Raw genomic sequence first — 57671 nt, forward strand, 5'->3', positions numbered from 1 at the left:
CCAAGCAGAGAGAGCCATCACTTCATTGAGATCTACATCTGGATGGTAGCGAATACCGCCCTTACCAGGACCACGGGATAAGTTATGTTGAACACGATAGCCTTCAAAATGACGGATCGTACCATCATCCATAACAATCGGTACATCGACAATCAAAGCACGTTTTGGTCGCTTTAAGGTGTCGATATAATCTTTGAGATGTTCTAAATGCGGTGTAACACGCTCGATTTGTTCAAGGTAGGTAGACCATGGACCGTTATTTTGAGAGATATAAGATAAATTAGACATACTTTGCTTATCCTTTTGATGAAGTCACTTGAATCATCAATCAAATATGTAGTTAAAAATGATATAAGCGGCTAATTTGGCAGTTCTGTTGTCCAAATCAAACCGTGGATTACATTCAGCCACATCAAAAACTTTGATCTTGCCAGTTTTTTTAATGGCTTCTAATAATGGGTCAAAAGTAGATAAATCGATTCCTTTCACCGCAGGTGCGCTGACACCCGGCGCAATGCTAGCGTTAAATACATCAAGGTCAACCGTAATATACAAATAGTCTACTTTTTTAATAAAATTATTTATTCTTAAGATTAAATTTTCAACATTTTGCAGTTTTAATTCATAATCGTAAATATAATTACAGTTTAAACGTGCTGCTGTGTCAAACAAAATTTTAGTATTTGAATGCTTAGCAACACCAATACACATGTAATTAAATTCTTGATCAAACTGCTCTAATAGTTTAGCAGCATTTAAAAAAGGTGTGCCTGAAGTGACATATTCAGCTTCGCGCAAATCAAAATGTGCATCGAAGTTAATAATCCCTATTTTCTTATTTAGATGATTATTTTGAATGTATTGAAATAAGCCTGAAAAACTCCCAAAGGCAACTTCATGTCCACCACCTAACACAATGGGCTTCATGTTGGAATTTAAACTACGTTCAACTTGATGCGCTAATTCCGTCTGCGCTATTTCAAGTTCAGCATGATCACAAATCACCGTACCTAAATCGATAATAGTCACAGGTTGATGCACTGGTAAATTTGCCAATTGAGCACGAATCATATCTGGTGCATCTGCTGCACCTAAGCGTCCATGATTGCGTTTAACTCCTTCATCTGAACTAAAGCCAATGAAAGCAAAAGATGCCTGAGGACTGGTATTGATCACTTGATGGAGTCGAAGATATGCATCACCCTCCCCATCTTGTCGTCCTTGCCACATAAATGAATGATTCATTATTAATATCACTCTATCAAAATTAATCTCATGCTGAGATCAAGATTTCATTTCCATGTTGGATGATTCGTTTTGACAAATCACCGCCAAGCCAATACACAATTTCAGAAGGATGTTCTATATCCCAAGCAATAAAGTCCGCCACTTTACCTTGTTCTAATGTGCCATGAGTGTCTTGTAAACCCAGTGCATAAGCAGCATGCGTTGTGACACCTGCGAGTGCTTGCTCTGGTGTTAAACGAAATAATGTACTGCCCATATTCAGCATTAAACGTAATGATAAAGTTGGCGATGTTCCTGGATTTAAATCACTGGATAATGCAATACGGACACCATGTTGATGCAAACTATCTAAAGGTGGATATTTGGTTTCTCTTAAAAAATAGAATGCTCCTGGCAATAACACAGCAACTGTGCCTGAAGTTGCCATGGCTTTGGCATCAGCTTCGGTCATGTATTCCAAATGATCTGCGGACAATGCATGGTAACGCGCAGCAAGCGTTGAACCACCAAGAGATGAGAGTTGTTCTGCATGTAGTTTAACGGGTAAGTTTAATGCTTGAGCTGCTTTAAAAACACGCTCAACTTGCGCAGGAGAAAATGCCAAATGCTCACAGAAAGCATCGACAGCATCGACTAAACCTTCTTGATGAAGTTTGGGTAACATCTCTGCACAGATATGTTCAATATAAGCATCACTTTGATCTTGATACTCTGGTGGCAAAGCATGTGCAGCCAAACACGTACTTTTTACGGTCATCGGTAAAGTGTGAGCGATTTTACGAATCACACGAAGCATTTTGCGTTCATTGCTATAGTCCAGACCATAGCCTGACTTAATTTCAATGGTGGTTACTCCATCTTTAAGCATACAACGAATACGTTTCAGTGCTGAAGCAAGGAGTTGTTCTTCACTTGCTTCTCGGGTTGCCAGTACAGTGCTTGCAATACCACCACCACTCGCTGCAATTTCTGCATAGCTGGCACCTTGTAAGCGTTTTTCAAACTCAACACTGCGATTTCCGCCAAATACACTATGCGTATGACAATCAATTAAACCGGGAGTCACCCATGCGCCATTGAGGTCAATGGTTTCAGCATAGTCATCTACAGGAACATCTTTTTCTGCGCCAATCCAGTGGATATGTTGCGCTAAAGTAACGATTGCAGCATATTCAACACTGGAGTATCGCCCATCTTGCATAGTTGCAATATGACAGTTTGTCCAAAGTTTTTTCATTGACATTTCCTCTTACTGCCCATGCTTTAATCATGCTTGGGCAGCTTCAGTATCAGCTTTCCATTTCGATGTTTTGTTGGAGATCTTGTTTTTCTTTTACTGAGTTTTGCTTGGGCTTTACCCAAATCGTATAGGCAATCCAGAGTAAAACTAACCAGGTTATACCAACATAAAGCGCAGGTCGTGAGTCTGGAAAATATCCCATCATGGCTAAAATAAACAGCATAAATACAATGGCAAATGCAGGCGCATAAGGCCAACCTATTACAGGGAAATCTAATGCTTTAATTTCTAACTTAGATAGTTTACGACGCATGCCCACTTGAGAAAGTAAAATCATCAACCACACCCAAACTGTTGCAAATGTTGCAATTGATGCGATGATAATAAATACATTTTCAGGAATCAGATAGTTAAGCACTACCCCAATAAGTAACACCCCCGCCATCACCACTACAGTCATCCATGGAACACCATTACGTGAGAGTTTCTGGAACACTTGAGGTGCTTGTTTATGCTTAGACATACCATAGAGCATACGCCCTGCACCAAATACATCACTATTGATCGCGGAAATTGCAGCTGTAATGACCACAATATTTAAAACAGTTGCTGCAGATTTGATGCCTAAATTTTCAAAAATTTGTACAAATGGACTGCCTTGGCTACCAATTTGATTCCATGGGAAAATCGACATCAATACAAAAATCGTCAGAATATAAAAAAGTAAGATACGCACAGGAACCGCATTAATCGCACGAGGAATCGACGTTTTCGGATCTTGTGACTCACCCGCTGTAATCCCAATGATTTCGATGCCACCGAATGCAAATACCACAACAGATAAACAGGCAACTAAACCCATAATCCCATTTGGCATAAAACCTTCATGAATCCATAGGTTTTGAATACCTGGTACAAAACCAGTGTGATCGGCATTGAAGCCATAGAACATCAGACCAAAACCACCCAAAATCATGGCAACAATAGCACTGACCTTGACGATGGATAACCAGAACTCCACCTCACCAAAGACTTTAACGTGGATCAGGTTAATTGCCCCTAAGAACATAATCAGCGATAAAATCCAGATCCATCGTGGCACATCGGGGTACCAAAACCCCATATAGATACCGAAAGCAGTCACGTCAGCCAAGGCGACAATGATCATTTCAAAAACGTAGGTCCAACCTGTGGTAAAACCAGCTAAAGGACCAATATAATTTGAGGCATATTCACTAAAAGAACCTGATACAGGGTTATGAACAGCCATTTCCCCTAATGCTCGCATCACAATATAAATTGCAATCCCTGCAACCATATAAGCAATTAAAACAGACGGACCAGCCATTTTAATTGCCGTTGCTGATCCATAGAAAAGCCCCGTGCCAATCGCTGAACCCAATGCCAAAAAGCGGATATGACGGGTGTTTAACCCCCGCTGTAATGTGGAGTGTTGTGACATTATAATCTCCAATCCTTGAGGAAATTTAGTTAGATTCGGTCACTCCATGTGACCGTTTTATTGATCACACTTCGGACAAGCTCGGTAGTAGCTTTGCAATGAGCAATTCGTTCAGACAACCACTTGCGAGCAATTCACTTGCTTGTTCGATATCTGGCGCGAAGAAACGATCTTCACTGTAATACGCCACTTGATCACGCAGAATTTTTCGGGCACGCTCAAGTTTAGGAGAGCTTTTCAATCCTTCACGGAAATCAAGTCCTTGACATGCACCTAACCACTCAACTGCAAGAATGCCGCGAACGTTATCAGCCATATACCACAAGCGTTTTCCTGCATTAGGCGCCATGGAAACATGGTCTTCCTGATTTGCAGAGGTCGGTAAACTATCAACACTGGCAGGATGTGCAAGTGCTTTATTGTCACTCGCTAACGCAGCGGCTGTTACTTGAGCAATCATAAAGCCCGAATTCACCCCACCATTGGCAACCAAAAATGGAGGAAGCTGTGACATATGGCGATCCATCATCATCGAAACACGACGTTCAGACAGTGAACCAATCTCTGCAATCGCTAAGGCTAAATTATCAGCAGCCATTGCCACAGGTTCAGCATGGAAGTTACCCGCTGAGATTACGTCACCTTCTGCCGCAAACACCAATGGGTTATCTGAAACTGCATTCGACTCAATCGCTAATACTTCTGCTGCTTGGCGAATTTGCGTTAAACAAGCCCCCATCACTTGAGGTTGACAACGCAGTGAATACGGGTCTTGAACCTTGCTACAATCTTCATGTGAATGTGCAATTTCACTTGATTCAGTCAATAAGTCACGATATGCAGCGGCAACATCAATTTGACCACGCTGACCACGAACTTCATGGACACGTGCATCAAACGGCGCACGTGAACCGAGCATAGCTTCAACGCTTAACCCACCACAAACGGTCGCAGCAGCAAATAAATCTTCAGCTTCAAATAGACCACGTAATGCGTATGCTGTTGAAACCTGTGTACCATTTAAAAGTGCCAAACCTTCTTTGGCTGCTAAAGTAATGGGTTCTAAACCTGCGATTTTAAGTGCTTCAACTGCTGGGAACCATTCCCCTTTATAGCGTGCTTTACTTTCACCGAGTAAAACCAGAGACATATGTGCAAGGGGTGCCAAGTCACCTGAAGCGCCGACTGAACCTTTTAATGGAATATGTGGATAAACTTCTGCATTGATCAAGGCAAGGATTGCATCAATCACTTTAGGACGGATACCAGAAAAACCACGTGCCAAACTATTGGCCTTTAACAACATAATTAAGCGAACCATCGCATCATCTAAAGGGACTCCCACACCAGCAGCATGAGAAAGTACCAATGAACGTTGTAACTGTTCTAAGTCTTCAGGAGCAATTTTACTTGAAGCGAGTAAGCCAAAACCAGTATTGATACCGTAAGCTGTGCGTCCTTCATTCACAATCTTTTCGACACATGCAACACTGGCATTGATGCCAGCATAAGCACTGTCATCCAGTTTAACTTTGATTGGATTTAAATACGCTTGGCGAAGATCTGCGAGAGTGAGCTTGCCTGGTTGAATTAAGAGTTCCATTTTGACGTCCTGTTTTACGCTATATTGTTCTCTTACGATGCTACTTACACAATTGCAAAAAGCATCGTAATGTCCATGTCTTTTATTTGGTGATCATCGGCAAGTTCAAACCTTGCGCTTTGGCACATTCGACGGCAATATCATAACCAGCATCTGCATGACGCATCACGCCTGTTGCTGGGTCATTGGTCAATACCCGAGCAATACGTGCTGCTGCTTCATCGGTACCATCACAAACAATCACGACACCTGAGTGTTGAGAGAAGCCCATCCCGACACCACCGCCGTGATGTAATGAAACCCAAGTCGCGCCACCTGCTGTATTAAGTAAAGCATTCAATAATGGCCAATCAGATACAGCATCGGAACCATCTTGCATTGCTTCAGTTTCACGATTTGGACTGGAAACCGAACCTGAGTCTAAATGATCGCGACCTATGACGATTGGTGCTGAAAGCTCACCACTACGTACCATTTCATTAAATGCCAGACCTAATTTTGCACGCAAGCCTAAACCAACCCAGCAAATACGTGCTGGTAAGCCTTGGAAGCTAATCCGTTCTCTTGCCATGTCTAACCAACGATGTAAATGTTCATCATCTGGAATCAATTCTTTAACTTTTGCATCTGTTTTATAGATATCTTCAGGGTCACCTGAAAGTGCAACCCAACGGAATGGTCCAATACCACGACAGAATAATGGACGGATATAAGCAGGTACAAAACCAGGGAAATCAAATGCGTTTTCTACGCCTTCTTCCTGCGCCATTTGACGGATATTATTGCCATAGTCAAAGGTTGGAACACCCATTTTTTGGAAATCCAACATCGCTTGTACATGCTTTGCCATAGATTGTTTTGCAGCTTTTACCACTGCTTCTGGCTCAGTTTTGGCACGTTGACGATATTCTTCCCATGTCCAACCAATGGGTAAATAGCCATTGAGTGGATCATGTGCACTGGTTTGATCCGTCACCATGTCCGGATGAACGCCACGGCGAACTAATTCAGGTAAAATTTCAGCTGCATTGCCATGTAGCGCAATCGAAATCACCTTGCCTTCTTTGGTATAACGGTCGATACGCGCCAAAGCATCATCTAAATCTGTTGCTTGTTCATCGACATAACGTGTACGTAAACGGAAATCAATACTGGCTTGCTGGCATTCGATATTAAGCGAGCATGCGCCTGCCAATGTCGCAGCTAAAGGCTGAGCCCCTCCCATTCCACCTAAACCAGCAGTCAACACCCAACGACCTTTTAAGTCCCCGTTGTAGTGCTGGCGACCAGCTTCAACAAAAGTTTCATAGGTGCCTTGTACAATGCCTTGGCTGCCGATATAGATCCAAGAACCTGCGGTCATTTGACCATACATTGCCAAGCCTTTGGCATCTAGCTCGTTGAAATGTTGCCAATTTGCCCAATGTGGAACTAAGTTTGAATTGGCAATAAGAACACGTGGTGCATCTTTATGTGTTTTGAATACGCCGACGGGTTTACCTGATTGAACCAATAAAGTTTCGTCATTTTCTAAAGTTTTAAGTGTTTCAACAATCTTGTCATAACATTCCCAATTACGTGCAGCACGACCAATACCACCGTAAACAACAAGCTCTTTTGGATTCTCTGCGACATCAGGATCAAGATTATTCATCAACATACGCAGTGGAGCTTCAGTCAACCAACTTTTTGCATTGAGCTTAGTACCACGAGGTGCGCGAATTTCTACATCACGAAATTTTGTTGTCGTTGTTGTCACAATAGGACTCCTTCCTTTGAGTTTAAACCAGCAAATTAAACTGCATTCACTGTATAGCAATGTACTAACTTGTATATACATCTATATACTACACAAATCTTTAATATTGAAAAGATGCTTTTTAAATTATTTTTAAAAAAATTTATAAACATATAAAATAAATAGATTTATTTTTCATAAAAACAAAAAACGCAGACAACTTAAGGTTGTATGCGTTTAAGTAGAATCAATGAAATTTAGATTTTTGTGAGTTGTATTAGACAAGTTTGCTTTAAAAATTGCTGATTTAAAATGATTGTCTTTAATGATTTTTCATCTTCGAGTTTAAGACTGTCCTGATGTTCCAGATGAAAAATCTGTTGACCAATTTCGATAACTAACACCTCAACACTCTGATTAAAAACAAACATCACGTCAGATAATATGGGTATTTCTAAGGCTTCTGGAGAGAAAATCCACTGATACTGTGCATCAAACTTTTTTGGATTAAAAATCAAATTAAAATCGCGAATGTACCCTGCCAGCAATTCACAACTGACCACGCTGTCTCCACGAAACTCGACGGACTGCAATGTTTTTAAATACTTAAAATCATCATCTATACGCAGTGAAAGACCTTGACCTTCCAATACCGTCAAAAAGCGATTCATCCCATTAAACTTGGAAAAATCACTCGATGTTTTCACATCGGCCATCGAAATCCGCCAATCAAACTCAACTAAGCTTTCACCGACACTACGGGCGATTTCAAGCGTATAGCCTTTCCCATTTTTCCATCGCATTTTTTTGTAATGGCTGGCTTTTAAAAGCTCAATCATTGGATAAATTTACCTTCCAAATAATAGCGACTGCCAGGATAAATCAGTCTTGCACTGGAGATCAGTTGTTTATTGGACCATGTTCTACGGCGGATCAATAAACAAGGCTCTGTTTTATTGATTTTTAGCCATTTACATTCTTGTGCTGAAGCAAGAATCGCAGTAACCACATGCTCACCTTCAGTAACAGGTGCTTTTGACATTAAATAGGCATTAGGCGTGATAGTTTTAAAATCTTGTGCCAAATAATCTGGAATCAGTACGGGATCAACTAAACGATCTTCGATCTGCACAGGCACATCATTTTCATAATGCACAATGATCGAGTGAAATAGTCGTTGTCCTTCTCGAATTTGCATTAATCGACTTTGTTCTTCATTGGCTTGAATTTGTTCAAGTACCAATACTTCAGCATGATGTTTATGATTTCTCGCAATAATTTCTTCTGCAATATTATTCACATGAAATAATGCTGTACGACCTTGCCCTTCAGCGACAAAAGAGCCAACACCTTGTATACGCACCAATAAACCTTCACTGGTCAGTTCGCGCAATGCCCGATTGACCGTCATACGACTACAACCCAGTAAATTCACCAACTCACTTTCTGAAGGAATTTTTTTATTTACAGTCCATGTTCCTTCATAAATTTTTTGTGAAATCATTTGCTTCACGCGCAAATACAAAGGAACAGGACTATCTTCTTCTAGAGATAAGTCTAGATCATTGTGCTTTGACGCTCTTGACATTGGCTAAAACTCATACAAAATATTCTAACTCATTGTATCTTGAGTCGATGTTATTTGTATATACAAGCCTATACAAATAATCATGATAAAAATATCCATTACTCATCAATGGCATTCCAACTTATATCCATTTAATCATTTTGCTTTTACATCATTTAATCATAGATGGTGTAGCGGTCACCCAACGAATATTAATCGGCTTTGTTTGCAGCGCAAGGTTTGACTTCGTCTACGCAAAAGAATTTAAACTTTAAATGTAAAGTGTGGCTGTGTAAGTTTTATTCTCATCAGCTAGATTTTTAAATCCCTTTTGCTAAGTTTTTACTCAGATTGTTTGAATCCTCCCCCTTGCGAAGTGAATACTTCTCACCTTTTTTGAAGGAGGGAGTTTTTCGTTACTCAAATAAATTGAGTTTAACCATACAGCGTGTTGCTATCGCGTGGCGACATAAATAAGAAGACAAAAGCCTCCTTATTTATTCAATCAAATTAGAAAGTCTTTCTTAAACTCAACCAGTACTGGTGATTATCACGGTCTTGCAACTGCTCTGGCGTATTTCCAATTGGAAAGGCAACTTCTGCATTGGCTTGAATATTCCACGCACTCGTCCAGTTCAAACCTAAACCTGCACTACTGATTTGAACTTGATTATCGCCTGTCACACCTGCCCAACGCTTAGCATTTAACGTGACTTCTGCTGTATCGATAAATACTTTCCCTGTTAGCTGATGCTTTGCATCGGCAAATAAACTTTGTCTCAGTTCTGCCGTGGCCAAATAACCTGTAGAGCCTGCAAATTGACTCGATTCATAACCACGAACATTAAATGGACCACCACCTAGATATTGCTCTGCACTGTCTAGATTATAAGGACTGTATTGTCCATAAACTCCCAAATAGCCTTGCGTGCCCTTATTGCTTAGGTTTTGTAAGCGTGACAGATTCAATGTAGCTGTATAGTAGTCTCCAGCTGTCTTCGCTGTTTGCGCATCTAAAGCAGCGGCATCATCGTTTTTAAATTTCACACGACCATAACTGGTTGAGGCACCATATTGGGTTAAGCCTCCACCCAAGAATTGATCGAACTGCGAGCCATCCAGTCGGGCAGTCACCACGTCAATATTTCGATGTTTGTAATATTGATTGAGCTGAATATCATCTTTCAGTTGTTTATGATCATATTGTAAGCTGAGAAGGACTTCTGCATTATTGGTCAGTAAGGCAGGTTGGCTAATGAATACGCTACTTTGTGCAGCACTCCCTTCTGCGCCAATGTTTTTTAGCTCTTTTCCAAGTTCATAATCTAGATAAGAATAACTTGCGCCTGCCCGAGTACCCATTCCTGTAAAGGTAAATGCATAACCCACGCGCCCGTAGTTCATGCGTTTGCCTGCAGTCATTACATCTAAACTCAGTTCATCGCCTAAGCCTGCAAGGTTGTTGGCAGAAATTCCAGCGGTTCCACGCACTTGACTGGTATAACGATTACCAAAGTTATCTGCGCCAATATAACCATTCAACATGCCTGCATTTTGTACTTCAACATTGAGTTGGCTACTTCCGACTGTTGCACCAGGGGTCAAAACATTTCGGGTATTGACCCCATTTAAACGATTGAGCAGTTTGAGTTGTTGTTGCATCTGGTCACTGTTGATCCGCTCACCTTGTTTAAGTGGTGCAACGGTTTGTTCAATTAGCCAGTTTTGCGTTCGACTTTGATTATCAATCTGGGTTTGATCATAATACGCTTCGAGTACATTGATACGTACTACACCCTGACTTAGATTCTGCTGAGGCAGATAAGCCCGACTATAGGCATAGCCCTGTTGCTGGTAGTAAGTGGTAATCTTTTGGGCTACTTGCCAAAGTTGCTGAAGACTCAATTGTTTACCTTCGGCATCCGCCACTAAGTGATGCAATTGCGCTGTGCTAAAACGACTATTTCCAGTGATTTCAATTTTGCGTACAGGAATTTGGATATCAGGTGAGTTAGGTACGTTATTGCTTGCTGAACTTTCTATCTGAACAGCAGCCTGTGGTTCAAGGCTTTGTCCTTGTTGCTGTTGTTGTAGCAGTTGACCCGCATTAGGTGCTGGCGCTGCATGGTTACTGCTGGTCAAAAGCATCAGACAAGCAGCCACAGATGTTGCCAAAATATTGTGTTGTTGTTTCATCAATTAGTGCTCCCCTGCCAAAATTTGAATACCTGCAGTGTTAACTCCACCTTGGCGTACATCTAAATCAACTGTATTTAAGACGTTATTGGTTTCAGGCAAATAACGCGGTCGTTTGAATTGTATGGCTTGTAAATACGCTGCAGGGGTTAACAGATAAATATCAGCTGTGGTCACAGCGGTGGTATCCACAAGTTTGTAGTTTTGAGCATCTAAGCCACCTAGACTTAAAGCTGTAATCGATACATTTTTTGCTTGCCCTGTGGTTGCACTGTCAAATTGTCCTATTGCTGTTGCAACGTTTAAATTATCCCCAGCGTAGATCCCGTTGAATTGTGCGTTGCTGAGATTAAGTTCAGCGGCAGTTAATCCATTATAAGTACGATTGTTGGCCGTAATTCCAGCAATGTTTTGAATATTGGCTTGGCGAATATCTGCCGTAGTTTGTGCAGTGTTATTCACCAACTCGTAGTTGTGTGCATCTGCACCACTTAAACTGACACCCTGAATCGAGACTTGTTTTGCTATACCCACATTTTTATCACCGAATTGTCCAGTTGCTGTTGCAACTTTCAATTCATCGCCTGCAACCATACCAGTGAATTGTGCTGATCCAGTATTTAATGTTGCGTTGGTGGTTGCATCATAAATACGATTATTGGCGCTAATGTCTGTCACTTGGTTAATTTTAGCTTTCGCAATATCCAATGCACCATTAACAAAAGTTAGCTCATAGTTTTTGTCTGCACCCGTTGCAGTATTGGCGTATTTGCCAGCATCTTTGCCGGTAACCGTTGCGCTTACACCAGATAATACAGATTCTGTCTCTCCATTGACTAAACCAGAAGCACTAAAACCAGCAGCAGTTTGATCTTTACCGTTATAGGTGGTTGATACACTATTGGCGGTCACAGTGGCTTTAGCTTTAGCAATATCTAATGAGCCATCAATAAAACTAAGATCATAGTTCTTGTCGAGACCTGTTGCAGTATTGGTGTATTTGCCAGCATCTTTAGCAGTCACCGTTGCTGAAACACCTGATAAGACCGATTCAGTTTCACCATTGACCAAACCTGTTGCACTAAAACCAATAGCCGTTTGGTCTTTACCGTTATAGACTGTATTTAAGCTATTGGCGGTCACAGTAGCTTTGGCTTTGGCGATATCTAATGAACCATCAACAAAACTTAACTCGTAGTTCTTGTCTAGACCCGTTGCACTATTGGTGTATTGGCCAGCATCTTTGCCGGTAACCGTTGCAGTTACACCTGACAATACCGATTCTGTTTCACCATTGACCAAACCTGTTGCAGTAAAGCCAGTAGCTGTTTGATCTTTACCATTATAAGTAGTTGATACACTATTGGCGGTCACAGTGGCTTTAGCTTTGGTGATATCCAAAGAGCCATCAACAAAGCTTAGTTCATAGTTTTTGTCTAGACCCGTTGCACTATTGGTATATTGACCTGCATCTTTAGCAGTCACAGTAGCTGAAACACCTGAGAGTACTGATTCAGTTTCACCATTGACCAAGCCTGTTGCAGTAAAGCCAGTAGCTGTTTGATCTTTACCATTATAAGTAGTTGATACACTATTGGCGGTCACAGTGGCTTTAGCCTTAGCAATATCTAATGAGCCATCAATAAAACTAAGATCATAGTTCTTATCTAGACCTGTGGCTGTATTGGCATAACTACCTGCATCTTTACCTGTGACAGTTGCTGAAACACCTGATAATACCGATTCAGTTTCACCGTTGACCAAACCTGTTGCAGTAAAGCCAGCAGCTGTTTGATCTTTGCCGTTATAAACCGTATTTAAACTATTGGCGGTGACAGTAGCTTTGGCTTTGGTGATATCCAATGAACCATCAACAAAACTTAACTCGTAGTTCTTGTCTAGACCCGTTGCGCTATTGGTGTATTGACCTGCATCTTTAGCAGTCACCGTTGCTGAAACACCTGAGAGTACCGATGTATCTTCCCCATTGACCAAGCCTGTTGCAGTAAAGCCAACAGCTGTTTGATCTTTACCGTTATAAACCGTATTTAAACTATTGGCGGTGACAGTGGCTTTAGCTTTGGCAATGTCTAATGAGCCATCAACAAAACTTAACTCGTAGTTTTTATCTAGACCCGTTGCGCTATTGGTGTATTGACCTGCATCTTTGGCAGTCACTGTTGCTGAAACACCTGATAAGACTGATTCAGTTTCACCATTGACCAAACCTGTCGCACTAAAGCCAACAGCTGTTTGATCTTTACCATTATAGGTAGTCGATACGCTATTGGCAGTTACTGTAGCTTTCGCTTTGGCAATATCTAATGAGCCATCAACAAAGCTTAGCTCGTAGTTCTTGTCTAGACCTGTTGCGCTATTAGTGTATTTGCCAGCATCTTTAGCAGTCACCGTGGCTGAAACACCTGATAAAATTGATTCAGTTTCACCATTCACTAAACCAGTAGCAGTAAAGCCAGCAGCTGTTTGATCTTTACCGTTATAAACCGTATTTAAACTATTGGCGGTTACCGTTGCTTTAGCTTTGGCGATATCTAATGAGCCATCAACAAAGCTAAGCTCGTAGTTCTTATCGAGACCCGTTGCAGTATTGGTGTATTTGCCAGCATCTTTAGCCGTCACCGTTGCTGAAACGCCTGACAATACCGATTCTGTTTCACCATTAACCAAACCTGTTGCACTAAAACCCGCAGCCGTTTGCTCTTTACCGTTATAGACCGTATTTAAACTATTGGCGGTTACAGTAGCTTTAGCTTTAGCAATATCTAATGAGCCATCAATAAGCGTCAGATCATAGTTCTTGTCTACACCTGTGGCTGTATTGGTGTATTGGCCTGCATCTTTAGCTGTCACCGTTGCTGAAACGCCTGAGAGTACTGATTCTGTTTCATCATTGACCAAACCTGTCGCAGTAAAGCCAGCAGCTGTTTGATCTTTACCATTATAGGTGGTTGTTACACTATTGGCGGTTACGGTGGCTTTAGCCTTGGCAATATCCAATGAGCCATCAACAAAGCTTAACTCGTAGTTTTTATCTATACCCGTTGCGGTATTGATGTATTGGCCTGCATCTTTGCCTGTGATAGTTGCATTTACACCTGAGAGTACTGATTCAATTTCACCATTGACCAAACCTGTTGCACTAAAACCAGTAGCAGTTTGATCTTTACCATTATAGGTAGTCGATACGCTATTGGCAGTTACTGTAGCTTTAGCTTTGGCAATATCCAAAGAGCCATCAATAAGCGTCAGATCATAGTTCTTGTCTACACCTGTTACTGTGTTGTTGTATTTGCCTGCATCTTTAGCAGTCACCGTTGCATTTACACCTGAGAGTACGGATTCAGTTTCACCATTGACTAAACCTGTCGCAGTAAAGCCAGCAGCTGTTTGATCTTTACCGTTATAAACCGTATTTAAACTATTGGCGGTGACAGTGGCTTTGGCTTTGGCAATATCTAATGAGCCATCAACAAAGCTTAGCTCGTAGTTCTTGTCTAGACCTGTTGCGGTATTGGTGTATTGGCCTGCATCTTTGCCTGTGACAGTTGCATTTACACCTGAGAGTACTGATTCTGTTTCACCATTGACTAAGCCTGTCGCACTAAAACCAACAGCTGTTTGCTCTTTACCGTTATAAACCGTATTTAAACTATTGGCGGTGACAGTGGCTTTAGCTTTGGCGATATCCAAAGAACCATCAATAAAACTTAACTCATAGTTCTTGTCTAGACCTGTTGCGCTATTAGTGTATTTGCCAGCATCTTTAGCAGTCACCGTGGCTGAAACACCTGATAAAATTGATTCAGTTTCACCATTGACTAAACCAGAAGCGCTAAAGCCAGCAGCCGTTTGATCTTTACCGTTATAGGTAGTCGATACACTATTAGCAGTTACGGTGGCTTTGGCTTTCGCAATATCTAATGAGCCATCAACAAAGCTTAGCTCATAGTTCTTATCTAGACCTGTTGCAGTATTGGTATATTGACCTGCATCTTTAGCAGTCACCGTTGCTGAAACACCTGACAATACCGATTCAGTTTCACCATTGACTAAGCCTGTCGCACTAAAACCAACAGCTGTTTGCTCTTTACCGTTATAAACCGTATTTAAACTATTGGCAGTAACAGTGGCTTTAGCTTTAGCAATATCTAATGAGCCATCAATAAGCGTCAGATCATAGTTCTTATCTACACCTGTTACTGTGTTGGTGTATTTGCCTACATCTTTGCCTGTGACAGTTGCCGAAACACTTGACAATACACTTGTAGTTTCACCATTGACCAAGCCTGTTGCACTAAAGCCAGCAGCTGTTTGATCTTTACCGTTATAAACCGTATTTAAACTATTGGCGGTTACGGTGGCTTTGGCCTTAGCAATATCCAAAGAGCCATCAATAAGCGTCAGATCATAGTTCTTGTCTACACCTGTTACTGTGTTGTTGTATTTGCCTGCATCTTTAGCATTCACCGTTGCGTTTACGCCTGATAATACTGATTCTGTTTCACCATTGACTAAGCCTTTCGCACTAAAGCCAGTAGCCGTTTGGTCTTTACCGTTATAAATGGTTGATACGCTATTGGCGGTGACAGTAGCTTTAGCTTTAGCAATATCTAATGAGCCATTAACAAAACTGAGCTCATAGTTTTTATCTATACCTGTTGCGGTATTGGTATATTGACCTGCATCTTTAGCAGTCACCGTGGCTGAAACACCTGACAATACCGATTCAGTTTCACCATTGACTAAGCCTGTCGCACTAAAACCAGCAGCCGTTTGATCTTTACCGTTATAGGTCGTTGTTACACTATTGGCTGTTACTGTCGCCTTAGCTTTGGCGATATCCAAAGAGCCATTAACAAAACTTAGCTCATAGTTCTTATCTGTACCTGTGGCTGTATTGGCATAACTACCGGCATCTTTACCTGTGACAGTTGCCGAAACACCTGACAATACAGTTGTAGTTTCGCCATTGACCAAGCCTGTTGCACTAAAGCCAACAGCCGTTTGATCTTTACCGTTATAGGTGGTTGATACGCTATTGGCGGTTACGGTGGCTTTCGCCTTAGCAATATCTAATGAGCCATCAATAAGTGTCAGATCATAGTTCTTGTCTGCACCTGTTACTGTGTTGGTGTATTTGCCTGCATCTTTAGCAGTCACTGTTGCAGTCACGCCTGACAATACAGTTGTAGTTTCGCCATTGACCAAGCCTGTTGCACTAAAGCCAGCAGCCGTTTGATCTTTACCGTTATAAACCGTATTTAAACTATTGGCCTTTACAATGGCTTGTGCTTTGTGAATTGTGGCACTTAAACCTATAGGCTGACTAAAAGTATAATTTCCTGCATCCGCACCTGTTAAGTTATAGCCTGTTACGATCACAGACCGGATTCCTGCATTCTTATCTGTAAATGTACCTATACCACTACCAGTCAATCCAACAAAATCTCCAGCAAATGGATTGATTGAAGCAGTACCATTTAAGGTCGCATAGAACAAGCCATCATACGTTTTATCTGCAACACTTATTCCATTAATGGTTAAAACTGCAGGCGTTATACTGGCTTTAAGATTTGTCGGCTGTAGCAAGTTGTAATTTAAAGCATCTGTTCCAGTCAGCGTATAACCCGACACAATCACATTTTTATTATTGCCCACATTTTTATCAGTAAATGATCCAAATCCAATACCCGAAAGTGTCACTGAATCACCTGACAGCACTGTCACTCCAGCAGTACCCGATAATGTTGCTACTTTTGATGTATCATAGACTTTGTCAGCAACGCTCAAGCCATTAATATTTAAATCTCTTTTCGCGATTGTTAATGAACCTGATCCACCATTTTCTTTATAAATTACATCATCGCCAAACTGTGTTGTATTTGCCGCGATTGGAACACCACTAATCAGGATTGAGCCATCATTTAAACTATAAATCCCTGCATTTTTACTGGTTGTTTTATAATTCAGTCCTGAAGCCAGAGTTCCAGAAGCTATTGATCCATCATAAATTTTGTCAGAAAAATTAGCGACAATTTCTGTAACCAAGGGTTTAAGGAAATGACGTAGTAACGGCGCAGATCTTCCTTCATAAATACGCCAGACTTTTCCTGTACCACCTGCATCATCAATATCCCAACCTGCAAAAGTAGAAATTTGCTGAAGTTCTGTTGTGGTTTTTCCTATACCACCCGCACTGCTTGTTCTTCCAGAAGTACTGGTGTTCCAGAAACTATTTGTGGTTGTACCATTACCACCACCAACGAGACCACCAACAAAAGTATTCCCAGTTACACTTCCAGAAGAATAATTTTTGTCAACACTTCCGCCATTGAAACCCACCAGTCCTCCAACATATTGATTTCCGATGACAGTACCTGTTGCATAAGAGTTATTGATTTGCCCTGATATTCCACCAACTAAACCACCAATATAATTATTTCCTGTCACTGCACCTGTTGCAAAAGAAGAACTTACAACTCCGTCACTATAACCAACCAAACCACCAATATAATTATTATTAGAATATTTTCCTTTTACAGTCACATTGGCATAAGAATTTAAGATATTTCCTGAATTATAGTTCCAACCCACCAATCCGCCATACTGCTCGGTATTACCTGTGACTAAGCCAGCATTGACATAAACATTATTAATCGTGCCAAGATTAAGCCCCACGATCCCACCTGTTTTTCCATAACCTGAATAACTTATATTATTCAGTCCAAGATTTTGTATAAGTGCATTCTGATGCGTAATCGCAAACAGTCCAATGCCCTGATACATAGAGTCAATACTTAATCCACTAATCGCATGACCTAATCCATCAAACCGTCCACGAAAAGCTTGTTGTGATAGATCCATTGGACTTAAAGTTGCATTATAAAAGCCAATTGGGTCGAATCCGGTATAGCCATTCCACTGCCATGTACTACTGGCATCTATGTCTGCACCCAACACATAATTACCACTCAGGTTACCGTTGATCCCTTGTAAATCTTGACTTGTAGTCGAACCCTGTGCGCCCAAAGCCGTAATGACTTGATAGTTAATGGTAGCAGCCGTTCCTTTTTGGGTACTAAAATTCTGCCCAGCCTTTAAGTTTATTTTTGCGCCAGTGTTAATATAGTAATTAGCATTGGTATTGGCTGTATTTTGTCCATATATCAAATTAAGTTTGCCACTGTTATTGGTCGCTGTGATGTTGGCATTAATGTTGATGTCATTTTGTGCATTTAAAGTCAGGCTGGTCGCACTCCCCCAAGTCACATCAGCATTCACATTGATATCACCCTTTTGGTTACCCGTAGAGCTAGTTAGCAATATGACATTACTGGTTGCAAGACTGCTTGCTAAAGTGGTTGCGCCTATGCCGCTACTACTTGCCGATGCATTACCTGAATTAATACTGAAATCGGTAGGGTCGATCAACCAGTTTCCGATTTTCCCGCCCTCAGAATGAGAGGACACTATCGTATTATTATTAATCTTTACTTTGGCTGCTGAAGTTTCAATAAACCCACCATCTTGACCATTTTTCCCTTCAGCTTTAAGCAGGCCACTGACATTTGTTTCACCATTTTGCATATCACCTAACAAAATGATTTCACCTTTGGCATTTTGGCTTAAGCGATTCGCTTCAATAATCCCACTATGATTGACCACGGCTTTACTTAAACTGTCTTTGGCTTTTGCAGTTAAATATACAGCGCCATTGTCGGCAAGAATTGCACCACCATTGTCCACCAAGCCTTTTAATACCCCTTGATCAACTTGGTACTGGGTCAGTGAACCATCCTGTAAAGCAAGAGTGACTTGACTGGCAGCAGTGAGATGAGTAACGCCATTCGGTGTCACAATAGAGCCGGTATTTTTAACATTGGGCGCAATCAGCGCAACAGTTCCACCTGATAAAGTTTGAATACTACCGTTATTTTCTATCGTTGCTGTGCTATTGGCATTGGCTTTTAAAGTATATTTTCCATTTTGAATATCCGCATCGTTCAAACTTAAAGTTGAAGCAACCAAACCACCAACATTCACTTGAGCTGTCTTAGAAAAAACCACACCATTTGGATTGAGTAAAAACACCTGCCCATTGGCATTTAAACGCCCCATAATCTGCGATGCATTGCTATCCAAAACCCGATTAATGGCTATAGATGACTGGTTTTGTTGATTAAAATTAACCGTTGCATCTTTACCAATATTAAAAGTATTCCAGTTGGTCGAAAGGTTTTGACTATTTTGATGAATATTTAAAACGTTGCCATTTTGGGAAATGTTGGCTGAACCTTGAGTGATATTGGCGCCTGTAGGCAGTTCAGTATTAGAAATTGCGGCATAAATCGATAACGGCAATAAAGCCAGCCCCAAAAAAGCCAATCGGATTAAATTTATCCCTGATGCTTTATGAACACCGCCCTTCAGTGCGTTTTTATGGTCTACAGTACTTTGTGAAGTATTATGATTTTTTGCCAATTCTGAAACTGCTTGCCAGCACCTAAGTTGTGAATTCCAAATAACTTTATAAATTTTGTTCATGATAATCCCCAAATCTACATTTTGATCAAATATCAATCATTAGATCAAATGGGGGAATATAGAGATATACCTGAAATTGGGTATTTTATATGTATAAGTTCACGTTTTAGATAAAAATAAAAACGCTGAATGAAATTATTCAGCGTTTATTGGAAAGAAAGCCCTATGCATCAGTTTTAAGCTAAACAAGCAATATAAAACCATGTTGCAATAAAAAAGCACCCGTAGGTGCTGATCTGCTTATTTTCAATCAAAAGGTTAGTAATTGTGGGTCAAACAAGTCTTTGATCATATCAGATTGCATTACCGCTATATCTTGCGCTGATAGATTTTCGACTTTATTGAAAGCAACCAATGCAGTACTTTTAGCATCATCGACAATGGCTGTAGTGCTTTGATCAATTGTTCGAGCAAGCACGTCATCAATTTGATTTGTAGTTAAATCATTGACAGAAGTATTTACCAACAATTCATCGACTGACATGGCCGTGCTGTCATGAGAATTAGTATTGTTGTCTGTCTTGATATTTTCAAGCACATCTTGCAGTACAGTGTTTATACTTGTACTGAGGGTAGTTGAACTGCCAGCAATAGGCTTATGATCTAAATCTGAAACATTTGAATGGAGCAACGAGAATTGATTTTCTATGGGTGATGATTGATCGAGTACTTGAGCCCTACTTTCTGATTCAGAATTTAAAATACCTAATCCAATAGCATCAGTACTTTTAGCTGAATCAATATTCGAATCAGCTAAATCAGCATGAAAAGCTGACGTTTCATCAAAAACTGCCATTTTTGTGGCGATTTCTATTACAGTAAATGTTCGTGCATCACTTACTAAACTGGTATTCCCTGCTTTATCCGTTTGTACAGTGGTAATACTGTGACTTCCCAGAGTTAAATCATAAGCAAAACTAAATGACCATTTACTATCTGCACCAACTGTGACCTTTCCTACCGCCTGATTATTGTCATAAATAATTAAAGTTGCTCCAACTTCTCCTGTTCCTGAAATCACAGGCCGCTTGTCATCTGTAGTCCCATTTGCTGCAACAGAACCTACAGTTGTCCCAACATCATCAACCACATCTGTGATTTTTGGACTTGCAGGCGCAGTTACATCTTTGGTTCCTGTTACAGATGTAAGCGCTGACTGATTTCCAGCTGCATCTGTTGCATATACACTACCGACTTTTGCTTCAGTCAATGCTGTCGAAAGCGTAACAGAATAATTTCCGTTTGCATCTGTTGTTGCTGTGCCTAATAATTTATTTGCACTGTCATAAACTGAAATTTTGGAATTTGCTTCAGCGGTACCCGTGATCACAGTTCCTTCAGCATTTAAATTGGCCACGGGTTTATCTGGTGCTAAAACATCTTGTCCAGCTTTAATTTCTACAGCACTCGACTTATTTCCTGCAGCATCTTCAATTATAATTTTGCCAGTCTTGCTTGCATCTAAAGCAGGAGAAATGGTGATATTGAATTTGCCATTGGCGTCTACAACACCTGTTGCAATCACCGTACCTGTTGAATCTTGAATGATCACTTTAGCATTTGCTTCTGCGGTTCCATGTATTGAAGATCCATCTTTAGATACATCAAACTTAGGTTGATCAGGTGCTATAGTATCTTTACCGACTTCAATATTATGTTTTTCTGATTTATTACCAGATGCATCAATCGCTTCGACTGTACCAATCTGGCCTGTGGTTAAAGCAGGAGAAATAGCAACAGAAAATTGTCCCTGTGCATTGGCTTTTGCAGTACCAATCAGTTGACCCGCTGGATCATGCACATTAATTATGGCATTCGCTTCTGCTTTACCAGTAACAATATTTCCTTGCTCATTTAACTGCCCCTGAGGCTCATTGGGTGCAATAGTATCTTTAGTACCCACAACCGAGGTATAGGTTGAAGCATTTCCAGCTTTGTCTTTTGCATTGATATAATAAGTATTATTGTTCAGCAAAGCCTCCGGCAGTGTCAATGAATAATTTCCATCTTTATCTACCACTGCTGTAGCAATCACTTTCTGGTTTTTATCAATTACATAAATAGTCGCACCCGCTTCAGCCGTACCCTTAATTTCAGTACCTTCTGGATTTAATGTTGCAGTCGGCGTTTTCGGTGCAATAATGTCAGTAACCCCCTTTGATTGATTACTTCCACCATCATCAATCAATGCCAAACCTAAACCAATTGCAGAAACAAGACCGACACCTGCTTTCACTGCGCTTGAAGAAAATAAATTTGAAAATGAAAACTCAGGTGTTGAATCTTCATAAGCAGAGATTTGTTGAACACCCGCAGTATTGGCACCTTCATAGAGTAAAGTGTCAAGTTTTTGCAAACCGCTATAGTCTGTAAAGTTTCCATTATCATCAAAGTGAGCAAGTGAGAAACTTCCATCCGCTTTAGGGAAAGTTAAAGAATGGGTTGTAGTTGCATTGGTTTGAAAAAATCCCTCTAAAACAATTTGCTCACCATTATTTAAACTAATAATCAGCTTATCACCTAATCGCTCTAGTGTTTTCACATCTTGTTGTGTGACACCAATTTGAATAATAGCAGGTTGATTTAAACTGACTGTTTTTGCTTGAGAATCCTGTAGTAATATTTTGTCTTGTTTTGCAGCGACGACTATTCTTGTCATTTATACCTTCTATTGATTTAAAATGTATTTTTTGAAAATTATACAGAAGGTATTTATATATACAAACGACTTAAACTAATTTCTGAATTATTTATAAAAATATAAAATTCAGATACTTAAAAAAGTAAGATAGCGCACAAAATCTTATTTAAACAATAAATATCCAGCATTCTTACTTTTGAAATATAACTTCACTATTTAGCAAATCGCTTGGACAAATTGTGGTGCAGTATCCAAAATTTCAAACCAAGCAGCTTTGTTATCGGTAAATGCATGTGAAACAATCTTGCCTTGAACAGGCTCATTTACAATACCTACACGTAATCTAACTACTTCTGGTAAGTCTAGACGCGCACTAAATAATGGGGATGCACATCTTTTACAGAACGTTCGTTTTTTATTTTCAGTGGCATAATATTCTTGAAATAGTGCCTGTCCTTGAACAATCTCTAAATCTTGAGTCTGAATAGGAGCAATCGCCACAAATGCAGTGCCTTGAGCTTTTTGGCATTGCTGACAATGACAAACAAATATTTGAGGGATTTCACTATGAATTTTCAGTTGAATACCACCACAAAGACAAGAAGCTGTATACATTTTTATTCCTTTATATTGTGAGTAAACACATTTTATCGAGCAATTTTAACACTTATAACTTATAAATAATCAAATGGATAATGTGAAAAAAGTTCAGGATGGATACGATTTACAGTATCTTGAAATTGCTCCAATCCAATCGTAGACAATGGTTTTTTATCCAAGTGCTGATCCATTGCTTGCAGAAGTAAAGCAAATTGTAAAAATTGGAAAAAGTTGACTTGCATTGACTGGAACTGATCATGCTTTAAACTCTCATCTAAATCCATGCCTAAATCATGATTATAGAATAAAATATCAAAACTATTGCGATCTAAAAACCATTCATCACCTTGCCCTGTACGACCAATTTTCCATAGTTGTTGGGATAATTTTTCCACATGCTCTGCGAAATACTGGTTTTCCTTTATCGCAGTTTCATAGCCAAATAAATCAATATCAGGGGTAATTTCAGTATCGCCACACTGTTGTAAAAATTCAAGATAATGAGGATCTGAAAGAAAAGTCACAGTACTTTGAATGGGTTGAGTTCGCGGATTTAATAGCTGAAGTATCTGTTTAAAATTGGTTTGCAGTTCAAACATTATTGCGCTCTCAAAGATTGTTTTTTGTTCTAAGTTTTTTGTTCTAGATCATCTGCTCGATAGGACTTTAAGGCCTCAATTTCAGTATAAATACTCGCTTGCAATTGATCACGAAATACAATCATATCATCCATGCTCCCAATCTGTTCAATAGATAACCGTGGCATAAATTTGAAATAGAAAGGAATCCGCTTTGGAATAATATGCTTTGGAATCGAAGGAATAACCTCACCCTGTCTAAGCAATGAACCTATTTTGGGATTTGATAATATTTTATTAAACCATTTTTGTTTGAGCAGAATATTTACATCGAAAGCCAAATCAAAAACTTCATCACCACCTAAAGCCACAAAAGGAGCTATTTCATAACCAAATTCCTGAGCCAACTTTAAGAAACCAAAGCGTTGCTTCCAGATCAATTGATAAGCTTCACCTTTGCGTTTAATAACTTCTCGACCACCTCCTGGAAAAACCAAAATCGAATAGCCTTGTCGCATCGCTTCTTTGGCATATTCTTGTACGCCATCAACCCCACCGACACGTTTAACTACCTCTTTCCAAATCGGAATATGAAAATGGATATGATCAGCTAAACTAACCACAGCGATTTTATGCTCTGTAAATAAATAATCAATCAGAATCGGAGAATCTAAAACACCATAGATGGTGTGATTACCGACATACATGGCTGGTTTATTCGGTACTAAATTTTCAATACCTAAAAATGTTGGACGAAAGTAAAAGCGCTGTAAGCTGCTTATTAATCGAATTAGTTTAACGTTGTGGCGTATTTTCAAGGTTTTTTCAGTCATGTTGTATCTCTACAAAATACTTTTCAACATTTTTTGATCTTACCATTAAGTGTATGACTGCTCCTTTTTCAGGGAAGAGCTTTGAACAAATAAAATAAGTTAAATTTTGGATAATCCCCCCTTCTTTTCAAAGTAGCTGAACTATGCTTTTAGCGACGCAAGGGGGGGAGATTTTATAAAATTATGATTTAAGCAACGTGCTTTTGTACAAGAATTGAACCCACAGAATAACCTGCACCAAATGAACATAGCACACCATATTCACCATCATTCACCTGATCCGCACTACGATGTAATGCAATGATCACACCTGCTGAAGACGTATTGGCAAACTCATCTAAAATGATTGGTACCAAATCAGGATCTGCTTCTGCAACTTCTTTGCCGACAATGAGTTTTAAAATTAATTCATTCATATTGGCATTGGCTTGATGTAGCCAAAAACGTTTTACATTTTCAGGTTGAATACTGTTCTTTTCCAATTGTGTGGAAATAATTTTCGCAACCAATGGACACACTTCTTTAAATACTTTGCGACCATCTTGACGAAATTGCTTATCATCACGAGAAGTTAATTCTGAACCATTTAAGAAACCAAAATTATTTCGGATGTTATTGGAGAATTGGGTAAACAAATGGGTATCTACGATTTCAAACCCTGTTTTGCTATCCGTTTCTTCAATAATTGAAGCTGTTGCAACATCGCCAAAAATAAAATGGCAGTCACGTGAACGATAGTCAGTATGGCCTGAGGTAATTTCCACATTGACCAATAACACACGACGTGCACCCGTTTTTACAGCATCGTAGGCTTGTTTCAAACCAAATGTAGCAGCTGAACACGCCACATTCATGTCGTAGGCATAGCCCTGAATCCCCAATGCAGTTTGAATTTCAATTGCAACAGCAGGATAAGCACGTTGTAAATTTGAACAAGCTAAAATCACCACATCAATGTCTTCTGCAGTTAAGCCTGCATTTTCCATCGCTTGTTTTGCCGCAATCACGCCCCACTCAGCTTGGATTGAAAGCTCTTCATCTGAACGTTCTTCTAAACGAGGACGTAAACGATTAATGTCTAGGACACCTGATTTTTCAATCACATAACGACGCTTTACACCTGATGCTTTTTCAATAAATTCTGCACTTGAACCACGACGGGCAACAACTTCACCCGCTTCAATTTTTTCAGCATTTTCACTGTTAAATTGTTCCACATAAGCATTTAAACAATCCACCAATTCTTCATTGGTAATCACTTCTTCAGGATGGTACAAACCTGTACCTGTAATACGGATGCCCATGTAAAACTCCTTTTTAAATTCACAAATATTTCAAATTATTTCTATTCTAACCGATTCCAAGCTTTTCCCATACTTTTTGTATTCTGGTTGACGAAATCGGCATCTTGGTTTTCATTGGTTGAGAAAATAATGAAATACGTAGTTCCTCAACCATGAAGTAGACTTCTTTAACACGGACATCCGACTTAAACTTAAACAGTTTATCCATCCAAGGATCTACTTCTTTAATTGCAGCATCATCACGATTTAGATTATTCGGCAATCGATCTAAACGCAATAACAATGCTTTTAAATAACGAGGATATTCCTGCCAAATATCTGAAGATTTTGAATAAACAAAATTGGATAAGTTCATTAAATCGAGTTGATCCTCAATATCATTCATATTTTTAGCAAATACATCTTGATCCAGCATCAACAATTGCTGGCGTATTTCCTGCCATTGAATATAAATTTCACTGATCAACTTTAATGCTTCCTGACCATAACTTAAAAATGACTTTTTCACATCTGCCATGACTATCGCAAATTCTTCAGCATTAATTGGTAAATCTTGAATTGCCATTTGTAATGTTGCGTACACCAACATTTGCTCAAGTTGTGCTTTATCGCCCAAAGGAGAATATGCCAATGCCAGTGGCTTGGAAATTTGCTTTTTCAATTGACGAATCAAATCCCCCAATTGCATATGAATCAAACGAATTACGCCTTCACGATGCTGTTTAATCGCTTCACTTTGATCATTAAAGGTCTGAATCACAATACCAGAATCATCTTTCAACTCTAACTTAGCAAAGTCTTTGCTTGGAACCAGTGCCTGATATTGTTTAACCACAACCCCAGTTACTTTCTGAGATGCTTCAAATACAAAGCTTTCAGGAAAAGTAGTAAACTCACCTTTTAACTGTTTGACAGGACTGTGTGTTTCAGTTCGACAACGTGCTTTAAGTTCTGCAAGATCACGGCCTTTTTCAATCACGCGACCTTTTTCATCAATTACTTTGATAAATGGAATTAAGAATTGATCAATACGTTCAAAAGAAAAATCTTTATTGGTAATTTGTTCACCACGTAATTGAAATGCCAAAAACTCAAAAATATGCTGACGCAAATGTTGCGCATCGACTGCTTTGATCAATTTATTGGCTGTATCTGGAATCGGCACCAAGTTACGACGTTTATCTTTTGGTAAGGCTTTTAATAAAGCTTCGATTAAATCCAAACGCCAACCCGGAATCCCCCAAGACCAAATATTTTCATCAACTTGAGCTAAGGCCTGTACAGGAATTTTTACAGTTGCGCCATCTTCATCATGACTTGGATCAAAACGATAGCTGGCAGCTAAACGCAATTGTCCATTATGTAAATAATCTGGAAATTGCTGTGTGGTTAGACGATCATTCATCCATAAATCATCATCATCAACAAAAAGATAACGAGGATTCTGCGGTTCTACTGTTGCTCGCCAATCTTCAAAGCTGCGACGGCTGGCAATTTCCGTAGGCACTTTAGCGGCATAAAACTGATAAATGGTTTCTTCATCGACGACTAAATCACGACGACGCAGTTTGTCTTCTACCCGCTCCACTTCTTCAAGCTTTAATAGGTTGTGTTTTAAGAATGGTGGCGTTGTTCCCAAGTTTCCTGTAGTTAGCGCATCTCTTAAGAAAATTTCATGTGCAGCCAACTTGTCCACTTTTTCATAATTGGTGGCACGTTTCGGTTCAATGATCAGTCCAAATAATGAAATCTGATCATAAGCATTGACCACACCCGGTTTTTTCGCCCAATGTGGCTCAAAATAATGATGTTTTAATAAGTTCGGTGCAGCCAAAAGAATCCACTCAGGCTCAATTTTTGCCAGTGTGCGTAAATACACCTGTGAGGTTTCGACCATTTCAAATGCCATTACCCATGGGGTATTGGTTTTATGTAAGGTTGATGCAGGAAAAATTCGGGCTTTTTGCTGACGAACTGCCATGAAAATATTACGTTCGTCAGTTTTATTGGCAATAAAGGACAATAGTCCTGTCAATAAGGCACGGTGTAAATTTTCATAACTGGCCTGCTTTTCATTGAATGAAAGTTTTAAACCTTGTGCTAAATCCAGTAATTGTTCATGAGTTTTCTTCCACTCACGTAAGCGCAACCAGCTAAGAAAATGCTGTTTGGCAAAATTACGTCTTTTGCTTTCACTCAAAGTTTCACGATTTTCAGTCAGTGTATTCCACAGTTTAATATAAAATAGAAAATCTGAATCTGCTTCTTTAAATAATGCATGTTTTTGATCCGCCTGCATTTGCTTATCAGCAGGACGCTCGCGTGGGTCTTGTACTGCAAGCGCAGCAACAATAATCAAAACTTCATTCAGTACCCCAAAATGAGCACCACCAAGAATCATACGTGCAAGGCGTGGGTCTATTGGCATTTTTGCCATTTGTAGACCGATTTTGGTTAAACTGTTATTTTGAAGTTCGGCTTTTTTAGTAGCAGGTTGAGCAAGGTTTTTTGCTTTAGCATCACCTACAGTTCCCTGCTTGGAAACCGCAATTTCATTTTGTGCCATTGCTTGAGGAAGATTATTTGAATTTTGCGCGTCATGGATAGCACCTAATTCAATCAGCAACTTACGCCCATCGTTGACCAAACGATGGTCTGGTGGCTCAATAAAATCAAAATCTTCTACAGCACCTAAACCGAGACTTTGCATCTGTAAAATAACCGATGCTAAATTGGTCCGTTTAATTTCTGGTTCAGTAAAATCTGGACGACTTTGAAAATCATCTTCACTGTATAAGCGAATGCAAACACCTGGTGCAATACGACCACATCGCCCTTTACGCTGATTTGCAGCAGCTTGAGAAATCGCTTCAATCGGTAAACGCTGTACCCGTGAACGATAGTTATAGCGAGAAATACGTGCAAAACCACTGTCGATCACATAACGAATATTCGGTACAGTCAATGCTGTTTCAGCAACGTTTGTCGCGATGATAATACGTCGACCACCACCAGATGGATTAAAGATTTTCTGCTGTTCTGCCAAAGCTAAACGAGCATATAAAGGTAAAATTTGCGTGTGTTTAGGACCAAATTTTTGTAAGGTCTCTTGTAGTTCTCGAATTTCTTGTTCAGTACTTGAGAAAATAAGAATATCCGCATGTTCAGGATGTCCCTTAGACTCAGCATCCTTAAAACATTCTTCTACAGCTTGTACCACTGCGCGTGGTAAATTTTCTTCAAACTCATCAAAGTCATCATCATCACTACCGCCGATCGTCATCTCTGAAATCGGACGATAACGCAGTTCTACTGGAAAGCTACGTCCTTCCACTTCAAAAATTGGTGCACCATTAAAATATTCGCTAAAGCGATTCACATCTAATGTCGCTGAAGTAATAATGATTTTTAAATCAGGGCGCTTTTTGACCAGTTGCTTCAGGTAACCCATGATGAAATCAATATTTAATGAACGCTCATGTGCTTCATCAATAATAATCGTGTCATATTTATTTAAATAACGATCATTAGAAAGTTCAGCAAGTAGAATACCATCCGTCATTAAGCGAACGATCGAATCATTTGATCCTTGCTCATTAAAACGCACTTTAAAACTGATGCTTTCACCCAGCTTTTCACCAACTTCTTCAGCAATTCGTTGCGATACGCTCCGTGCTGCCAAACGACGAGGCTGAGTATGACCAATCATCCCAGTTAAACCACGACCTGCAAGCATTGCAATCTGTGGTAATTGCGTAGTTTTACCAGAACCCGTTTCCCCTGCAACAATAATAATCTGATGCTTCTGAATCGCTTCAATCAGTTTATCTGCATACTGGGTAACCGGTAGATCCTGATTGAGTTTGATTGTCGGTAGACTGGCTAATCTTTTTTTGACTTGATGATTTGATTTCTCAAACAATTCTTGGAATTTTTCAGGATGAGCATCTTTTCCTTTTTTCAGTCGATTTAAACGATGGCGATCTCGTACCATAACCCATTGATCGACATTTAACTGATTTGGCACAGATGCATTATCCTAATACTTAAAATTGAACGGGATATTTTACGCTGTAAAGCACAGGAGAGATAGTCCAATCAAAGTGAATTCACCATTGTGTTATACATGTATTATAAAAATAATATTTAAAAGGTGCTAAAGTTTACTCAACTACGCAACTGGCTGTGGTTGCAAATATTCATATAGACGTAGATCTGTTGCTATATGATCTACAAAACTAGCTAGCTTGAAGTGATGCCCAAGCACAAAACAGCAGCCCCTGTATCATTTGCTCGATGCACAACATTGAAATGTGATGTAGTTAAAGTTCAATTTATCTTATATGAACAAATTCTATACATTGAAATAAATTTTATATCTTTTTTAGAAATCACCCTTGAAATATAGCCCCAGAAGCATCATGTTTGTAACAGATTAAAAAAGGATGCTTTGTCATTCAAACATCATCTTGATTTGCTTTAGTTGATGAAACTCTGACAAAACAACGGTTTTTGGTGAAATGTATTTGGAGCACGTTAATTTGATTTTCCGATCTTAGTGATAAAAAAATACTATTTCCTCAATAATCGAAAATTCATTATTCTAGTTAAATATTAGATAAACACCTCAATCATGGAGATAATGATGAGCTTAATTAATACTGAAGTTAAACCATTTAAAGCACAAGCTTTCCAAAACGGCCAATTCATTGAAGTTACAGAAGCCGATCTTAAAGGTAAATGGTCTGTAGTTTTCTTCTATCCAGCAGACTTCACTTTTGTTTGCCCAACAGAACTTGGTGATCTTGCAGACAACTATGCTGAATTCAAAAAATTAGGCGTTGAAATCTACTCTGTTTCTACAGATACACACTTCACGCACAAAGCTTGGCACGATTCTTCTGAAGAAATCAAAAAAATTGAATATGTAATGGTTGGTGACCCAACTTGGGTTCTTGCTAAAAACTTCGAAGTTTTAATTGAATCTGCTGGTCTTGCTGATCGTGGTACTTTCGTTATCGATCCTGAAGGTAAAATCCAAATCATCGAAATCAATGCTGGTGGTATTGGTCGTGATGCTTCTGAACTTCTTCGTAAAGTTAAAGCAGCTCAATACGTTCACGGTCATCCTGGCGAAGTTTGCCCAGCTAAATGGAAAGAAGGTGATGCAACTCTTGCACCTTCAATCGACTTAGTCGGTAAAATCTAATTCTTGAATTAGATTAAACCCATAAAAAAACCACGCTTTTTAGCGTGGTTTTTTTACATTGGATTTTATGTGCAGGTTTTTGCGTTTGTAGGTTTTTATTTAATGAGACCAAATTGCAATTTCATATCCGTCTAAATCTTTAAAATGAAAACGACGCCCACCAGGAAAACTAAAGATCTCTTGTACGATAGTTGCTCCTGCCTCTTTCACACACGCTAAACTTTGTTCTAACTGGATACTATATAAGACAATTAATGCCCCACCAGAACTTTGCACATTGTCAGATTGGGTAAAGCCACCTTTTATCTCCCCTGAATCAAACTCACAATATGCAGGACCAAAGTCAGTAAAAGTCCAGCCTAAGTTTTGATAAAACTTTTTGCTTTGGAGGATGTCTTTCACCTTAAATTCAATATAGTTTATTGAAATTTTTTGACGAGACGCTGACTGATCCATATATGTTTCACCATAAATTTATAAAATATTTTTTTAATAAAAAAACAAAGTATTAGCATATAAAAAATGCATTTAAACCACTGGATTTAGAATAGCGTAATTATTTTTGCGTTGTTTTGCTCAAACGATCAACTTGCTTAAGTAGCTCAGGAATACGGTATTTCCCATACATGGACTGCACATTGTGTTTCGCTTTCGCTAATTCTATTCCGATGGCAGAGACATATAAGGGCTTAACACTTTGTCCACGTAGAATTTCAAATTCCTTTGGCGTTCCCCTAAATTCATTTTTAGCCACTCCAATTACAGGAGTTTTATCAGCTAAGGCAGTATATAAATGCTGTCCTAAACCAACTGTTTGTTCAACACCTAAATAAACATAGCCATCAATCACAATCATATCAATGGTTTCTTTCACCAAATCCAATAATTTTAAAATACACGGCAATTCACGTTTATAAAATTGACCTGACTCATAGTCAGCAATTGGCTTGATGGTGATAAGGTAATGGTTCGATATACTAGAACTCGTCCAAGACTCAAATACAATGCCAGCAAATTGTGCAGCGTTTTCTGTATAGGCAACATCTATTGCAAGAATCATAATCTATCCCTAAATTATTAAAAAACTCGTTATCTCGTTTAATTATGATTTTTAAGCGTTTATCTTGCAAAAATACGCAATGTCAAAATATGAATAACCCTATCAAAACAATCATTAGGATTTTTACAAAACCACTATACATTTCTTTAAGTGAATAGACTAATTTCAAAAGATACAGAATATTTTTTCTGTAAAACAATCAAAAGTTTAAGGGGTTGCTTATGGGATCTATGATTACCGTGACTTCTTGGAAGTATAATGCTTCTTCACGGTATTTAAAAATTTTTTATAACAATGGTTCTGGTGAACTTTACCATCCCGTACCAGAATTTATATACAATAATTTACTACGATGTAGTGATAAAACAGCATTCGTGCATAAATACCTAGAATATGATTTACATTTTAAAAGGCTTTCAATTTTATAATTTTAGAGCGGCGCTTTTAAAGTAAAGTCAGGGAGATTTCTCCCTGATATAAAAACTGTGTTAGTTTTTTAATGTCACCATAAACAGACCTGACCCGATCGACAAGGTTGTTGTCATAAACCTTTCATCTTGTTTAACTTCTTTGATAAAGCTTTTAACTTCAGCCGCATGTGATATTACGTTATCAACAATCAAAACTCCGCCATGCTCTACAAGCATCTTCTGTAGATATACCCAGTAATTTAAATAAGCATTGCGTTCAGCATCAAGTAGAATAAAGTCATATTGTTTCTGACACTGTTCTAAGTATTTTTGCGCATCCCCCACCCAAAAATCGATCACGTCATCAACTTTTAACTCTTGAGCATGCAGTTGCGCTTGCTGAGTTCTTTTTTCATCGATCTCAAGCGTTGTCACCTTCGCACCTGTCACTTTGGCTGCATCCGCAAGCCACAATGTAGAATAACCTGTTGATGTTCCGATCTCTAAAATTTTCTTAGACTGCTGAATTCTTACTTGCATCGCTAAAAACAATGCTGATTCAGGTTCGATATTTCGATAGCGTTTAATACGATCACACTGTGTGGCATCAAACTTAATAAAGGATTGATATAGTTCATTCAATCGTTGCAAAAATGGGTTACTTAAACTCATGTTTAGATCTTCCTTTTCACTATCATTGTTATTATTTCAATCATTTACGTCATTGCTATGACAATACATAGCTTTTGACAAGTTACATCGTTACGGTTTATTACATGACTTAATCAACCTATAAAGTCTAACGCATATGGATTAAACAGCATGTAAAAAATCAAATCTTGGTTGAATTTGGCCATTTTCTAATGTGACCTGCTCACAAAACATCTCATAAGGTCTCACCCACACTGAGTAGTCGCCATATAAGCATTGGTAAACCACAACTTTTTCTCGGGTTTCACTATGTGTTGCGACATGAAAGACTTGGTATAAATTACCTTTATAATGTTTATAAATTCCAGCTTTTAACATGAATGCTCAACACAATAAATACGATACTTATGTTATACAGGATAGTAAAAGAAAAAACTCGTCCGAGGACGAGTTTTTTAAGCTTTTCAGTTTTTAAATTAAGAAAAATCTAAGCCTTTTTCAAATGCTTTTAACTCGTGACGAGCCATTGCTAAGTTTGATTTAGAACGATCTAAAACCAGATAAAGAAATAAATTTTCATTTGAATCAAGTGGACGAATCAAGTGATACTGCTTACCTAATGTAATTAAAATATCTTCAATTACATCATCTAATTTTAGTGCTTTTGCAACTTTACGCTTAGCACGAACAACTTCAGTATTACCTGCTGCTGCTAATTCTAAGTCTAAACCTGCACCCGCAGTCGCTAAAGATAAACCACTTTCGCTATCTACTAATGCAGCACAAACGAAACCATCGATATCAGTTAATTGATCTAGTGTGATACGAGCCATGAGCATCCCCGTTGCTTTCAACATTGTTGTTCGTTTTAGCAATTCAATTTTTATTTTGCTTTACTAAAACACTTTACTATATAGCTAAAAATTTTCATTTCTAACTAACATGGATAAATTAGTATTCTTTTTGAATACCCATTTAATTTTATTTGATAATCAATTTTAATTAATTATTTCCACACTCATTTAAATAGCATAAAAAATATTAATTATTCAATAGAAATTTAAAAAATAAATAACTAATTTGACTATTTAAAGCTTTCAAAAAATTCCAAAAAATACCAGATTCGAAAAAAAATCAGTATAGATCTCATTTTTTAAAAAAATGTAAACCTCATCACATATTTTAAAATAACTTCCCTATATGTTTCTCGTGAGTAATTCAGAAGTAGATTTGAGCTCATATAGGATCTGCCCCAATAAAATATCTTTGTTGGTCATCGCCACTAAAACCAACGGATGCTTTGGATGAGGAATTGCGGTTAATAGCGCTTTTCCATTCTCTGCATCTAAGGTAATTGTTTGACATCCAACAAGATTGATTTCTGAAACAAATGCTGTCACTAAGGCCAAAATCGAACTACTCACTGCAGCAATTTTTCCAGAATTGTTAATATTTTTCTTGTTGGCTAAAGCAATTTCAAAACCATCAGAAGTACACAACATGATGAACTCTACACCACTGACCGAGTTCAAAAGTTGTCTGATTTGTTTTTCAGCATATACGACAAAATCATCGGGTACTTTTCGAGATGTGTTTAGATCAAGCATATTCAAGAAAACCCCATAAATTAATTTGTAAATTAAGCATTTTTAAAAGCCGAAAAACATGTTTTCTAGACTTTTTCTAGTGACAGAATTATTTGATATACTTCACATTTTAGCTCAATTCTATCTGTTTTTATTGGCTTGTAAATATTTTTTTTCAATTTTAATTTATTTTTACAGCACTGATTTTGTCTCCAAAGTTCAAAATTGTCAGATCTAGTACTACTCGTCACTTTTAATCGATTAATATCATAAATTGTTTAGATCTTAAACTATGTCTTGATTTAATTTTAACGATAAAACATAGAAACAACTTTTTTATTTTTTCATTAAGTATTTTATTGATACTTGAGTTTTAGATATAAAGCGAGTGTATTCATATTATATTAAACTTTTATTAAAATTATGTTGATCAGTTATTATTCAATATAAGATAAATTGATCTTATAAAAAATTTACATTTTATTTTTTGATTTGGTTATTTTTTGTGTTTATATTTGGATTTGTTGATCATTCCTCTATGTTTGCGACAGTGTGTGTTTTAGATGATACTAGGCACGAAATATGAAATTTAGTCTTTCTAAATGAGTAGTTCGTAACAAGGTAACAGTAAAAAATACACTAGTCCCTGAGCTTCGCCTTGTGCTGCCAATAAAGCAGTGCTTTGTTCTTACTCTGGTTGCAACTAAAATTAGCTCTGTTGGCGTTATGAAACTTAAAAGAGATCCGTTATTCTTTTTGTTTCATCCTTAGTGACTTATACAAGCTTTGCTCAATTTTAGCCTACAACGCAAGCTACTTATGAAATATTAACGAGCCCTTATTTTATCCAACTGCTGGATGCCAAAAATTAATTTAAAAAAGGTACAAGACAATGAATAAACTTCTACTTTCTCTTGGTCTGATTGCAACGATTGCACTTGTTGGTTGTAATAAAGACAAAGCACCTGAAACGGGTGCGACTACAGGTGAACATGCTGCAAATGCCGTAGAACAAGCAAAACATGATGCAGAACACGCGGCTCAAAATGCAGCGGATGCGACTGCTAAAGCTGCGGATAATGCAGCAAATGCAACTGCGACTGCTGTAGATCATGCAGCTGATGCAACTGCCCATGCTGCAGATGCAACTGTTGATGCTGCTAAAGATGCCACTGCAACTGCTGCGGGTGCTGTTGAAAAAGGTGCTGCTGACGTTAAAGAAAAAGCGAGCCAATAGTTTTAATATGAAAAAAAGCTCCTAAATATAGGAGCTTTTTTTCATTTGTCATATATTTACATTATAAATTAACCGACTTTCAGTCACATGGAGTTTTGTTTATGTCTCATTCTCACCACCTAGAACAGCATTTTATACAACGTACAGGCTGGTTAAGAGCAGCCGTCTTAGGTGCAAATGATGGCATTATTTCTGTGACTAGTTTAGTGATGGGAATGGCAGCAAGCGGTGCCTCAAGCCACACCCTGCTGATTACCTGTATTGCAGGATTAATTTCTGGTGCAACCTCAATGGCTGCCGGTGAATATATTTCCGTTAAATCACAGTCAGATATTGAAGCAGCAGATCTAAAAGTAGAAGCTCTAGAATTAGAAAAGAATCCGCACTTAGAGCTTAAAGAACTTACCCACATTTATATTCAACGTGGTTTAGATCCTGAATTGGCGCATCAAGTTGCTGTTCAACTCACAGAAAAAGATGCTTTGGAAGCACATGCACGTGATGAAATTGGGATCAATGAAGCAACTGCTGCAAGACCATTACAGGCTGCTGGTTCTTCTGCATTATCTTTTTCTATTGGTGCATTATTTCCGACATTATCAATTGTGTTTAGCCCGGAAGCATATTTAGAGAAAATTGTTTTAGTTGTCGGTATCTTATCTCTAGTCATACTGGGTGCGTTATCCAGCTATTTTGCTGGTACATCAATACTCAAAGGTAGTTTCCGTGTGGCTGTGTGGGGAATTATCGCAATGGCGTTCTCAAGCTGGATTGGTTCACTGTTCCAAGTCACTCCAGTTTAATCTATGTCTTGATAAAATAAGTCGCAACTTAAAGATGTATTTAAATTATATTTTTATAATAAATACCGAACATAATTTGCTAATTTGCAGTCGCTTCGGCAAAGTAACTTAAAACACAAGGAGCTTAAGTATGTCTTTATTAGAACAATTAGGGATAAAACATCCCATATTACTTGCACCAATGGCTGGAGTTTCTACCCCACTATTGGCTGCAGAAGTATCAAATCAAGGGGCTTTAGGTGCTTTAGGACTCGGTGCAAATACACTAGATTCTGCATTAAAACAAATTCATGAAACTCAAGCACTAACACCACATCCTTTTCAATTAAACTTTTTCTGTCATGAATCAGCAGCATTAAACACTGAATCTAATCTGTTATGGAGTCAACATTTAGCAACTGAATTTGAAAAATTTGGTGCAAGCCCACCTACAGAATTAAAATGTATTTACCCTAGCTTTAAAGACAATGATGATTTTTTAAACCTTTGTTTAGACACTCAACCCAAAGCAGTAAGTTTCCACTTTGGCATTCCGCATGAATATCAAATTCAAAAATTAAAACAAGCCGGTATCATCACAATTGTTTCTGCAACCAATCTAACTGAAGCGCTCACTATCGAAGAAGCAGGGATTGATATTATTGTAGCTCAAGGTATCGAAGCAGGTGGTCATCGCGGTATTTTTAATGCTCAAATTGATGGCGCAATTAAAACCGCAGATTTAGTCCAACTCATCAAAAAATATAGTTCACTTCCTGTCATTGCAGCAGGTGGTATTATGAATGGGCAACAAGCTAAAACCATGTTAAACCTTGGTGCTGATGCCGTTCAACTGGGAACTGCTTTTGTACAATGTAAATCTTCAAATGCCAATGCAGCATACCGCAAGGCTTTATTTGATCACCCACTCACTCAAATTACTTCAAGCATTTCAGGTCGCCCAGCACGCGGCATCATCAATCATTGGCAAGCGAGGATTGATCAGCCCGACCGTCCACATGTAGCCGCCTACCCTTATGCCTATGATTTAGCTAAACAACTGAATGCTTTAGCTGTTCAACATGGTGATACTGGCTTTGGTGCATTCTGGGCTGGAAGTAATGTTGGACTGATCCGTGAATTAGAAGCTCGAGATCTAGTTAATCAACTGGTTGTAGAAATGAACCATTCTTAATGCTTAACTAAGCTGTCAATAGAAGCTGAACTGCGACAGCTTCTATTTATACTTATTATGCTTGGCTTTGTTCAACTAACATATACACCAAATCTAATTCGGGGCATACATACCCCAATCCTGTAATTGCAGCAGTAATTTGCCCACGATGATGTGTGCCATGATTAAATACATGCATAAGAGTAGCAGCATAAGGCAAAGTCAGTTCTTGTCCAGAAACTCGTTTATAGGTTAAATCTGCATTTAAGGTTTTTTCATCTAACTGCTCTAGAAACTCAATCCAGTTATTCGACTTCTCTTGTAATTCGTCCAGTAATAGGGTTTTTTCAGTTTGGATGATAGTATCTAATGCAATTGCAGGTGATACACCCTGCTTAAAGCGTGAATACCAAAGATAATGTTCCCCCAATAGCAAATGATTCAAAGTGCCAGCAATGCTTTTAAAATAAAGACCAACATTTTTGTTAAAATCATCATCGGACACAGCTTTTAAACTTTCACAAAGACGCAGGGTTGCCCATATATTGTATTGTGCCAGTATTCTCAAAGAATCTTTATTCATGACTTAAATAAACCATTATTATGGGTGTATAAAATATAATCAGCTTGATAAAAATGCCATTTTGACTCGAATAGCGATAAAATCAATAAAGCTAGCTTGATGCTCATGTTAAATCAAATTTTTTGCCAATCGGTGAATCATTTTTCACTTATTTGATTAAGTTATAAATTTTCAACAACTTATTCAAATTAAAAGTGAGATTTATCATGTCTGCCTATCATCAAATACGTGCGCTATATGACCGTGACACGTTTACGGTTTATCAAGCCTATAATCAACATATTGCCCATTTAGCAGTCCAACAACAAAAATTTGTTTCACCTTTTTCCTTTCAAAGAATGACATGGATAAAACCTTCATTTTTATGGCTAATGGGACGCAGTCATTGGGCGACAAAATCCAACCAAAATCATATCTTAGCAATCCGTATCAAACGTGATTTTTGGGAATATTTACTAGAACAAAGTGTACATACCGACCCGACACTCTCTGGGCATAAAAATGGTGAGCAATGGTTTGAAGCTTTTGAAAATGCAAGGGTACATATTCAGTGGGATCCTGAACGGAATTTAAAAGGAACTAAGCTTGAACAGCGGAGTATTCAAATTGGGATTAGTCGTTTTTTAATTCAAGCGTTTAACAACACTGCGATTCATTCAATCCAAGATATCACCCCTCTTGTAGATAAGATGGCGCAATTTCGACGTTTAGGACAGTATCATCACGCTGAAAAACTCTTGCCTAAACAACGTATTTATCCTTTAAATAATGCATTAAAAAAACATTTAGTGATTGGGTAGTTCAGTATGGGAGTTCGCTCCTATACTGATTACACCTTATTGATTACACATCCAATAAATTTACCGATTCAACCTGTACATCACTCATCGTATTGCCTTGTTCAAGCAAGTGATTAAAGTAATCCTCAACGACTTTCGCTTGTTCAACTGTACTTTCCACTTTATACATATTTTGACGAAATTCATTACTTGAATGTAAACCTTTGGTATACCAAGCAATATGCTTGCGTGCAATACGGCAACCTGAGTATTCACCATAGAACTGATAAAGTTCAGACAAATGGCCCAGTAAAACTTGTTTTACTTCTTGAATATCTGGTGCTGCTAAATATTCACCTGTTTTTAAATAATGGGCAATTTCACGAAAAATCCACGGACGCCCTTGGGCTGTACGTCCAATCATAACGGCATCAGCACCAGTATAGTCCAATACATATTTGGCTTTCTCAGGGCTGTCGATATCACCATTGGCAATCACAGGAATAGAGAGCATCTGTTTGACTTCTTTAATCAAACTATAACGTGCCGTATTTAAATACATATCCTCACGGGTACGACCATGTAAGGCTAAGGCTGCAATTCCTGCTTCTTCTGCTCGTTTCGCCACACGGATAATATTCTCATGACCATTTAAAAAACCTAACCGCGTTTTTAACGTCACAGGCACATCCACCGCTTTAACCACTGCATCTAAAATTCGGGCAACCAAATCTTCATCTTTCAGCAATGCTGAACCTGCCAGTTTATTACAAACTTTTTTTGCTGGGCATCCCATATTGATATCGACAATTTGCGCACCATTTGCAACTTGATAACGTGCTGCCTCAGCCAACTGATCTGGTTCAGACCCTGCAATTTGCGCTGAAATCGGTGCTAATTCACCATCAAAATTTGCCCGATATAAACTCTTTTTGGTCATACGTAAGGTCTGATCAGAGGTCATCATTTCACTTACCGCATGCCCAGCGCCAAAGTATTTGCACAGTGTCCTAAACGGACGGTCTGTAACTCCTGCCATAGGTGCAACGATTAAATTATTTGACAGTTGATAAGGACCAATATACATATATATTCATACATTTTTAGACCTTCATAGTATACTGCATCTGCCATAGTGGCTCATCATTTTCTGAGTATGTTTTCTTCGATATGAAAAAATTAGTTCGACATCACGCATTTCTTAAATCTTTCAGCGTGTTAGCTCTTTCTTTAAGCCTAGTTGCTTGTGGTAAAGGTTCATGGTTTGCCAATGAAGATGATGAACAATTAAAACAAGAGCAAATCAGAAAACTGATTCCCAATCGTGTCAATCAACGTGACTCTTGGGCAAAAGACATCTACGATATTTCCAATGAATTAAAAATTCCAACCAACAAAGAAAATATCTGCACCATCATTGCGGTGGTTGATCAGGAATCTAACTTTGTTGCCAATCCTGTTGTACCAGGTTTGGGGGATAAAGCGGTAAAAGAAGTCACCACACGTTTAAATGAAAAATTTGAAGATAAACTTGGAACCACAATTGGTGGTACTGTTGCTTCATATTTTGAGAATGTTTTAAAAAACCAGCCCTCGCCAAATGATAACTATTTAAAACAAATGAGCCGTGTCCGCACTGAAAAAGATTTAGACGTACTTTATCGTGAAATCTTTGACTATATGGCAAAGCATTATCATGTGAGTGCGCTGACGGGTGCGGCCAAATTTGTTGGTCAAGATATTGCTGAAAAAATGAACCCAATCACCACATTAGGTTCCATGCAGGTTCATATCAATTATGCCAAAGAGCATAAACGTAGCAGTATGAACATCAATGAATTACGTGATGACCTGTATACCGAATTTGGTGGTTTATACTATGGAATTCATCGTTTAATGATGTATCCGGCAGACTATGATAAACCGATTTATCGTTTTGCCGACTATAACTCAGGGATGTATTCGAGTCGAAATGCCGCTTTTCAAAAAATGATCGATAAGCTGACTGAAGCTGATCTTGCACTTGATGGTGATTTGCTCTCTTATGACAAAAATGGGGATCCACGTCCAGCGATTACTGATACAGAGAAGGCGCTTACTGCTTTATTTTCAAAAAATAATATTTTAGTTACCCCTCGACAGTTACGTAGTGATTTAAAGGACGAAAAGCAGCAAGATTTTGAAAAAACTCAAACTTATATCGCAGTATCTAAACTTTATAAGAATAAAACGGGCAAAGATCCAATGTATGCCATAATGCCTGAAGTTGTCATTTCTGGGCCTAAATTGAGTCGTGATTATAATACTAACTGGTACGCAAGCCGCGTAAACGGAAGATATGAAACATGTATGCACAGAGCAAAACGTTTAAAAATTTAGCATTATTTGATTTTGACGGTACCTTGTGTAAAAAAGACAGTTTCACAGGGTTTATTTTCTATGCTTTATCAAAAAGACACATCGTAAAGCAAGGCATCAAAATTTTACCGTGGATTCAGGCCTATTATTTAAACATCTACCCTGCCAACTCCATGCGTATCAAATTATTTAATGCAATGTTTAAACAAGCCGATGCCAATGAAATTCAAGATATTGCAAATGAATATGCCCAACGTTTGGTCAGGGAACTGGATCAAAACCTTTATGAGCAATTATTAAAACATCAAGACAATGGTGATGATGTTGTATTGGTTTCAGCATCAGTAGATATTTACCTCAAAATCATTTGTCAAATATTGGATATAGATCTAATCTGTACGGGTACTGAAGTTATAGATGGAAAGTTTACTGGTCACTATTCCACGCCAGATTGTAGTTGTGAACAAAAACGACTACGCATCTTAGAAAAATATGATTTAGACCAATACGACAAAATATTTGCCTATGGCAACAGTGAAGAAGATTTGGATATGCTTCATTTGGCCGACTATCAATATATGGTTGGCAAGGATCAGGTTTTACCCTATTTAGAAGACGAAAAAAAATTGGCTTAATTCAGCACTGAGATTTTTCAATGTCCTATATCAATATCATCATGCCACTCGCTGAATTCTATCCCTATATTCAACATGAGTTAGAGAAATATCAAATTGAAATGGCAATTGAATATTTTGATTCAGATCATAAAATTCAAATGAAAATTGCCACTCCTGATAATTTACAAGAACAACTTAGCCAATATGATCATCCAAATCTTGGCTTCTATTTTCTCGATCAAGCTCAATACATCAGTAAAGATAAAATCTACAAAGATGAATACTGTATATATGCCATTGCAGGTAAAGGTGGTCGAGAAACAGAGGATACGTTAGAAAAAATAAGTTTAAGAATCATCTCAAAAACACCCGATAAAAATATTAAAAGCTTTTTTAATGCGATCAAACGTAAATTAAATAACGATGAAAATTTTGGCAAAGGCGTACAAGGAGGCTCTCGCTTCCATGACCAACACTTTTACTTAAAGTCATGGGTCGGCCATAAAGTTTTTAAATCCGATTTATACAACGAAAAATCACCATTAATCACACCCAAATAAAAACCCCGCCAAAGCGAGGTTATATTTCTTAGAAATCTTAAAACCAATCAATAAATTGACATGTGATTACGATGAATCATTTCTAAAGAACGTGCTTCACCTAGCACCTGATACACTTTATCCGAAGCCAAACCTTTGACAGTTTCAGCAGAACGCGAACTAAAGTTCACTCGTCCAACCGCGACTCGATGACCATACTGATCAACACATTCCACAACATCACCACGATCAAAATGCCCTTCAACAGCTTTCACCCCTACAGGCAACAAACTACGATGGTTTTCCTTGATGGCTTTGACAGCACCATCATCTAAAACCAAACGCCCTGCAGTTTGAAGGTGTGCAGCTAACCACTGTTGATGTGCTGTAACACGATCATCATCAGTAATGAATAAAGTACCCAATAATTCACCCGCCATTAAACGAGCCAATACATTATCACTTTCACCACTGGCAATCAGCGTTGGACAACCTGACTTGGCAGCCAGACGAGCAGCGCGAACTTTGGTCAACATACCACCACGACCAAACTTACCACCACCACCGGCCATATCAAACAAGGTTTCATCCATTGCACGAACAGTATGGAACAATTTTGCATTTGGATTAGAACGCGGGTCTGAATCAAACATCCCTTGCTGATCAGTCAAAATGATCAGTAAGTCTGCATGAACTTGCCCTGCAACCATTGCTGCAAGCGTATCATTATCACCAAAGCGAATTTCATCAGTAGACACTGTGTCATTTTCATTGATTACAGGAATCACTTTCCAATCAATTAAATTTTGCAGTGCATCACATGAGTTAAGATAACGACGGCGATCGGCAAGATCATCATGAGTTAACAAGACTTGTGCTGTTTGGATAAAATGCTTTTCCAACACACTTGACCATGTATGAATTAACCCCATCTGACCAATGGCAGCACAAGCTTGTAGACTGGGTAAATCGGTGGGTCGATTCTCTAGCTTCATACGAACCATCCCTTCAGCCACAGCACCTGAAGACACAAGAATAATCTCGTGTCCTGCATTGTGTAGATCTGCAATTTGTTTCGCCCAATGCGAAATTGCATCCAAATCTAAACCTTGCCCATTTGCTGTGAGTAAAGATGATCCGATTTTAACAACGATACGTTTTAAAGCCTTGAGCTGACGTTGCCCATCTACCACTTCTATCATCTTGTCCTCGGTCTTTCTTTTCTAAATGGGTATCTTTGGAAATGATAGATACCCTTAGAAATTAGCGTACGTAGTACACTTCCATTTCGCCATCATCCTCGCCATCGTCATCCTCATCATCTTCTTCCTCTGCCAAAATACCAGCAAGACGTTGTTGACGACGCATTTCACGATAAGCTTCTTTTGCAGCAATCGTTTGCTCACGTGTTTCAGCTTCAAGCTGATCACGGAATGCTTTCATTTTCGCTGCATACTCTGGATCTTCGTCTTCCAACTCACGTTGTTGCTCGATTTGATCCATGAGGTAATACACAACAGGTTTGGTACCTTCTTCAAGCAAGCCTGAAGTTTTAAATACAGGACCATCCCATTGTAATTCTTCAAGAATATGATTACACCATTCTTCTTGAGTATCATCACTTAATTGATCAAGTTTGTTTAAAACAAGAACAATCGGTAATTGAGCCAATGTAGGTGAGAACTTTTTCAATTCTTCCACAATCGCTTTGGCATTGTAGGCAGGATCTGAACCATCAATCGGTTGTACATCAACAATATGCAACAGAATACGTGTACGTGCTAAATGCTTAAGGAAACGAATCCCTAAACCAGCACCTTCCGCCGCCCCTTCGATCAATCCAGGAATATCTGCCATAACGAATGAACGATGACGATCTGCATCGACCACACCTAAATTCGGTACCATTGTTGTAAATGGATAATCTGCAACTTTTGGCTTAGCTGCTGATACTGCGCGAATAAAGGTAGATTTACCTGCATTCGGCATTCCCAATAAACCTACATCCGCTAGAACTTTTAGCTCTAAACGAATTTCACGATATTCACCTTTAATACCATGTGTACATTTACGCGGAGAACGGTTGGTCGATGATTTGAAATGAGTATTCCCCAAACCACCATCGCCACCATGTGCAACTAAAACCTTTTGGCCATCTTCAACCAAATCACCAATAATATCGCCAGATTCTGTATCTACAATGGTTGTTCCTACTGGAACTTTCAGAATAACTGATTCACCACCACGACCAGCACAGTTTGCGCCAGCACCGTTTTTACCACGTTCAGCGCGAAATTTACGGGTATAACGATAATCTACTAAGGTACTGGTATCGTTGTCAGCTTGAATATATACGCTGCCACCACGACCACCATCACCACCATCTGGACCACCAAATGGTACAAATTTTTCACGGCGAAAACTGGCTACGCCATTGCCACCGTCGCCAGCCTCTACGGTAATGACTGCTTCATCAACAAAGCGCATGTTGCCAATCCTCTAAAATCTTTAAAACCCCATATTCTGCCATATTTTCAAAAATTTCTCGAATAGTATTATTCAGCTGAGCATGAATTTTCTTAAACATTTTTGATCAGAGGCTTGATAATGCATATTTTTATTGGATTTCGATTGTTTTTTATTCACATATTTTTCTATAATCAGTTAGCTGAAAATCAATAATTCAAAATTAAATCACACTTAATTTTATGAATTTCACAATTTCTATTTATTTGCATGCATTTTTTTGATTTTCGATCGTCCAAATTAATTTTAAGGAAAACTCATATTGTCTATTGTCCAACTCAGTGCTGCGCTTGGACCCGCAGAATGTGAACTTGCTGTAAAATATACGCTTGAAGAAATACACAAAGAAGCCAAAACAAAAAAAGATCCACCTCCAACCAATTGAAAGCAATGCGACTCAACATGGTTATTCTTCGGTGCTGCTCAGTATCGATGAGGATGCCCGAATATGGCTCAATACTTGGCTCGGTACAATTCAATAGACGTTTCAAAGTCCAATTCGCCCACAACATAAACGTAAAAACTGGTTTGTAGGCATTACGCTTTTCGATACACCATTGCAACTCCCTCCAGAAGACACCATCACTTTTCAGACCTGTCGTGCTTCTGGTGCTGGTGGACAGCATGTCAACACAACTGACTCTGCTGTTCATGCAACTCATGTTGCATCTGGAATAAGTGTAAAGGTCATGTCTGAACGGAATCAACATGCCAATAAGCGTGTGGCAAAAGAGTTGATTGCACTCAAACTACAACAACAGATGGAGAGCCAGCAAGCCCATCAGAAACACGCTCAACATTTACAACACGCGTTGATCGAGCAAGGCAATGCTATACGCAGTTTTAAAAAGTAGAAATATGTTAAAAAGAGAATTACATGAAACAAAAACACTATAATTTAAAAGGTTTAGATAGCGAAATTTTAGATATTACAGCTATTGATTCAGATACATGCAAAATTTATATCGTCACCGAAAAAGGCTATTTATATTGCTACAACTTAACTCAACAGCAATTACAACAGCTATCCATAACGCCCCTTCCGCTTCCAATTCTAAATAATCGAGAACTCCGTCATTACGGTACCCCTAAATACCAAATTAAATGTAGTACCAATGGAAAATTTATCGCAGTTTATGTCGATCATGGGCAATTTGGAGTTGTAATAAATACTCAAACACTGGAGACAGTTCTACACATTGATAGTCAAAGTTATTATGAAGATACCGTGTCTTTCTCATTGGCTTTTACACAGTTCAATTCACAAGATATTTGTATTTATAGAAGTGACTGGAATCGACTTGAAGCATTTAATTTAACCACAAATCAGCTTTTGACTGAGCGCTATATTGCAGCTTATGAAACTGAACCTCCTAAACACTATTTAGATTACTTTCATGGCGCGTTATATGTCAGTCCAAACAATGATTATATTTTAGATGATGGTTGGATATGGCATCCTGTAGCTTCTCCCAAAGTTTGGTCACTTAGTCAATGGTTTAAACATAACCCTTTTGAAAGTGAAGATGGCTCAAGTGTCCAAACATTATGTTATCGAGAAAACTGGAATGCTTTAATGTGCTGGCTTGATGATCAACATGTTGCCATTTGGAATATTGAACTGTGGGATCAAGAAGAGTTTGACCTTAAACCTGAACCTAAAAATCGATCAGGAATACATCTTCTTTCACTCGCAAAAACAATGTGGGACGATGATTATTCAGCAAACTATTGGGAAATACCCGAACAAACTCAACAAGTTTTTAATTTATATGCTGATCAAAATTTATTAATAATTGTAGGTGATCAGAATATTACAATTTATGTCATTGCTGATCGAATTTTGTTAAATCAAATCGATAATTTGCGTCCACAAAAGCAATATAAGAATAGGCACAGCTTACTGTCTTTTGCAAATAAAACCATTTATGAAACAAGCTATATCTAAATATTGACATTAAAAAAGGAAGCCTGAGCTTCCTTGATTTACAACACAATAAAATTAAGACTTCTGCAAATCTAATTGAGGTTGATTTGATTCTTCAAGCATTTTACGATCCACTTCAGCTGGGTTATTTAAAGCATCATTGAGCTTCTCAACATCCAGCTTTCCAACCCACTTGGCAACCACAATCGTTGCCAAAGAGTTACCCACCAAGTTAGTCAATGCACGTGCTTCAGACATGAAACGGTCAATCCCTAAAATTAAAGCCAAACCAGCGACTGGGATATTACCTACAGCAGCCAAAGTTGCTGCCATTACAATAAAGCCTGAACCAGTTACACCTGCTGCGCCTTTTGATGAAATCAACAAGACTGCAAGCAAGGTAATTTCATGCCAAATATCCAGTTGAGTATTGGTTGCTTGTGCAATAAAGATCGCCGCCATAGTCAAATAAATAGAGGTACCATCAAGGTTAAATGAATAACCTGTTGGAATTACCAAGCCAACCACAGACTTTTCACAGCCAGCAATTTCAAGCTTTTTCAGCATACGTGGTAATACAGATTCTGAAGAAGATGTCCCCAATACAATCAACAATTCTTCACGAATCATACGAATCATTTTTAAAATGCTAAATCCGCAGAAACGACTGATTGAACCTAGAATAATAAAGATAAACAACAAACACGTGATATAGAAACAAAGAATTAACTGTGCAAGTTGCGCTAAGCTACCAATCCCATACTTTCCAATGGTAAATGCCATCGCACCAAAAGCACCGATTGGCGCAAGTTTCATAATCATATTCACAATGTTAAAGAACACATGCGAAATTTGATCAATCAATCTTAATACTGGTTTTCCAGCATCGCCAAGTTTATGTAATGCAAAACCAAACAATAAGGCAAATAAAAGAACTTGTAGAATTTCACCTTCTGCAAATGCACCCACAACGGTATTTGGAATGATATGCAAAAAGAAATCAACGGTAGATTGTGATGCACCTGATTCCACATACTTACTGATACCAGTGGTATCTAAAGTCGCAGGATCAACATTCATACCAACGCCCGGTTTGGCGATATTGATAACAACTAAACCAATAATCAGGGCAATGGTAGATACGACTTCAAAGTATAAAAGTGCAATACCACCGGTCTTACCCACTGATTTCATGCTTTCCATGCCCGCAATCCCACTGACCACGGTACAGAAAATCACAGGGGCGATAATCATTTTAATGAGCTTAATAAAAGCATCACCTAAAGGTTTGAGTTGTTCGCCTAAACCAGGAACACTTTTCTCTACACCATTGATCAATTGAGTACCACTTGGAAAGTAGTGCCCTACTATCACACCCAAAATAATGGCAACAATCACTTGAAAATAGAGTGACTTATACAGCGGTTTCTTAGCCATGATAATTACTTCTTTCTATATTTCTGTTTGAAGAAATATCCAATGTTAATGCTACCATTTGCTGACACAGCCCAAAATCCCGATAAAAACTTCTGGGAAGTCGGTTTTTAGCAAATAAAAATTCCTTCAGAAAACGACAGTTTTCCAAAACAATGACAACGAATGACGATATTTAAGATTTATTCTCGCTGGCACCTTGGCCAAAAGAATAAATACAGAACAGGAGATAAAAAATAAAACGCTCTTCAAGGCTATTTTAATTAATTTTTGATGATCAATCTCTATGCAAATGTTAATTTCGCCTAACATCTGTGCAATTTATGCTTAGACCTTAGTCTAATATCGTCTATATCTATACGATTTAGATCCATTTATGGCATAGTGTATTCCACTGTCTCCTCTCCCTTGATCCATTTGACATGAATACAAAACGCAATCTTTATAAAGACTTTGAACATCCTTTTGCGCAGTTTGTGCGAATTGTTGGTAAAGGGAAAAATGGTGCACGATCATTAACTTATGATGAAGCTTATCAAGCTTTTTCAATGATTTTGAAAAATGAAGTCTTAGACGTACAACTTGGCGCATTTTTAATGTTGCTTCGGGTCAAAGAAGAGTCTGTAGATGAACTGACAGGCTTTGTCCAAGCGACCAAAGACCAATTGAATTTTCAACCACTTGCTGTGGATTTAGATTGGTCATCTTATGCAGGTAAACGCAAACATTACCCGTGGTTTTTATTGGCAGCCTTAACACTCTCAAAGCATGGCTATAAGATCGTGATGCATGGTGCATCAGGGCATACCATGAACCGTGTGTATACTGAACAAGTCTTAGAATACTTAGGCTTTCCAATTTGCCAAAATGAAGTACAGGTCAAACAGCAACTAGACACCCAAAATTTTGCTTATTTGCCTTTAAATGTAATCTCTCCAATCTTGGCAGATTTGATCAATCTTAGGAATGTGATGGGTTTACGCTCACCGATTCACACACTGGCTCGTTTGATTAATCCATTCAATGCCAAAGCAACCTTACAGGCAATTTTCCACCCTGCTTATCGTAGTTCACATCAACAAGCTGCCTTTCAATTAGGTTATAAAAATAGTGCTGTGATTAAAGGTGAAGGTGGCGAGTTTGAGCGCAATCCAGATGCCAAAACCCTCATCTGTGGTATTCAACATGGTGAACTTTATGAACATGAATTGCCTAAATTAACCGATAACCGCAGCCCAACAGAAGAACAGCTTGATCTCGCTGTTTTTAAAGCGGTTTGGGAAGGCCAACAAGCACATGAGTATGGAGAAATTGCCATCACTGAAACAATGGGCATTGCTTTATATACCATGGGTATTGTAAATAACTATCCAGAAGCCATGAGTAAAGCAAAACATCTTTGGAACACGCGTTTCTAATTTCATCTTTAAACACAAGCGTGAACGTTATTAATTACGCTTTTGGATAAAATAAAAATCAGCCCAATAGGGATAACTTTTTCCAGAAGAATGAATATTGATGAGTTGCAACTGATCACCCATTTTGACATCGATATTATTAGGTTGATAAGGACCAGATAAATAAGCATCTTTTTGCTTTCCAATCAGACTTGAACAATACAGATGATGGGTTTTTATCTTTTTTGATGCGTCGGCTGTATAAGCATTACGGATCTTTATACCAATTAACAGCATGGGATAACCATCATTTTTAATTGATGTATATTGTGTAACAGGCGTTTGGAAATTTTGACTTGCGGTTACGGTAACATCTAATAAACATTGAATACTTCTTGCATCACTTGTTCGCTCAGCGAATACACTGGTCGAAATTGCAGTGATACAAAATAAACTGAGTCGAGCAAGCTTTATTATTTTTAGTCGCGTTATTGTTTTGAGCAGCTTGAGCATTTTAATCTCTTTATCGTTTTTTAAGATTTTTATCATTCTGAATATCTTTATCACCTTATTACGCACTTCTCGTTTAAACGTATTTATCTTTTTAATAGCATCATGATTGAAACAGTTTAAATATTATTGTTTTTTAAATTGAGTGTTTGAATCACAAAGTGAAACTACTTTGTGATTCAAGGGTTCTTTTGCTCAGTTAGATAAAACGAATCGGTTTAAATTCTGGCTCAGGCACATGCGAATCACATTCCTCAGCTTCTTCTTTATGCCCTTTATCGATATAACCTGTACGTTCTTTTTCAGGTATATTCTGATGTTCCCAAGCAATCACTGCTTGCATACAGGTTTGACGTTGCTCAGCAGTCAACGCCACACCATTTGGCCATTTACCAATTTCTACCGCAGTTTTTAAACGCTCAACAATGTCAGCATCTAAAATAGAAAGCATCTGTTCAATATTCATGGTCAATCCCGCTGAAAAGAATCAAAATCTTGATTCCAGCCAAGTTTAGTACGACAAGCCATATAGAAGTCATAACCTGGTGGATGTAAAAGTATTAGTTTGAAGGGATGTTTACGAATATGCAAACTATCACCGACATTTAATGAAACGCTATGCTGTCCATCGGCACTGACCATCGGCAACACACGGTTTTCACGAATCAATATCTTAATTTCGCTTTGCCCACCCACCACAATCGGTCTTGATGACAACGTATGTGGGTGCATTGGAACCAAAGCAATCGCATCCATACTTGGATGTAAAATTGGTCCGCCACCAGATAAGGCATATGCCGTTGAACCTGTCGGAGTCGATACAATTAAACCATCGCTGTGTTGGCGATAAACATATTGCCCATCAATGTTCAGCTCAAAATCAATCATATGAACAGATTTACCAGAATGAAGTACCACATCATTCAAAGCGATTGCATCATAAATTATTTCATTTTTACTGCGAATTTCAATTTCCAATAAGAAGCGACGATCAAGCTGAAACTCACCTTTTAAAACTTGATCTAACTTAAACAGCACTTCAGTGGGTTTTATATCTGTTAAAAAACCTAAGCGACCGCGGTTCACCCCAAGTACAGGAATATTGTATTTTACCAATGCACGTGCAGCATGTAATAAAGAACCATCACCACCCACAACAATAACCAAATCAACCACTTCACCGAGCAGATTCTTACTGACAGTTTGTGTATTGGTATAAGGTACAAGTTGTGCTGTAGCTGTATCAAAAACTGGATGCAGACCCAAACTTAATAAATGATCGTGTATAAGACAAAGCGTATCAACCACAGATGATTTATCTGGTCTTCCAATTAAACCGATATTACGAAAGGTCTTTGGTGAAATTTGCACAGACGCGGTAGCTCCACTGAAATTCTGAGATATAATAACACTCTCAGTATATGTTTATAAAATCATTCATATACGAAAAATAACGAGAATGTTTAAAAAGCCTTTAAATTTGTGTATTTCACAGATTTATTATTGCAAAATTAAGAAAAGCTTCGCATGATTAGCGAAAATAAATTTGGGTATTATTATCTGTATATGAAGACCGAACGTGGTATAGGCTTAATTGCACTGATTTTTTGTGTATTAATTATTGCAGTATTTCTCGCATTTAGCGTCTACTTAATTCGCCTCGACAATGTTATTCGAGATAAGTTTGAAGGCAATCGCTGGGATATTCCTGCGAAAGTATTCGCTCGTCCATTAGAAATCTATGCAACTGCGCCAATTGCCCAAATAGAGTTTGAACAAGAACTCAAATTACTCGGTTATAAAAACAGTGATAGCTATACCAAATCGGGAACCTATATTACCCAACCGAATACAATTTACGTTCATACACGTGGCTTTGACTTTGGTGACAGTGTAGATCCAGAACAAGTCCTACAAGTGACCTTTGCTGGTGATACTGTTACAGATGTAAAAGCCACCAAACCGACCAATACTGGGATCGCACGTTTAGAGCCAATGTTAATTGGTGGTATCTACCCGCAACACAATGAAGACCGTGTCCTCATTAAATTAAATAAAGTTCCTAAGCCTTTGATTGAAGCTTTAATCGCAACAGAGGATAGAAACTTTTATCGCCATCATGGTATTTCATTCCGTGGTACAGCGCGTGCATTACTCAGTAACGTGACCGGTGGTAAACGTCAGGGTGGTTCAACACTCACCCAACAGTTGGTTAAGAACTTTTTCTTAACCCCTGAAAAGACCTTAAAACGTAAAGTGAATGAAGCCCTGATGTCGCTGTTATTAGAGCTTCATTACAGCAAAGACGAAATTCTAGAAGCCTATTTAAATGAAGTGAATTTAGGTCAAAGTGGTAACTATTCTGTCAATGGTTATGGCTTAGCTTCACAATTCTATTTCGGCTTACCACTCAGCGAATTAAATATTTCACAACAAGCATTTTTGGTCGGATTAGTTCAAGGTCCTACCCTATTTAACCCTTGGAAAAATCCTGAAGGCGCAAAAAAACGTCGCGATATTGTGCTAAATAATATGCTGGTGATGGGATACTTAGACCAAGCGCAATATGAAAAAGAAATTGCACGTCCGCTTAATGTGGTTCGTAAACCAACATTAGGTACAGCAAGCTTCCCAGACTTCTTAGATATTGTACGTCGTCAACTTAAAACTGAATACCAAGAATCAGATTTAACCAACCAAGGTTTAAGAATTTTTACGACACTTGATCCAATTGCACAAACTAGAGTGCAAAAGAGCTTTAGAGAAACGGTGAGCCGTTTAGCCAATGCGAACCCAGCAAGATTAAAAGACCTACAAGGCGCTGTTTTAGTTACTCGCCCTGAAAATGGCGAATTAATTGCCGCTGTTGGTTCAACCCAAGACTTTACTGGCTTTAACCGTACTGTAGATGCTAAACGTCAAGTGGGTTCTTTGCTTAAACCTGTGATTTATTTAAGCGCGTTGGAATCAGGTCGTTATAACTGGGCATCACAAATCGAAGATGCGCCGATTAGTTTACCTGTCAGTGGTAATCAAACTTGGACGCCAAAGAACTATAGTGGAACAGGTCATGGCTATGTTCCGATGTCCCAAGCTTTAGCAAACTCATATAACTTGTCTGCTGTGCGTTTAGGTAATGAATTTGGGATCTCTACTTTTAGCAATAACTTGTCTAAATTTGGCGTGACCTCAAAGATTCCAAACTACCCATCTATTTTCCTTGGGGCTGTTGATATGTCACCAATGGAGGTGATGAGTATTTATGGTAATTTTGCAACAGGTGGATTTAAATATCCAACCAAAGCCATCCGTACTGTTGTAGATTCTAATGGTCGTTTATTAGAACGTTTTGGTTTAAATGTACAACAGACCATAGACCCTTCTGCTGCCTTCTTATTGAACTTTGGCTTACAACAAGTCATGTCCGCAGGTACAGGTAAAGCGGCTTACAACACATTACCAGCTGACCTCAAACTTGCGGGTAAATCAGGTACAACCAACGATACCCGTGATTCTTGGTTTGCTGGATACTCAGGCAATAATTTAGCAGTGGTGTGGTTAGGCTTAGACAACAATAAAATTACTGGGCTTACAGGTTCATCAGGTGCATTACCTGTCTGGATCAATGTCATGAAGCAATTACGCCAAAAACCAGTGAATTTACGTCAAACAGATGATATTTCATGGCAATGGATTGACTCTCGAACTGGGGAGCTTTCAGCACAAGGCTGTGAAGGCGCGCTATATATTCCATTATTACGCCACACTGTCCCTAATCGTGCTACAGAGTGCGGCATGCCATATTATCAAGTTGATCCTCAATCCACACCTGATACGCAACAAAACACTTCACAACCACATTCAAGTGATAGTATAGAAAACTATATTCGCGAAAGTGAAGACAGTTTAGATCAGGACTCAAGAGGTCATGTGATCTCGAGTGGTAGTTATAACAACTAGGGTCTGTTAAATATACGGGTAAATTGGCTTTAAATAGGAATTTGTGATGAAACGAAATGTAAGCACAATCGCTTATATTCTAAGTTTAAGCGGACTATTAACTTTGGCTGGGTGTCAAACAACACCCCAACAAAATTCTAAACCGAGCAAATCTGTTGAAAAGCCAAAATCTAAACAACCTGACTATGGGGTTGCTACACCAGATGGGGTAAAAATTACCCCTTATGAACGCCCTGAAATTAAACGTGAAAAAGTTCCTGTCGTGATTGCTCCGCAATCCAAGCCTCAAACGCAAAAATTTGAGGATGGGGAAAATATCCCAGCATTTAAACAGCTCATCCAACAAACTCAAACCGCATATCAAAAGGGCCAATGGGATGAAGCTGAACGTTATGCAATCCATGCACAACGTATAGCACCACAATCGGCACAAGTGTTCTCTTATTTGGCTCAAATTGCCAATCAGAAGAAACAGTATGCGAATGCTGAATCTCTAGCGCGACGTGGTTTAAGTTATGCGCAAAGTCCATCCCAAAAGAAAACCTTTTGGAATGTTATTTTGCAGGCTGCTCAGCAATTAAAAAGTCAACAGAGCATCGCAGAAGCGCAAAAACAGTTACAACGCTTATAACTGTTTAAGCCAATATCTCTGCTCGATTAAAAATTTCGAATCCCAGCAATCCCGTATGCATAATGCTGTTGTGCAATCGCTAAATCAGCTTGGCTTAATCCGCCCAATGCAAAGATGGGTAAATCACAGGTCTTGGCATATTCAGCAAATTTTTCCCATCCAAGCGCATGGGCTTCAGGATGGGTCTGGGTTGCAAATACGGGACTTAAAATCACAGCATCAAAACCCAATGTCTGTGCTCGCTGTATAGACACCAGATCATGACATGCTGCTATACAACGTAGACCGATTGGTAACTGCCCAATGTGTAAATCCATCAATTGATGCTGTTTATAATGTACAGCAGCTATACTTTTTTGAAGATGCTCAGACAACTGTTGCCACAGCTCTATATTGACAATCAAGCGAGATAAGGCATTTGGAGCTAACTGTGAAATTTGTGTTACAGCAACCTGATCTGCAATCGTTCTAAAATAAAAAAATTGCGCGTTGTCATTTGGACTTTTTTCTATGCTCAATGCTGAAAGATTGTCGGAGATTTTAATTTGATGCGACCAGTACAAGCGTTGAATGATCGCTTGATTGGCTTTAGGAAAATTAAGCGCAAATAGTTGATCACGTCCATACCATGTCCAAGGTTTCTGAATATCATGCAAATATTGTTCAGGAACCGTAGCATGAAAAAAATGGAGAAACACTTCAACATCATCATAAACATGATGAATCAGGTCAAAAGCACGCCATTGCTCGATACCTATTCCAACTTCCTCAAAGATCTCTCGACGACATGCTTCGACAGGTGTTTCCCCTACTTCAATTTTGCCACCAGGAAATTCATATTTATTACCCTGATGCTGATCTGCATTGCGCCAACCGACCAACACCTTCCCACGATGAAGTAATAAAGCAATAGCCACATGAATATTGGGTTTAGACATAAAAATCGACACCTGAATTTTTAATGAATTGTAAGCAATTATAGAAATTTTATAAATGATAAAAATTATCGTTGACAGATCTATTCGATAATGATTATCATTTAAATCACTTAGACAGCACCCCACACGGAGTAACAATAATGAACGCACCTTTTAGCCTATTCACACGTAACACAGAAGCTCACCAATCTCTTCCGATGTTACATTCAAATAACTTATTTGCATTAGGGCGCGAAATTCGCATCATGCATGCTGGAGAAGAATATCGCTTACGTTTAACACGTAACAATCGTCTAATTTTGACCAAATAACTATAAAAACATTAAGTTAAAACAAAAAACGTGGGAACAAGCAGTATGAATCAGCGCATACTGCTTTTTAATTTTGTCAGTTGAATTTTAATGCTTGTCTATTGATTTTTATACAACACCCTATCTCTATAAAACAATCCACCAATGAAATGTTAAACATTCAATAAAAATGCCCATTTAATCGCACAGCTTTAACGTAAATAAACACAAACGCTCAAACCACCATATTCGGAAGCAGTAAACTGAATCTCTCCATGATGCAGATCGATCACCTTTTTACAAATTGACAAACCCAAGCCTGAACCTTGTGTTGCTCCCCAAAGCTCGGTAAAAACGTTCACCTAAACGATCTAAGATGTCTTGAGGAATACCCTCACCATCATTTTGGATTTCAAAGAAATTACAATTATTTAATGGTCCAATCTGAATATAAATATTGCCCTGTAATGGCGTATAACGAATTGCATTATCGACAAGATTGCGAATACAAATAAACAGTAATTCTTCATTTACATAGACCTGAACATCTTCGCTTTGAATATGAATCTGAATCTGCTTGTCATCTATAAATGGGGCCAAGCTATTTAACACATGCTGAGTCATTTGCCCCAGACTTATCCAAGTCTTCGGTAATTCACTGGCATCCGCTGGATCTAATCGTGCCAAAAGCAAAAGATTTTCAAGGACCAGCGTTCCTCGATTCACATCATTTTGAATACTATTGAGTTGCTGATAAATCTCAGGAACCTCTGCATATTTGCGTTGTAATAACTGCAAACGCATTTGTATCGCAGAAAGTGGCGAACGTAATTCATGTGATGCATCTGCGGTAAAACGTTGTTCAGCAATTAAAGCTTGATCTAGTCGAACAAGCATTTGATTAAGCTGATTAACCATCGGCTCAAGTTCTTTAAATGCAGGTTGTCGCTGAATTAAGCTGAGATCATTGGCATTTTTCTCAGCAATTTCCGTCGAAAGCAGTTGAATGGATTTAAATTGTTTTTTAACTGAGAAATGTAAAATCAGCCATTGCAGCAACCAGAGACTTAATAAAACCAATAAATAGCTGATAAAACTTTGTAATAAGTCTTTAAAACGGACACTTAAGGGCTGTACAACATAGACGCTTAACTGAGAATCTTGATCAATCGCTCTGTAGCTACGTAACAACTTATCCTTTGACCAAATAAATCCATATCCATTTCCTTCATGTTCAGATAGGAGATTGGCTTGACCTTGTTGCAAATCAAATTCGGGTGAGTGGGTCAACATCACCTCACCATTCATCAATCGGTACTGAATATCAAATTCATCACTTAACTCATCCAATTGAAAACCAGAAGTCGCACTTAAATCTGAGATCAGAAGCATATCTGCAACTTCATCCATGATTTCATCTTGTACCTTCATATTGTGATAAATCGAAAGGCTCACCAGAAGTATCAGCGCAAAAATACCTGCCACAATTGAACTTAGC

47 protein-coding genes and 1 pseudogene (2 of these 48 cut by a window edge) are annotated in these 57671 nt (G+C 38.5%); 16 read left to right on the top strand and 32 right to left on the bottom strand.

All coding sequences use genetic code 11. The features are described 5' to 3' along the window. The 16 genes from ACG9ZL_RS12930 to ACG9ZL_RS13005 form a co-directional block, all read right to left on the bottom strand. Positions 1–288, bottom strand: the 5' end (the start) of a protein-coding gene (locus ACG9ZL_RS12930) for a Glu/Leu/Phe/Val family dehydrogenase (RefSeq protein WP_336954749.1). It extends 984 nt beyond the left edge of the window; the window shows 288 of its 1272 coding nt (coding positions 1–288); its start codon is at positions 286–288; its stop codon lies off the left edge, out of view. 36 nt (positions 289–324) lie between these two features. Then, complete coding sequence (gene hutG / locus ACG9ZL_RS12935) at positions 325–1245, bottom strand: formimidoylglutamase (protein ID WP_419360322.1); 921 nt, start codon at positions 1243–1245, stop codon at positions 325–327. Positions 1246–1273: 28 nt separating this feature from the next. Next, positions 1274–2485 carry an imidazolonepropionase gene (gene hutI, locus ACG9ZL_RS12940; protein WP_419360323.1) on the bottom strand — a complete coding sequence of 404 codons (1212 nt, stop codon included), beginning with the start codon at positions 2483–2485 and terminating at the stop codon, positions 1274–1276. A gap of 52 nt (positions 2486–2537) precedes the next feature. After that, positions 2538–3950 carry an amino acid permease gene (locus ACG9ZL_RS12945; protein WP_336954746.1) on the bottom strand — a complete coding sequence of 471 codons (1413 nt, stop codon included), beginning with the start codon at positions 3948–3950 and terminating at the stop codon, positions 2538–2540. Between the two features lie 64 nt (positions 3951–4014). Beyond that, positions 4015–5553 (bottom strand): histidine ammonia-lyase, encoded by a 1539-nt coding sequence (gene hutH, locus ACG9ZL_RS12950; protein ID WP_336954745.1) that lies wholly within the window; start codon positions 5551–5553, stop codon positions 4015–4017. A gap of 82 nt (positions 5554–5635) precedes the next feature. Then, positions 5636–7312: a urocanate hydratase gene (gene hutU, locus ACG9ZL_RS12955; protein ID WP_262781686.1), complete on the bottom strand. Its 1677-nt coding sequence runs from the start codon at positions 7310–7312 to the stop codon at positions 5636–5638. 236 nt (positions 7313–7548) lie between these two features. Then, on the bottom strand, positions 7549–8130 hold the full coding sequence (locus tag ACG9ZL_RS12960) for a HutD/Ves family protein (protein ID WP_419328846.1): 582 nt from the start codon (positions 8128–8130) through the stop codon (positions 7549–7551). Further along, entirely contained in the window at positions 8127–8879 is a 753-nt protein-coding gene (gene hutC / locus ACG9ZL_RS12965) for a histidine utilization transcriptional repressor HutC (protein WP_419360326.1), read from the bottom strand. The genes ACG9ZL_RS12960 and hutC overlap by 4 nt, the downstream gene beginning before the upstream one ends. Before the next feature lie 489 nt (positions 8880–9368). Beyond that, the gene (locus tag ACG9ZL_RS12970; protein WP_419360328.1) at positions 9369–11054 is read right to left on the bottom strand and encodes a ShlB/FhaC/HecB family hemolysin secretion/activation protein; all 1686 of its coding nucleotides are present in this window, start codon (positions 11052–11054) and stop codon (positions 9369–9371) included. Positions 11055–11057: 3 nt separating this feature from the next. Continuing rightward, positions 11058–19619 carry an MBG domain-containing protein gene (locus tag ACG9ZL_RS12975; protein ID WP_419360330.1) on the bottom strand — a complete coding sequence of 2854 codons (8562 nt, stop codon included), beginning with the start codon at positions 19617–19619 and terminating at the stop codon, positions 11058–11060. A 250-nt stretch (positions 19620–19869) separates the two neighbouring features. Further along, a complete protein-coding gene (gene blp2, locus ACG9ZL_RS12980; RefSeq protein ID WP_419360332.1) occupies positions 19870–22278 on the bottom strand; it encodes an Ig-like repeat protein Blp2 in 2409 nt (802 codons plus the stop codon). A 198-nt stretch (positions 22279–22476) separates the two neighbouring features. Beyond that, on the bottom strand, positions 22477–22875 hold the full coding sequence (locus ACG9ZL_RS12985; RefSeq protein ID WP_419328840.1) for a GFA family protein: 399 nt from the start codon (positions 22873–22875) through the stop codon (positions 22477–22479). 59 nt (positions 22876–22934) lie between these two features. After that, positions 22935–23459 carry a hypothetical protein gene (locus ACG9ZL_RS12990; RefSeq protein ID WP_419328839.1) on the bottom strand — a complete coding sequence of 175 codons (525 nt, stop codon included), beginning with the start codon at positions 23457–23459 and terminating at the stop codon, positions 22935–22937. 29 nt (positions 23460–23488) lie between these two features. Further along, complete coding sequence (locus tag ACG9ZL_RS12995) at positions 23489–24271, bottom strand: lysophospholipid acyltransferase family protein (RefSeq protein WP_419360333.1); 783 nt, start codon at positions 24269–24271, stop codon at positions 23489–23491. 188 nt (positions 24272–24459) lie between these two features. Beyond that, positions 24460–25575: a beta-ketoacyl-ACP synthase III gene (locus ACG9ZL_RS13000; RefSeq protein ID WP_419360335.1), complete on the bottom strand. Its 1116-nt coding sequence runs from the start codon at positions 25573–25575 to the stop codon at positions 24460–24462. Between the two features lie 46 nt (positions 25576–25621). Then, positions 25622–29602 (bottom strand): DUF3418 domain-containing protein, encoded by a 3981-nt coding sequence (locus tag ACG9ZL_RS13005; protein ID WP_419360336.1) that lies wholly within the window; start codon positions 29600–29602, stop codon positions 25622–25624. A 618-nt stretch (positions 29603–30220) separates the two neighbouring features. Between ACG9ZL_RS13005 and ahpC the strand changes: the two genes are divergently transcribed. Next, a complete protein-coding gene (ahpC, locus tag ACG9ZL_RS13010; protein ID WP_004721823.1) occupies positions 30221–30784 on the top strand; it encodes an alkyl hydroperoxide reductase subunit C in 564 nt (187 codons plus the stop codon). Between the two features lie 99 nt (positions 30785–30883). Here the strand turns inward: ahpC and ACG9ZL_RS13015 are convergent, their stop codons facing one another. Both ACG9ZL_RS13015 and ACG9ZL_RS13020 read right to left on the bottom strand, forming a co-directional pair. Beyond that, positions 30884–31240 (bottom strand): VOC family protein, encoded by a 357-nt coding sequence (locus ACG9ZL_RS13015; RefSeq protein WP_419360338.1) that lies wholly within the window; start codon positions 31238–31240, stop codon positions 30884–30886. A gap of 100 nt (positions 31241–31340) precedes the next feature. Continuing rightward, the gene (locus ACG9ZL_RS13020) at positions 31341–31844 is read right to left on the bottom strand and encodes an endonuclease V (protein WP_419360339.1); all 504 of its coding nucleotides are present in this window, start codon (positions 31842–31844) and stop codon (positions 31341–31343) included. A 221-nt stretch (positions 31845–32065) separates the two neighbouring features. On the opposite strand from ACG9ZL_RS13020, the gene ACG9ZL_RS13025 reads away from it, so the two are divergent. Further along, the gene (locus ACG9ZL_RS13025) at positions 32066–32272 is read left to right on the top strand and encodes a KTSC domain-containing protein (protein ID WP_004721830.1); all 207 of its coding nucleotides are present in this window, start codon (positions 32066–32068) and stop codon (positions 32270–32272) included. A 60-nt stretch (positions 32273–32332) separates the two neighbouring features. Here the strand turns inward: ACG9ZL_RS13025 and ACG9ZL_RS13030 are convergent, their stop codons facing one another. The 4 genes from ACG9ZL_RS13030 to ACG9ZL_RS13045 form a co-directional block, all read right to left on the bottom strand. Then, on the bottom strand, positions 32333–32926 hold the full coding sequence (locus tag ACG9ZL_RS13030) for an O-methyltransferase (RefSeq protein WP_419360341.1): 594 nt from the start codon (positions 32924–32926) through the stop codon (positions 32333–32335). Positions 32927–33067: 141 nt separating this feature from the next. Beyond that, on the bottom strand, positions 33068–33283 hold the full coding sequence (locus tag ACG9ZL_RS13035) for a DUF1653 domain-containing protein (RefSeq protein ID WP_419328835.1): 216 nt from the start codon (positions 33281–33283) through the stop codon (positions 33068–33070). Between the two features lie 98 nt (positions 33284–33381). Next, entirely contained in the window at positions 33382–33738 is a 357-nt protein-coding gene (locus tag ACG9ZL_RS13040; RefSeq protein ID WP_004721834.1) for a hypothetical protein, read from the bottom strand. A 363-nt stretch (positions 33739–34101) separates the two neighbouring features. Continuing rightward, the gene (locus tag ACG9ZL_RS13045) at positions 34102–34512 is read right to left on the bottom strand and encodes a roadblock/LC7 domain-containing protein (RefSeq protein ID WP_419360342.1); all 411 of its coding nucleotides are present in this window, start codon (positions 34510–34512) and stop codon (positions 34102–34104) included. Positions 34513–35383: 871 nt separating this feature from the next. On the opposite strand from ACG9ZL_RS13045, the gene ACG9ZL_RS13050 reads away from it, so the two are divergent. The 3 genes from ACG9ZL_RS13050 (at position 35384) to ACG9ZL_RS13060 (ending at position 37705) form a co-directional block, all read left to right on the top strand. After that, positions 35384–35728 (top strand): hypothetical protein, encoded by a 345-nt coding sequence (locus ACG9ZL_RS13050; RefSeq protein ID WP_151803479.1) that lies wholly within the window; start codon positions 35384–35386, stop codon positions 35726–35728. A gap of 101 nt (positions 35729–35829) precedes the next feature. Next, entirely contained in the window at positions 35830–36531 is a 702-nt protein-coding gene (locus ACG9ZL_RS13055; protein ID WP_419360343.1) for a VIT1/CCC1 transporter family protein, read from the top strand. A 130-nt stretch (positions 36532–36661) separates the two neighbouring features. Beyond that, the gene (locus ACG9ZL_RS13060; RefSeq protein WP_336954521.1) at positions 36662–37705 is read left to right on the top strand and encodes an NAD(P)H-dependent flavin oxidoreductase; all 1044 of its coding nucleotides are present in this window, start codon (positions 36662–36664) and stop codon (positions 37703–37705) included. A gap of 55 nt (positions 37706–37760) precedes the next feature. On the opposite strand, the gene ACG9ZL_RS13065 is transcribed toward ACG9ZL_RS13060, so the two are convergent. Then, entirely contained in the window at positions 37761–38267 is a 507-nt protein-coding gene (locus ACG9ZL_RS13065; RefSeq protein WP_419360344.1) for a DinB family protein, read from the bottom strand. A gap of 206 nt (positions 38268–38473) precedes the next feature. Between ACG9ZL_RS13065 and ACG9ZL_RS13070 the strand changes: the two genes are divergently transcribed. After that, entirely contained in the window at positions 38474–39067 is a 594-nt protein-coding gene (locus ACG9ZL_RS13070) for a DUF4291 domain-containing protein (protein ID WP_419360346.1), read from the top strand. A 43-nt stretch (positions 39068–39110) separates the two neighbouring features. Here ACG9ZL_RS13070 and dusB read toward each other — a convergent pair whose 3' ends face one another. After that, positions 39111–40133, bottom strand: a complete 1023-nt coding sequence (gene dusB / locus ACG9ZL_RS13075) for a tRNA dihydrouridine synthase DusB (protein WP_419360348.1) — start codon at positions 40131–40133, stop codon at positions 39111–39113. A gap of 83 nt (positions 40134–40216) precedes the next feature. Between dusB and ACG9ZL_RS13080 the strand changes: the two genes are divergently transcribed. Genes ACG9ZL_RS13080 through ACG9ZL_RS13090 form a run of 3 tightly spaced genes read left to right on the top strand, consistent with a single transcriptional unit; the run spans position 40217 to position 42581 of the window. Beyond that, positions 40217–41425 carry a DUF1615 domain-containing protein gene (locus ACG9ZL_RS13080; protein ID WP_336954516.1) on the top strand — a complete coding sequence of 403 codons (1209 nt, stop codon included), beginning with the start codon at positions 40217–40219 and terminating at the stop codon, positions 41423–41425. Beyond that, positions 41392–42039: an HAD-IB family hydrolase gene (locus ACG9ZL_RS13085; RefSeq protein ID WP_419328673.1), complete on the top strand. Its 648-nt coding sequence runs from the start codon at positions 41392–41394 to the stop codon at positions 42037–42039. The genes ACG9ZL_RS13080 and ACG9ZL_RS13085 overlap by 34 nt, the downstream gene beginning before the upstream one ends. A 20-nt stretch (positions 42040–42059) precedes the next feature. Continuing rightward, entirely contained in the window at positions 42060–42581 is a 522-nt protein-coding gene (locus ACG9ZL_RS13090; RefSeq protein ID WP_336954513.1) for a hypothetical protein, read from the top strand. Positions 42582–42628: 47 nt separating this feature from the next. Here the strand turns inward: ACG9ZL_RS13090 and proB are convergent, their stop codons facing one another. Beyond that, positions 42629–43762 (bottom strand): glutamate 5-kinase, encoded by a 1134-nt coding sequence (proB, locus tag ACG9ZL_RS13095; RefSeq protein WP_336954512.1) that lies wholly within the window; start codon positions 43760–43762, stop codon positions 42629–42631. 61 nt (positions 43763–43823) lie between these two features. Then, positions 43824–45047: an Obg family GTPase CgtA gene (gene cgtA, locus ACG9ZL_RS13100; protein ID WP_336954511.1), complete on the bottom strand. Its 1224-nt coding sequence runs from the start codon at positions 45045–45047 to the stop codon at positions 43824–43826. 301 nt (positions 45048–45348) lie between these two features. On the opposite strand from cgtA, the gene ACG9ZL_RS13105 reads away from it, so the two are divergent. The 3 genes from ACG9ZL_RS13105 (at position 45349) to ACG9ZL_RS13115 (ending at position 47034) form a co-directional block, all read left to right on the top strand. Beyond that, complete coding sequence (locus ACG9ZL_RS13105; RefSeq protein WP_419328671.1) at positions 45349–45471, top strand: hypothetical protein; 123 nt, start codon at positions 45349–45351, stop codon at positions 45469–45471. Positions 45472–45643: 172 nt separating this feature from the next. After that, positions 45644–45940, top strand: coding sequence for a peptide chain release factor-like protein (locus tag ACG9ZL_RS13110; RefSeq protein WP_419328669.1), 297 nt, complete (start codon positions 45644–45646; stop codon positions 45938–45940). A 23-nt stretch (positions 45941–45963) separates the two neighbouring features. Beyond that, complete coding sequence (locus tag ACG9ZL_RS13115; protein ID WP_419328668.1) at positions 45964–47034, top strand: hypothetical protein; 1071 nt, start codon at positions 45964–45966, stop codon at positions 47032–47034. Between the two features lie 54 nt (positions 47035–47088). On the opposite strand, the gene ACG9ZL_RS13120 is transcribed toward ACG9ZL_RS13115, so the two are convergent. Next, entirely contained in the window at positions 47089–48450 is a 1362-nt protein-coding gene (locus ACG9ZL_RS13120; protein WP_004721869.1) for a dicarboxylate/amino acid:cation symporter, read from the bottom strand. Positions 48451–48869: 419 nt separating this feature from the next. Here ACG9ZL_RS13120 and ACG9ZL_RS13125 point away from each other — a divergent pair, with 419 nt between their 5' ends. Continuing rightward, a complete protein-coding gene (locus ACG9ZL_RS13125; protein ID WP_336954508.1) occupies positions 48870–49865 on the top strand; it encodes a glycosyl transferase family protein in 996 nt (331 codons plus the stop codon). 30 nt (positions 49866–49895) lie between these two features. Here ACG9ZL_RS13125 and ACG9ZL_RS13130 read toward each other — a convergent pair whose 3' ends face one another. The 3 genes from ACG9ZL_RS13130 to ACG9ZL_RS13140 all read right to left on the bottom strand — a co-directional run bounded on the left by ACG9ZL_RS13130 (position 49896) and on the right by ACG9ZL_RS13140 (position 51725). Then, positions 49896–50357 carry a hypothetical protein gene (locus tag ACG9ZL_RS13130; protein ID WP_419360351.1) on the bottom strand — a complete coding sequence of 154 codons (462 nt, stop codon included), beginning with the start codon at positions 50355–50357 and terminating at the stop codon, positions 49896–49898. A 196-nt stretch (positions 50358–50553) separates the two neighbouring features. Beyond that, entirely contained in the window at positions 50554–50820 is a 267-nt protein-coding gene (locus ACG9ZL_RS13135; protein WP_419360353.1) for a YeaC family protein, read from the bottom strand. A gap of 2 nt (positions 50821–50822) precedes the next feature. Next, a complete protein-coding gene (locus ACG9ZL_RS13140; RefSeq protein ID WP_004721877.1) occupies positions 50823–51725 on the bottom strand; it encodes an NAD(+) kinase in 903 nt (300 codons plus the stop codon). A gap of 195 nt (positions 51726–51920) precedes the next feature. On the opposite strand from ACG9ZL_RS13140, the gene mrcB reads away from it, so the two are divergent. After that, positions 51921–54314 (top strand): penicillin-binding protein 1B, encoded by a 2394-nt coding sequence (gene mrcB, locus ACG9ZL_RS13145; RefSeq protein WP_035371136.1) that lies wholly within the window; start codon positions 51921–51923, stop codon positions 54312–54314. Between the two features lie 46 nt (positions 54315–54360). After that, a complete protein-coding gene (locus tag ACG9ZL_RS13150) occupies positions 54361–54945 on the top strand; it encodes a tetratricopeptide repeat protein (protein WP_336954506.1) in 585 nt (194 codons plus the stop codon). 26 nt (positions 54946–54971) lie between these two features. Here the strand turns inward: ACG9ZL_RS13150 and ACG9ZL_RS13155 are convergent, their stop codons facing one another. Continuing rightward, the gene (locus tag ACG9ZL_RS13155; protein WP_419360355.1) at positions 54972–55883 is read right to left on the bottom strand and encodes an NUDIX domain-containing protein; all 912 of its coding nucleotides are present in this window, start codon (positions 55881–55883) and stop codon (positions 54972–54974) included. Positions 55884–56023: 140 nt separating this feature from the next. Between ACG9ZL_RS13155 and hemP the strand changes: the two genes are divergently transcribed. Next, entirely contained in the window at positions 56024–56194 is a 171-nt protein-coding gene (hemP, locus tag ACG9ZL_RS13160) for a hemin uptake protein HemP (protein WP_004721884.1), read from the top strand. Positions 56195–56385: 191 nt separating this feature from the next. Here the strand turns inward: hemP and ACG9ZL_RS13165 are convergent. Continuing rightward, a pseudogene (locus tag ACG9ZL_RS13165) lies at positions 56386–57671 on the bottom strand (sensor histidine kinase) (it continues 47 nt past the right edge of the window).

The sequence above is a fragment of the Acinetobacter legionensis genome, assembly GCF_048551735.1.
In the GTDB taxonomy this organism is placed as follows: Bacteria; Pseudomonadota; Gammaproteobacteria; order Pseudomonadales; family Moraxellaceae; genus Acinetobacter.

Coding starts and splice junctions, on each gene's coding strand:
- ACG9ZL_RS13065 (WP_419360344.1), bottom strand. CDS start 38,267: ATGAATAAAGATTCTTTGAGAATACTGGCACAATACAATATATGGGCA.
- proB (WP_336954512.1), bottom strand. CDS start 43,762: ATGATAGAAGTGGTAGATGGGCAACGTCAGCTCAAGGCTTTAAAACGT.
- hutI (WP_419360323.1), bottom strand. CDS start 2,485: ATGAAAAAACTTTGGACAAACTGTCATATTGCAACTATGCAAGATGGG.
- ACG9ZL_RS13090 (WP_336954513.1), top strand. CDS start 42,060: ATGTCCTATATCAATATCATCATGCCACTCGCTGAATTCTATCCCTAT.
- ACG9ZL_RS12985 (WP_419328840.1), bottom strand. CDS start 22,875: ATGTATACAGCTTCTTGTCTTTGTGGTGGTATTCAACTGAAAATTCAT.
- mrcB (WP_035371136.1), top strand. CDS start 51,921: ATGAAGACCGAACGTGGTATAGGCTTAATTGCACTGATTTTTTGTGTA.
- ahpC (WP_004721823.1), top strand. CDS start 30,221: ATGAGCTTAATTAATACTGAAGTTAAACCATTTAAAGCACAAGCTTTC.
- ACG9ZL_RS13130 (WP_419360351.1), bottom strand. CDS start 50,357: ATGCTCAAGCTGCTCAAAACAATAACGCGACTAAAAATAATAAAGCTT.
- ACG9ZL_RS13020 (WP_419360339.1), bottom strand. CDS start 31,844: ATGATTCTTGCAATAGATGTTGCCTATACAGAAAACGCTGCACAATTT.
- ACG9ZL_RS13015 (WP_419360338.1), bottom strand. CDS start 31,240: ATGGATCAGTCAGCGTCTCGTCAAAAAATTTCAATAAACTATATTGAA.
- ACG9ZL_RS13155 (WP_419360355.1), bottom strand. CDS start 55,883: ATGTCTAAACCCAATATTCATGTGGCTATTGCTTTATTACTTCATCGT.
- ACG9ZL_RS13035 (WP_419328835.1), bottom strand. CDS start 33,283: ATGTTAAAAGCTGGAATTTATAAACATTATAAAGGTAATTTATACCAA.
- ACG9ZL_RS13045 (WP_419360342.1), bottom strand. CDS start 34,512: ATGCTTGATCTAAACACATCTCGAAAAGTACCCGATGATTTTGTCGTA.
- hutG (WP_419360322.1), bottom strand. CDS start 1,245: ATGAATCATTCATTTATGTGGCAAGGACGACAAGATGGGGAGGGTGAT.
- ACG9ZL_RS13070 (WP_419360346.1), top strand. CDS start 38,474: ATGTCTGCCTATCATCAAATACGTGCGCTATATGACCGTGACACGTTT.
- ACG9ZL_RS12970 (WP_419360328.1), bottom strand. CDS start 11,054: ATGAAACAACAACACAATATTTTGGCAACATCTGTGGCTGCTTGTCTG.
- ACG9ZL_RS13150 (WP_336954506.1), top strand. CDS start 54,361: ATGAAACGAAATGTAAGCACAATCGCTTATATTCTAAGTTTAAGCGGA.
- ACG9ZL_RS13125 (WP_336954508.1), top strand. CDS start 48,870: ATGAATACAAAACGCAATCTTTATAAAGACTTTGAACATCCTTTTGCG.
- ACG9ZL_RS13025 (WP_004721830.1), top strand. CDS start 32,066: ATGGGATCTATGATTACCGTGACTTCTTGGAAGTATAATGCTTCTTCA.
- ACG9ZL_RS13040 (WP_004721834.1), bottom strand. CDS start 33,738: ATGGCTCGTATCACACTAGATCAATTAACTGATATCGATGGTTTCGTT.
- ACG9ZL_RS12995 (WP_419360333.1), bottom strand. CDS start 24,271: ATGACTGAAAAAACCTTGAAAATACGCCACAACGTTAAACTAATTCGA.
- blp2 (WP_419360332.1), bottom strand. CDS start 22,278: ATGACAAGAATAGTCGTCGCTGCAAAACAAGACAAAATATTACTACAG.
- ACG9ZL_RS13135 (WP_419360353.1), bottom strand. CDS start 50,820: ATGAATATTGAACAGATGCTTTCTATTTTAGATGCTGACATTGTTGAG.
- ACG9ZL_RS13000 (WP_419360335.1), bottom strand. CDS start 25,575: ATGGGCATCCGTATTACAGGTACAGGTTTGTACCATCCTGAAGAAGTG.
- ACG9ZL_RS12990 (WP_419328839.1), bottom strand. CDS start 23,459: ATGTTTGAACTGCAAACCAATTTTAAACAGATACTTCAGCTATTAAAT.
- hemP (WP_004721884.1), top strand. CDS start 56,024: ATGAACGCACCTTTTAGCCTATTCACACGTAACACAGAAGCTCACCAA.
- ACG9ZL_RS13115 (WP_419328668.1), top strand. CDS start 45,964: ATGAAACAAAAACACTATAATTTAAAAGGTTTAGATAGCGAAATTTTA.
- dusB (WP_419360348.1), bottom strand. CDS start 40,133: ATGTATATTGGTCCTTATCAACTGTCAAATAATTTAATCGTTGCACCT.
- ACG9ZL_RS13055 (WP_419360343.1), top strand. CDS start 35,830: ATGTCTCATTCTCACCACCTAGAACAGCATTTTATACAACGTACAGGC.
- cgtA (WP_336954511.1), bottom strand. CDS start 45,047: ATGCGCTTTGTTGATGAAGCAGTCATTACCGTAGAGGCTGGCGACGGT.
- ACG9ZL_RS13030 (WP_419360341.1), bottom strand. CDS start 32,926: ATGAGTTTAAGTAACCCATTTTTGCAACGATTGAATGAACTATATCAA.
- ACG9ZL_RS13080 (WP_336954516.1), top strand. CDS start 40,217: ATGAAAAAATTAGTTCGACATCACGCATTTCTTAAATCTTTCAGCGTG.
- ACG9ZL_RS13060 (WP_336954521.1), top strand. CDS start 36,662: ATGTCTTTATTAGAACAATTAGGGATAAAACATCCCATATTACTTGCA.
- hutC (WP_419360326.1), bottom strand. CDS start 8,879: ATGTCAAGAGCGTCAAAGCACAATGATCTAGACTTATCTCTAGAAGAA.
- ACG9ZL_RS13085 (WP_419328673.1), top strand. CDS start 41,392: ATGTATGCACAGAGCAAAACGTTTAAAAATTTAGCATTATTTGATTTT.
- ACG9ZL_RS13050 (WP_151803479.1), top strand. CDS start 35,384: ATGAATAAACTTCTACTTTCTCTTGGTCTGATTGCAACGATTGCACTT.
- ACG9ZL_RS12945 (WP_336954746.1), bottom strand. CDS start 3,950: ATGTCACAACACTCCACATTACAGCGGGGGTTAAACACCCGTCATATC.
- ACG9ZL_RS12960 (WP_419328846.1), bottom strand. CDS start 8,130: ATGATTGAGCTTTTAAAAGCCAGCCATTACAAAAAAATGCGATGGAAA.
- hutH (WP_336954745.1), bottom strand. CDS start 5,553: ATGGAACTCTTAATTCAACCAGGCAAGCTCACTCTCGCAGATCTTCGC.
- ACG9ZL_RS12975 (WP_419360330.1), bottom strand. CDS start 19,619: ATGAACAAAATTTATAAAGTTATTTGGAATTCACAACTTAGGTGCTGG.
- ACG9ZL_RS13120 (WP_004721869.1), bottom strand. CDS start 48,450: ATGGCTAAGAAACCGCTGTATAAGTCACTCTATTTTCAAGTGATTGTT.